General features: G+C 38.2%; 46 protein-coding genes (1 of these 46 running past the window's edge). 14 read left to right on the top strand and 32 right to left on the bottom strand.

Features of this window, described 5'->3' with window-relative positions:
- Window positions 1-213: 213 nt before the first annotated feature.
- Window positions 214-1,587 carry a dihydrolipoyl dehydrogenase gene (locus ASC84_RS09475; RefSeq protein WP_056514051.1) on the bottom strand — a complete coding sequence of 458 codons (1,374 nt, stop codon included), beginning with the start codon at window positions 1,585-1,587 and terminating at the stop codon, window positions 214-216.
- A gap of 216 nt (window positions 1,588-1,803) precedes the next feature.
- Between ASC84_RS09475 and ASC84_RS09480 the strand changes: the two genes are divergently transcribed.
- Window positions 1,804-6,255, top strand: coding sequence for an Ig-like domain-containing protein (locus ASC84_RS09480; RefSeq protein WP_056514159.1), 4,452 nt, complete (start codon window positions 1,804-1,806; stop codon window positions 6,253-6,255).
- A gap of 347 nt (window positions 6,256-6,602) precedes the next feature.
- Here ASC84_RS09480 and ASC84_RS09485 read toward each other — a convergent pair whose 3' ends face one another.
- From ASC84_RS09485 to thyA, 4 genes are all read right to left on the bottom strand, one after another.
- Entirely contained in the window at window positions 6,603-7,043 is a 441-nt protein-coding gene (locus tag ASC84_RS09485) for an META domain-containing protein (RefSeq protein WP_056514054.1), read from the bottom strand.
- A gap of 76 nt (window positions 7,044-7,119) precedes the next feature.
- Window positions 7,120-8,181 carry a DUF4105 domain-containing protein gene (locus ASC84_RS09490; protein WP_056514057.1) on the bottom strand — a complete coding sequence of 354 codons (1,062 nt, stop codon included), beginning with the start codon at window positions 8,179-8,181 and terminating at the stop codon, window positions 7,120-7,122.
- Between the two features lie 31 nt (window positions 8,182-8,212).
- Window positions 8,213-8,725, bottom strand: coding sequence for a dihydrofolate reductase (locus tag ASC84_RS09495; RefSeq protein ID WP_056514060.1), 513 nt, complete (start codon window positions 8,723-8,725; stop codon window positions 8,213-8,215).
- Between the two features lie 79 nt (window positions 8,726-8,804).
- Window positions 8,805-9,647 carry a thymidylate synthase gene (gene thyA, locus ASC84_RS09500; protein WP_056514062.1) on the bottom strand — a complete coding sequence of 281 codons (843 nt, stop codon included), beginning with the start codon at window positions 9,645-9,647 and terminating at the stop codon, window positions 8,805-8,807.
- 174 nt (window positions 9,648-9,821) lie between these two features.
- Here thyA and ASC84_RS09505 point away from each other — a divergent pair, with 174 nt between their 5' ends.
- Together ASC84_RS09505 and ASC84_RS09510 are read left to right on the top strand one after the other, a co-directional pair.
- A complete protein-coding gene (locus ASC84_RS09505; protein ID WP_056514065.1) occupies window positions 9,822-10,619 on the top strand; it encodes a YwqG family protein in 798 nt (265 codons plus the stop codon).
- Between the two features lie 407 nt (window positions 10,620-11,026).
- Window positions 11,027-11,554 carry a hypothetical protein gene (locus ASC84_RS09510; RefSeq protein WP_004726489.1) on the top strand — a complete coding sequence of 176 codons (528 nt, stop codon included), beginning with the start codon at window positions 11,027-11,029 and terminating at the stop codon, window positions 11,552-11,554.
- Between the two features lie 108 nt (window positions 11,555-11,662).
- Here ASC84_RS09510 and ASC84_RS09515 read toward each other — a convergent pair whose 3' ends face one another.
- The 3 genes from ASC84_RS09515 to lgt form a co-directional block, all read right to left on the bottom strand.
- Window positions 11,663-12,034 (bottom strand): hypothetical protein, encoded by a 372-nt coding sequence (locus ASC84_RS09515; RefSeq protein ID WP_004726492.1) that lies wholly within the window; start codon window positions 12,032-12,034, stop codon window positions 11,663-11,665.
- Window positions 12,034-12,420 (bottom strand): hypothetical protein, encoded by a 387-nt coding sequence (locus tag ASC84_RS09520; protein WP_056514069.1) that lies wholly within the window; start codon window positions 12,418-12,420, stop codon window positions 12,034-12,036. Before ASC84_RS09520 ends, ASC84_RS09515 begins: the two co-directional genes overlap by 1 nt.
- A gap of 86 nt (window positions 12,421-12,506) precedes the next feature.
- A complete protein-coding gene (gene lgt, locus ASC84_RS09525; protein ID WP_004726496.1) occupies window positions 12,507-13,325 on the bottom strand; it encodes a prolipoprotein diacylglyceryl transferase in 819 nt (272 codons plus the stop codon).
- Window positions 13,326-13,419: 94 nt separating this feature from the next.
- Here lgt and ASC84_RS09530 point away from each other — a divergent pair, with 94 nt between their 5' ends.
- The gene (locus ASC84_RS09530) at window positions 13,420-14,202 is read left to right on the top strand and encodes an NRDE family protein (RefSeq protein WP_056514071.1); all 783 of its coding nucleotides are present in this window, start codon (window positions 13,420-13,422) and stop codon (window positions 14,200-14,202) included.
- A 52-nt stretch (window positions 14,203-14,254) separates the two neighbouring features.
- Here ASC84_RS09530 and ASC84_RS09535 read toward each other — a convergent pair whose 3' ends face one another.
- The 4 genes from ASC84_RS09535 to tatA all read right to left on the bottom strand — a co-directional run bounded on the left by ASC84_RS09535 (window position 14,255) and on the right by tatA (window position 18,477).
- Entirely contained in the window at window positions 14,255-16,420 is a 2,166-nt protein-coding gene (locus ASC84_RS09535) for a PhoX family phosphatase (RefSeq protein ID WP_056514072.1), read from the bottom strand.
- Between the two features lie 580 nt (window positions 16,421-17,000).
- Complete coding sequence (gene tatC / locus ASC84_RS09540) at window positions 17,001-17,783, bottom strand: twin-arginine translocase subunit TatC (protein ID WP_056514073.1); 783 nt, start codon at window positions 17,781-17,783, stop codon at window positions 17,001-17,003.
- Window positions 17,780-18,235 carry a Sec-independent protein translocase protein TatB gene (tatB, locus tag ASC84_RS09545; protein WP_004818879.1) on the bottom strand — a complete coding sequence of 152 codons (456 nt, stop codon included), beginning with the start codon at window positions 18,233-18,235 and terminating at the stop codon, window positions 17,780-17,782. The genes tatC and tatB overlap by 4 nt, the downstream gene beginning before the upstream one ends.
- 17 nt (window positions 18,236-18,252) lie before the next feature.
- Window positions 18,253-18,477: a Sec-independent protein translocase subunit TatA gene (gene tatA, locus ASC84_RS09550; protein WP_004726505.1), complete on the bottom strand. Its 225-nt coding sequence runs from the start codon at window positions 18,475-18,477 to the stop codon at window positions 18,253-18,255.
- Between the two features lie 174 nt (window positions 18,478-18,651).
- On the opposite strand from tatA, the gene ASC84_RS09555 reads away from it, so the two are divergent.
- The gene (locus ASC84_RS09555; protein ID WP_056514076.1) at window positions 18,652-19,527 is read left to right on the top strand and encodes a hypothetical protein; all 876 of its coding nucleotides are present in this window, start codon (window positions 18,652-18,654) and stop codon (window positions 19,525-19,527) included.
- Between the two features lie 133 nt (window positions 19,528-19,660).
- Here the strand turns inward: ASC84_RS09555 and rdgB are convergent, their stop codons facing one another.
- The 11 genes from rdgB to ASC84_RS09610 form a co-directional block, all read right to left on the bottom strand.
- Window positions 19,661-20,284 carry an RdgB/HAM1 family non-canonical purine NTP pyrophosphatase gene (gene rdgB, locus ASC84_RS09560; protein ID WP_056514079.1) on the bottom strand — a complete coding sequence of 208 codons (624 nt, stop codon included), beginning with the start codon at window positions 20,282-20,284 and terminating at the stop codon, window positions 19,661-19,663.
- A gap of 84 nt (window positions 20,285-20,368) precedes the next feature.
- Window positions 20,369-20,866 carry a hypothetical protein gene (locus tag ASC84_RS09565; protein WP_056514080.1) on the bottom strand — a complete coding sequence of 166 codons (498 nt, stop codon included), beginning with the start codon at window positions 20,864-20,866 and terminating at the stop codon, window positions 20,369-20,371.
- Between the two features lie 27 nt (window positions 20,867-20,893).
- Window positions 20,894-21,271 (bottom strand): DUF4440 domain-containing protein, encoded by a 378-nt coding sequence (locus ASC84_RS09570; RefSeq protein ID WP_056514081.1) that lies wholly within the window; start codon window positions 21,269-21,271, stop codon window positions 20,894-20,896.
- Between the two features lie 84 nt (window positions 21,272-21,355).
- Window positions 21,356-21,952 carry a tetratricopeptide repeat protein gene (locus ASC84_RS09575; protein WP_004726515.1) on the bottom strand — a complete coding sequence of 199 codons (597 nt, stop codon included), beginning with the start codon at window positions 21,950-21,952 and terminating at the stop codon, window positions 21,356-21,358.
- Window positions 21,949-22,542, bottom strand: a complete 594-nt coding sequence (metW, locus tag ASC84_RS09580; RefSeq protein ID WP_004726517.1) for a methionine biosynthesis protein MetW — start codon at window positions 22,540-22,542, stop codon at window positions 21,949-21,951. Before metW ends, ASC84_RS09575 begins: the two co-directional genes overlap by 4 nt.
- A complete protein-coding gene (locus ASC84_RS09585) occupies window positions 22,542-23,702 on the bottom strand; it encodes a homoserine O-acetyltransferase (protein ID WP_004726519.1) in 1,161 nt (386 codons plus the stop codon). The genes metW and ASC84_RS09585 overlap by 1 nt, the downstream gene beginning before the upstream one ends.
- A gap of 464 nt (window positions 23,703-24,166) precedes the next feature.
- Window positions 24,167-25,864: a 2-isopropylmalate synthase gene (leuA, locus tag ASC84_RS09590; protein ID WP_004726520.1), complete on the bottom strand. Its 1,698-nt coding sequence runs from the start codon at window positions 25,862-25,864 to the stop codon at window positions 24,167-24,169.
- A gap of 278 nt (window positions 25,865-26,142) precedes the next feature.
- A complete protein-coding gene (locus ASC84_RS09595; protein ID WP_056514084.1) occupies window positions 26,143-27,255 on the bottom strand; it encodes an alpha-hydroxy acid oxidase in 1,113 nt (370 codons plus the stop codon).
- On the bottom strand, window positions 27,252-27,935 hold the full coding sequence (locus ASC84_RS09600) for a Fe2+-dependent dioxygenase (RefSeq protein ID WP_056514087.1): 684 nt from the start codon (window positions 27,933-27,935) through the stop codon (window positions 27,252-27,254). The genes ASC84_RS09595 and ASC84_RS09600 overlap by 4 nt, the downstream gene beginning before the upstream one ends.
- A 109-nt stretch (window positions 27,936-28,044) precedes the next feature.
- Entirely contained in the window at window positions 28,045-30,300 is a 2,256-nt protein-coding gene (locus tag ASC84_RS09605) for a catecholate siderophore receptor Fiu (protein ID WP_056514092.1), read from the bottom strand.
- 437 nt (window positions 30,301-30,737) lie between these two features.
- Window positions 30,738-32,963: a TonB-dependent siderophore receptor gene (locus tag ASC84_RS09610; RefSeq protein WP_056514095.1), complete on the bottom strand. Its 2,226-nt coding sequence runs from the start codon at window positions 32,961-32,963 to the stop codon at window positions 30,738-30,740.
- A 431-nt stretch (window positions 32,964-33,394) separates the two neighbouring features.
- On the opposite strand from ASC84_RS09610, the gene tig reads away from it, so the two are divergent.
- The 4 genes from tig (at window position 33,395) to ASC84_RS09630 (ending at window position 37,788) form a co-directional block, all read left to right on the top strand.
- On the top strand, window positions 33,395-34,726 hold the full coding sequence (gene tig / locus ASC84_RS09615) for a trigger factor (RefSeq protein WP_004726530.1): 1,332 nt from the start codon (window positions 33,395-33,397) through the stop codon (window positions 34,724-34,726).
- A 189-nt stretch (window positions 34,727-34,915) separates the two neighbouring features.
- Window positions 34,916-35,527 carry an ATP-dependent Clp endopeptidase proteolytic subunit ClpP gene (gene clpP, locus ASC84_RS09620; protein ID WP_004726532.1) on the top strand — a complete coding sequence of 204 codons (612 nt, stop codon included), beginning with the start codon at window positions 34,916-34,918 and terminating at the stop codon, window positions 35,525-35,527.
- A gap of 36 nt (window positions 35,528-35,563) precedes the next feature.
- Window positions 35,564-36,874, top strand: a complete 1,311-nt coding sequence (gene clpX, locus ASC84_RS09625) for an ATP-dependent Clp protease ATP-binding subunit ClpX (RefSeq protein WP_056514098.1) — start codon at window positions 35,564-35,566, stop codon at window positions 36,872-36,874.
- A gap of 164 nt (window positions 36,875-37,038) precedes the next feature.
- Window positions 37,039-37,788: a DUF2846 domain-containing protein gene (locus tag ASC84_RS09630; protein WP_056514100.1), complete on the top strand. Its 750-nt coding sequence runs from the start codon at window positions 37,039-37,041 to the stop codon at window positions 37,786-37,788.
- A gap of 60 nt (window positions 37,789-37,848) precedes the next feature.
- On the opposite strand, the gene ASC84_RS09635 is transcribed toward ASC84_RS09630, so the two are convergent.
- The 4 genes from ASC84_RS09635 to ASC84_RS09650 form a co-directional block, all read right to left on the bottom strand.
- The gene (locus tag ASC84_RS09635) at window positions 37,849-38,382 is read right to left on the bottom strand and encodes a DUF2059 domain-containing protein (RefSeq protein WP_056514103.1); all 534 of its coding nucleotides are present in this window, start codon (window positions 38,380-38,382) and stop codon (window positions 37,849-37,851) included.
- Window positions 38,383-38,439: 57 nt separating this feature from the next.
- A complete protein-coding gene (locus ASC84_RS09640) occupies window positions 38,440-38,973 on the bottom strand; it encodes a DUF2059 domain-containing protein (protein ID WP_056514162.1) in 534 nt (177 codons plus the stop codon).
- 10 nt (window positions 38,974-38,983) lie between these two features.
- A complete protein-coding gene (locus tag ASC84_RS09645) occupies window positions 38,984-39,532 on the bottom strand; it encodes a hypothetical protein (protein ID WP_056514106.1) in 549 nt (182 codons plus the stop codon).
- A gap of 82 nt (window positions 39,533-39,614) precedes the next feature.
- Entirely contained in the window at window positions 39,615-41,141 is a 1,527-nt protein-coding gene (locus tag ASC84_RS09650) for a fumarate hydratase (protein WP_056514109.1), read from the bottom strand.
- A gap of 264 nt (window positions 41,142-41,405) precedes the next feature.
- Between ASC84_RS09650 and ASC84_RS09655 the strand changes: the two genes are divergently transcribed.
- Window positions 41,406-42,017 carry a trans-aconitate 2-methyltransferase gene (locus tag ASC84_RS09655; RefSeq protein ID WP_056514113.1) on the top strand — a complete coding sequence of 204 codons (612 nt, stop codon included), beginning with the start codon at window positions 41,406-41,408 and terminating at the stop codon, window positions 42,015-42,017.
- Window positions 42,018-42,296: 279 nt separating this feature from the next.
- A complete protein-coding gene (locus ASC84_RS09660) occupies window positions 42,297-44,483 on the top strand; it encodes a TonB-dependent siderophore receptor (protein WP_056514165.1) in 2,187 nt (728 codons plus the stop codon).
- 143 nt (window positions 44,484-44,626) lie between these two features.
- Here ASC84_RS09660 and pta read toward each other — a convergent pair whose 3' ends face one another.
- From pta to ASC84_RS09675, 3 genes are all read right to left on the bottom strand, one after another.
- A complete protein-coding gene (gene pta, locus ASC84_RS09665) occupies window positions 44,627-46,768 on the bottom strand; it encodes a phosphate acetyltransferase (RefSeq protein ID WP_056514116.1) in 2,142 nt (713 codons plus the stop codon).
- 276 nt (window positions 46,769-47,044) lie between these two features.
- Complete coding sequence (locus tag ASC84_RS09670; RefSeq protein ID WP_056514167.1) at window positions 47,045-48,262, bottom strand: acetate/propionate family kinase; 1,218 nt, start codon at window positions 48,260-48,262, stop codon at window positions 47,045-47,047.
- 416 nt (window positions 48,263-48,678) lie between these two features.
- Window positions 48,679-49,944 (bottom strand): glutamate-5-semialdehyde dehydrogenase, encoded by a 1,266-nt coding sequence (locus ASC84_RS09675; protein WP_056514119.1) that lies wholly within the window; start codon window positions 49,942-49,944, stop codon window positions 48,679-48,681.
- 303 nt (window positions 49,945-50,247) lie between these two features.
- On the opposite strand from ASC84_RS09675, the gene ASC84_RS09680 reads away from it, so the two are divergent.
- Entirely contained in the window at window positions 50,248-51,594 is a 1,347-nt protein-coding gene (locus tag ASC84_RS09680; protein WP_004726555.1) for an alpha/beta fold hydrolase, read from the top strand.
- 119 nt (window positions 51,595-51,713) lie between these two features.
- On the opposite strand, the gene ASC84_RS09685 is transcribed toward ASC84_RS09680, so the two are convergent.
- Window positions 51,714-52,559, bottom strand: coding sequence for a class I SAM-dependent methyltransferase (locus ASC84_RS09685; RefSeq protein ID WP_056514121.1), 846 nt, complete (start codon window positions 52,557-52,559; stop codon window positions 51,714-51,716).
- Between the two features lie 238 nt (window positions 52,560-52,797).
- A complete protein-coding gene (nagZ, locus tag ASC84_RS09690; RefSeq protein WP_056514123.1) occupies window positions 52,798-53,817 on the bottom strand; it encodes a beta-N-acetylhexosaminidase in 1,020 nt (339 codons plus the stop codon).
- 196 nt (window positions 53,818-54,013) lie between these two features.
- Here nagZ and ASC84_RS09695 point away from each other — a divergent pair, with 196 nt between their 5' ends.
- Entirely contained in the window at window positions 54,014-56,197 is a 2,184-nt protein-coding gene (locus tag ASC84_RS09695; protein ID WP_004726561.1) for a carboxy terminal-processing peptidase, read from the top strand.
- Window positions 56,198-56,408: 211 nt separating this feature from the next.
- On the top strand, window positions 56,409-57,671 hold the 5' portion of the coding sequence (locus ASC84_RS09700; protein ID WP_056514126.1) for a bifunctional diguanylate cyclase/phosphodiesterase. It continues 813 nt past the right edge of the window; 1,263 of the gene's 2,076 nt are visible here — the first part of the coding sequence; it begins with the start codon at window positions 56,409-56,411; its stop codon lies off the right edge, out of view.

Here is a 57,671-nt window from a genome sequence, read left to right on the forward strand (position 1 = left end):
GAAGTGAAACCTCTTAGCGCTGATGGTAGTGTGGGGTTACCCATGTGAGAGTAAGTCATCGCCAGCTTTTAAATCTAAAACACCCCGATCTTTAGCGAGAGCGGGGTGTTTTTTTATGTGCGGTGTTGATTAGCGAAAGGAAATAGAAATATGCGCAAGAAAATATAAAGGCTCTATTCTACAAAATAGAGCTTCATTCAATAGGTAAAAACGTTATTTAAGCTGTCTTCGGGCATGTTTTAATGCAGTTCTTAAGCCTTCTTCCAAGGTTGGATGATAAAAAGGTTTTGCTAATATCTCATCAATTGTCAGCTGTTCTGCAATGATCCAAGAGAGTAAGTGGGTCATATGTTCAGCAGATTCAATAAAAAGTTCAGCCCCTAAGAGTTTTCTGTTTTGCTGATCTACATAAACTTCAACAGCACCTTTATTTTTACCTAAAACCAATGCACGACCTTGCTTTTCATAAGAAGCAAAACCTGTAACAAATGCTGTGTCTGATTTTGACAGCGTGGCAAAGTTTTGCCCAGCAATCCCCATTTCTGGACTACAGAACACAATACCTAAAGGTGCTAGGTTATTTAAGCTGTGTATATTGGGAAAATTTAAACAACTTGAAACGACATTTCTTCCTTCATTCGCAGCCTCATGTTGTAAAGGTGTTTGAGTAAAAGCATCACCAATAATAAATATTGGGAAATCAGCCAATTGTTTAGTGGTGTGATGAACCGGTAATTGTTTTAAATCTGAGAATGCCTGATCAATGTTTTCGAGGGACAAAGTTGATAAGTTTGTAGCACGACCAGTCGCATTTAAAATATAGTCAACCTGTATGGATTTAGATTCATTATTTTCGATAAATGATATTTCAACCCTATTTTCAAGATTTTGGATTGAATCAGGTAAAACTTCAAATTTAATGTTAAGTTCTTTGGATAATTCTGCTTGAGCGATTTCTTGTAAATTAGGGCTACTAAGCACCCCCACTTTTTTGCTTCTTGCAAAAACAGTCGTATTGACGCCTAAGCGGTGCATCGCTTGAGCTAATTCAATTGCAATCACACCACTCCCGATCACGGCAATAGACTTAGGCAGCGTCTCAAGTTCAAATACTTCATCTGAAGTAATCAGTTTATTGCCTAGTTTATTTTTCCAATCTTGGTTATAGGTCGGTGTTGAACCTACAGCAAGAATAAATGATTTAGATTGATAATGTTTTCCATTAACTTCAACCGTATTTGCATTTACAAATTTAGCTTCGCCATCAATTTTATGCGCAGCCTCCCAACTTTCTATATCTTTAAGCGTTGCGCGAGCAAAGCGATCACGTAAATCTCTAACATGCTGCATAACTTGATGTGTATCGATTTCTGCTTTTACCTCCAAAGCGACCTCATTGGCATTTTGAATGTCATACATTCGATTTGCAGTTGAAATGAGAACTTTACTTGGCATACAGCCAACACGGACACAAGTTGTATCCCAAGGCCCTTTATTGATAATCAGTAAGTTAGATGTATATTTGATTGCTTCTTTATATGCGCTAATACCTGCTGTTCCTGCGCCAATGATGATGATGTCGTACATCTCTTCTCCTCATTTAATTATATTAAAAGAAATATCAATTAAATATTTAACAGCAATTTATAAAAAATATTCATATAAAGAGTGTCGTCAAATTATATTTTTTCAATATATCACAAGTATTAGATTGAAAAGTTTTGTAGATTTGAGTACATTTCGTGTAAAAGCCATAAAAGTATTTTTAGGGCAAAACTTATACTAAATACAATGGATGAAATTATGATTTACTTAACAAAATTTAAAGAATTAGGGGTTAAAGCAACAGTTCTTGCATCTTCACTAGCCTTAGTGGCGTGTGGCGGCGGAGGTGGTGGGTACTATGATGATAATAAGAATACTGGGGGGAGTACGGGAAATGGGGGTAACGGCTCAACCACGGATACTAAAAAAGTTGTAGAAAGTTTAGGGCTTACACTACAAGATGCTGAAGCTAAACCAATTGAAGTTGCTTTTGACAATTCTAAAGTCTTAATTTCAGTTCAAGCTTTGAATAGTGATAAAGGTGGTGTTGCTGCTAAATTGGTAAATTTATCGATTGCAGATAGTGAAAAATTAGGTGTAACGAGCAAGAGTTCTCAAGTAACAACTGGTGATGATGGTGTTGCGGTATTTGAACTAAATATTCCTACATTAAATGTGAATTCTGGAAAAGTACAGCTTACTGCGACTGTAGATGGAACGACAATTAAACAGGTTTATACCCTTAATATTAAAAAAACAAGCACAATTCAAAGTGAATATAACCTTAAAATCCAACAAGGGGTTGTGCTTAATCTGCCAAAAGGTTCAGCTTCTATTACTGCTCAAGTCACAGATAAAAATGGTGGTGTAAAATCGAATCAATCTGTATCTTTAGCTTTACCTGCTGAAATGCAAGGTAAATTCTCGATTACAAATGGTTCTACGTTAAAAACAGATGAGCTAGGCAAAGCAACTTTTAATATTACTGCAAATAGTGATTTAACAGCAGCTGACATTGCTCAACTTGTATTAACCTCATCAAGTTTAGACTTTAAATTAGTGGATGAGTTTAAAGCTGAGAGCCAAGCAAAAGCATCCATTACTTTTAAAGATGTTTCTCAAGTTGTTCAAAAATTAGAAATCGTTACTCAAGATAGCCCTATTGTTGCACAAGGTGGAACGACGCAAGTTACTGTTGTTGCAAAAAATAGTGATGGCAATCTTTTAACCAATAAAAAAGTAAAATTATCTTTTACAGATAGTAGTGCTGTATATGGTGTAACGATTGATCAGGCAGAAGTGACAACTGATGCGAAAGGCTATGCGGTATTTACCCTTAAATCTGCATCATCGTATCCGATTGCCTTATCTCAACAAGGAATTAACCTAAAAGCGACTTATAGCGACTCAGCAGATATTTTTGCAACAGCAACAGTCAAAGTGACAACTGCTGATACAGGGGCATCAAATCAACAGGCACTTCAACGTCTTGAAATTGCATCTTCGTATCAGATTAATGCAAAAAATGATTCGATTACCATTACAGTCAAAGGAATTAATAATAAAGGTGAAGCCGCGACTCAAGGTAAGGTTAAACTGAGCCTAAATGCTGAAGCGAATTCTAATGGTGTTACTTTTGATGGAAGTGCAGAACAGGAATTTAAAACAGGTTATGTCACTTACACCTTAAAAACCAATGCTAAAACGCCAGCAGCTGTTGAAGCTTTAGTTGCGGCAGGTATTACTGCAACATTTACCACAGATAATAATGTAACGAACAGCATTAAGATTACAGTAGAAGATGAAGCGAAGTCAGAGGAAGCATTAAGTTATCTTGCAATAGACCCGATTAATGTGGCCTATGATTACACTAAGGATCAAACCATTGTAGTCAAAGTGAAAGCTACAGGTGTAAAAGGTGGTGCATTAAAAGGAGAGACTGTTAATTTAGGATTTTCAAAAGCATATTCAGTTTCAGAGTTGCAAAGCCTAGGATTAAGTCTAACCAGTTCTGCGGATGCACTTACAGATGCAACAGGTTATGCAACATTTACCTATCAGTATAAAGCAAGTGGAAGTCCAACCCAAAAAGCATTAGTTGAGAATGGTTTAGGACTCATTGCTAAACCAACCAATGGAACTGGCGCAGCAAGTACAGTCAATCTCAATTTCAAAGCACCAACAGCTCAAGGTGAAATTGATTTAGATCACTTGAATATTGATATGTTGGGTAGCCTCATTTTAACTGTAAATAACGAAAAAACATTTGATGTAACCGTTAATGCGTTGGGTACAGATGGTAAGGCGCTGGCGAATCAAAAAGTGTCTATCGGGTTAAATGATGCGGCGACAAGTAATGGAGCGAGCCTCGCGACGGCAGCAACACTTACAACGAATGCCCAAGGTCAAGCAACGTTTAAGATTAAGGTGAAAGCCAATAACACAAGTGAGTTGGCGAACTTGGTTGCAAATGGCCTTACCGTGGCTGTGAAAGGAGTACGTACCGATGGCTCTGCTTATACAGTTACGCGTAAAGTTGAGATCTCTCAACCTGTGGTTGTCATTCCAGATTTGGCAGCGTTAAGTCTGAGCTATGATGTTCAAACCGTTTCTGTATTGGGTGGAGAAGTCCGTGTTAAAGTGATTGCCAAAGATGAGAATGGAATAATTATTCCAAATACATCTGTCGCGATTGCATTATCAAGTTTAGCGGGTTCTCGTGTTTCATTGTCAGACTCCAATTTAACAACGAATAGTAAGGGTGAAGCTGAATTTACCATTCGAGTTGCTGAAGGTGCTTATGATGCGAGCTTAATCAAGAATGGCATCACGTTTGCTGTTGTGGGTACAAATCGTAATAATGGTGATCGTATTCAGCAGACGGGTAGCATTCAGGTTGCCATCCCTCAAGATTCTGTAAACTTGCGTTTAACTGCTGATAAAAAAGAATTAGAGTTTGGCAAAAGTTATCAAGTCCAAGTTGCAGTTAAAGATGAATTGGGCGCTAATACGGGCTATCCTGTAAATTTAGCTTTAAATAAAGAAGCTTATGATGCAGGAATTCGTTTAAGTAATGATTCGCTAGTAACAGCAGCAAATGGTCAAACACAGATTACGATTACGATTCCAAAAGATATTCCAAGTGCTGCTAAACAAGCATTAATTGATTTAGGTTCTAAAGCAATTCAAATCAAAGGTACGATTAAAAACCCGAAAGGAGTTGATGTTGTATCTACCTTGGAATTTAGTATTTTTGAGGCAGTTAATCCAAATCATTTAACTGTAGATTCTTCTAAGGCAAGTTTAAGTGTTGCCGGCGATAAAACAATTGTTAAAGTACAATTACTTGATAACAATGGTCTTCCTGTTAGAAATGAAGATGTAACGTTAGCGGCGAATAATTCTGCGACATTGATTATTGGAACACCTGGAGATGGACACCCAACAAATACAAGTAAACCACAGACTGTAAAAACTGACTCAAATGGTAATGCTTTCTTCTCTGTGGAAGTGGATGGTAATACTGCTGATGGAGACTTGTTATTGGCAAGTGGTATTGAACTAACAGCAAGTAATACCAATACAAATGGCGCCTTAACAACACAGATTTATCGTTTAACTGCATTTAAACCCTCACCAACAGCACCTCAACCTGCACGTTATAATTTACGAATCGAGTCGAATAAAGCAACACTAAATGTGCGTAATGATCTAGCAAATGTTACAGTGACTTTAGTTGATCAAAATGGTGGTGGTGTTGCGAATAAATATGTCAATTTGAATATCAAAGATTTTGTTCGAAATGGTGTAATTATTGTTGGTGCATCTGGTTTAACAACCGACCAAAATGGACAAGCAGTATTTAAAGTTAAGGTTGATGAAAGTGCACGTAATGCGACATATACTGCAGCAGCATTTGATGCTGATGATTTAAATTTAACAGCAACATTCAGTGAAGCAGGGTATTTAGACGCAACTCAAATTTCACGTATTAATGTTGTGCAGTCAGTTGTGCAGAATCCAGTTGCATCAATTGTCATCGGTGTTAATCCTACAGAAACGGGATCTTCAAATGACGGTGTGTACTACACGAAAAATTTATCAGTAAGTGTTGTCGATTTTGATGGTAAGCCGTTAGCGAATCAAAAAGTGGAAATGGATATTAATCCAACTAATTATGTTAAAGGTCGTTACATTTGGGCGTTAGCACCTGTGCCTGGCTCTGATCCAGTATTAAAATGGGTTGGACCTGGTAGTGGTTATTATAACTTGAACAATCCAAATATTTATTTAAGTAATGGTATTCCAATGAACAATAATGGAACGCCAGCAGATACGACTGATGACTTTCCTGCATTAACAACAATCAATTCAGCACATAGTTGTGCTGTAACCGCGCCATATAGTGCAATTACTAATAATGAAGTAAACAGCATTCCAGTTAAAGTACCAACATTCTTAGGACAAGGGGCTACGGCAACGTATACAACGGATGCTGAAGGGAAATTTGATTTTGTGATTCGTTATCCGAAGATTTATGCTCAATGGCTTAATGTACAAATTGGCGCATCATCACAAGTTGCGACATTACCATTTAGAACGACATATAATTTAGGGCTCGCTTCAGTTGCATCTGATTACAGTACTGATGGGACATACGGACCAAATTTAAACAGTCCTTATGGTATCAATACGACTACATGCCCATAATTTTTATTGATCAAAAAACAGCGCTTCGGCGCTGTTTTTTATTTAACGGATGTTCCCATACTTACCCCAACTGTAGGTCTTACATTCATCGAACTACATGCAGATAGAAGTAGACACGAGATCAAGATAAGGCCAATGACTTTCATAGAAATATCCAAATTTTAAGTTGTTGTTATTCTAATCCTAATGATAAGACAGCGTGTGTAGTAAAATTATTGTCTTTCATTGATTGAGTTAAAATTTTTATTCAATTTCATTGTTGGTATTGGATTCTATAATCTAAGGTGTTTAAAAGCCTAATGTTTTAAGCTTTTAAACTGTGTATATAAATAAATGATTCGGTGATGTTATGGCGTTGTAAATTGCAAAACACGATTGCCATATTGATCGACTAACTTTAACGTTTTGTCATACACTTGATAACCTTTCACCTTATTGAGTGCTTCAGTATAGTCAGCCGCGAGTTTCATAGTGTCTTGACAATACATACGAGTTGAGCCGAGTTGCCCTAAGGTCAAGTGTTGCCCTTTGATCGCATAGGCACCCATAATGCGATTACAGCCATCTGCGCCACTTACCCGTAAATCTGAACCAAATTGAATACTTGGTACGTTGCGAGCATTTGACGTTGCTTTATATTCTGTTGCACCAATATGCGTGAGTGTCCAATTTTTGTTTTGCAACAAACTTAGATTTTGGCTTTGTTGGTCGGCACTTGGTGTAGATGCACATCCAGAAAAAAAGAGCGTTGCTGTGATGAATGTGGTTGCGATTATGGATTTAAACATGCGTATTCTCCTAATTTTATCATTATATAAACAAAATTGAGTTAAACCATAAAGACGAGCTGACTAAAGCTATACATTATTGAGCGTGGCCTTCAGGTAAACCAAAACGAATCACTTTAGAAAAGTTATCGCTATTTTGATATTTAAACTGAGCATATTCAGCCGTTCTTGGATTGATATGTGCTTTTTTATACCATTCTTTGATTGACCATTGATGATTTAATGCACCCAAATCATAAAGATAATTGGGTAAATAACCTGAAGCCAATAAACGATAATCTGTTGGTAATTTTTCAGGGGAAATCGCCTGAACCATATCAAAAACCAAAGTTGTACAGTTACTGGTTAGGGTGTTGTACCATTTTGGATGTTCTGCTAAAGCGGAAGATTTCAAAAGATATTCTTCAAATAATGCTTTGGTCTCTGCTTTTGGTAATTGAATCGGGAAAAAATAAACCTGTTCACCTCGAATATTACTTCGTGTATAAACAATATCTTTTTCATCTGCAGCGATTAGGCTTAGCTCGAACTGTCTAAAAAAACCACCAATTGCAGAAAAGTTTTCATTTTTTTCTTTCCGAATTTCAATGGAAAAAACGAGTGGACGTTGATTTAAAAAATCAAAGCTGACCAAGGTATGGGCAATCTGTGGTCCCATCCAATAAGAGGTGATGATATTGACGCCTGTAATCTCATCTAAGTTGTAGCTTCTGGTTTCCCAGCGTTCGTCATATTGATCAGGGGAGTGCCAATTAAAGTTGCGGACATTATGAATCGTGACAAGATTACCTTGCTGCTCATAAGTAAAAATTCTGGAAACTTCTGGACTCCATTGACGATTTTGCTGTGCAGGAATATTAAAGTACCAGATTAAGCTGACAATAAAGGCGATGATATAGATCAGACTGTCAGTTTTTCGGCTAAATATATTTTTAGTAAAATAGATTCCAAGAATACTCAGTGCAAAAATAATCCAAATAGGGATGATGATATAGCTGAAAACTTTTCCTAAGGGGTGTTGAATCCAAATCGCGAAACAAAACCACAGGCTGCTCAATACCACAAATAAGCTAAACAAGGAATGGATTATTCCCATTCCAAGTGTATGCAGTATTGATCTTGTTTTTAAGCTATCCATAAGCCACTATTTTTGTTCATAAAGTTCAGTGCTATTTTCGGTATGTTGCAAACTCAAAAGCAATAGCTGTTTTGTCATCAACATGTGACTCACTCGCAACTTTTTTAAATTCCGCTGGAATTTCTGGATAATACGCATCACCTTGTACATCGAGCTCAATGTGGGTGAGCTCTAAACGATCGGCAATGTACATAGTTTGTTTAAAAATTTCACCACCACCAATGATAAAGATACTGGCAGGTTTTTCTGATGCCAATACATCAGGAATGGCTTGCTCCAAAGCAGCATCTATACTATGGGCCGTTTTAACACCAGCAAAGTTCCAGTCTTGATCACGGGTAATCACCCAATTAACACGTTTAGGTAATGCACGTCCCATCGATTCAAGCGTTTTACGTCCCATCACCACAATACCACCTTGGGTGATTTCTTTGAAGTGTTTAAGGTCTGCTGAAATATGCCATGGAAGATCATTCGCTTTACCAATGCAGCGTTGTTGATCCATTGCAACGACATGCACAATTTCAAAGTTTTTAAATGTCATAATGAATTCGCTTATTATCCATTGGAAAATTTTCCCTCCTATTGCAAGGAGGGAATAAGGAAAGACTGAATTAAAATATTTAAACAGCTACAGGTGCTTTAATTGCAGGATGTGATTCATAACCTGCAATTTCAATATCTTCAAATTTAAAGTCAAAAATATCCTTAATTTCAGGATTTAACTTGAGTTGGCACAGTGGTAAGGGGTCACGTGTTAACTGAAGTTTTGCTTGTTCAAAATGATTAACATATAAATGTGTATCACCACCAGTCCAGACAAAATCACCTACGCCTAAACCACAAACTTGAGCAATCATATGAGTCAGTAGAGCATAACTGGCAATATTAAATGGCACCCCTAGAAAAACATCTGCGCTACGTTGATAAAGTTGGCAAGACAACTTTCCATCCTGAACAAAAAATTGGAATAAAGTGTGGCATGGCGGTAATGCAACTTTACCTGCTTCATTTGGATTCCAGCCAGACACAATCAAACGACGTGAGTTTGGATTGGTCTTGATTTCATTGACCAACCAACTGATTTGGTCAAAACCATCATTTTCAAACAAACCATTGTCTTTTTGCGTTGCGCCAAAGTTACGCCATTGATGACCATAGACTGGGCCCAATTCACCTTCAGGACGTCCAAAACGGGCAGTCTGTTCAGCGGTAGACCATTCATCCCAGATCGAAACTTTATTGTCTTTTAAATATTGAACGTTGGTGTCGCCTTTTAGGAACCACAGCAGTTCAATCACAATTGAGCGGAAATGAACTTTTTTAGTGGTTAGTAGCGGAAACCCTTTTGACAAGTCAAAACGCATTTGATGACCAAATACAGAACGAGTACCTGTACCAGTACGATCACCTTTGTCACCGCCATCGTCTAGGATATGTTGTAGAAGGTCTAAATACGCTTTCATATAGTTTCCAATTTGGGGAGTTTATACGACACAAATGACAGATTATGTCGCATGATTACCCATTCGTAATGTTTCTGAATAGCTTCAGAGTTTATACTAATCTCACTTTCTTTTTAAGCTAGATTATTTTCTGTTTTGCATCCATCTAACATTTAAAACTAAGAGTATTTGAAAATGAGTATAAATTTGAATGAGCTCCCAGCATGTTTACAGCCTTATAAAACGCAAATTATTGCGACAAAAAAAGACAGTATAGAAATATCATTATTGCCCGCTGAAGATTTACAGATTTGGCAAAGCAAAGTGGGTGGAAATCCTTATTTACCTGTAGGAAAGCAATATCCGCAGAGCGCGGAGGGTGATGACTTACAATTATTGGCGCAGATCAATTTTGCAGAAGTGCCAGAAAATCAACATTATCCAAAGTCTGGAATTTTACAGTTTTTTATCAATCCGCATGATGATTTATATGGTCTCAATTTTGATGATCAAAAAAAGCAAGATGGTTTTCGCGTGGTTTTTTATGACAAGATTGAGCAAGATCTTGCACTTTTACAAAGCGATTTTCCAAGTTTTGCTGAGGACGATATCTATAGTCCTATCGCAGGGCAATCTGCGATTCAGTTTGAGAAGGCTGAAAGCTATATTGATATGAACAATTTTGATTTTGCCCAAAAAGTCACAGACCCTTATGAAAGAGACGATGAAGAAGAGTTTTGTGATGAATACAGTGAAGTTTTTTCAGCAAGCGGAAATCGTTTAGGCGGATATCCATTTTTTACTCAATCTGATCCACGTGAATACAATGAATCTATTCAAGATTATATTTTGCTGCTGCAGATTGATACAGGTGAAGCTGAAGGTATTGAGATCATGTGGGGCGACTCAGGTGTAGGGAACTTCTTTATTCATCCTGATGATCTTGAAAAAAGAGATTTCTCTAAAGTGGTGTATAACTGGGATTGTTATTAAGCACCGACAGCATAATTTCTAAAAAGCTGATGTTGATAACGTCAGCTTTTTATTGAAAAAATCTTTCTTTAGCATACGATTTTGCTGAATTCATAAAACAAAAGTGTGACTGAATTGACAGTTTAATGTGTTGATTAAATTAAGAAAATATTTTAATGATACGGCCGAGTAAACTTTTATTGATTAAATTTTAAACAAACAAACCTAGATGATAAATTGTGTAATGTCAGCAGTTTCAGTAGCTTGAGTCGTTACAAATGAGATTTATTAACACTTACATATTTTTTTACATGTTTTAAGTCTACATTTTAAGAATTGCTGATTACTATTCATGGCTTGTGAAAAGTTGTTATTGGTTTAAACAAGGTGGTTTGAATCAATTCAAAAGGGCAGTTTGAGGACAATGCATGATTTACGACCACAATGTTAATATGAATGAATACGTGAATCCCACGGTTCATATTCAGATTCGATCGGAAAATCAAAATAATAATTTTCGACCAGATGAATACTTAAAGAATAAAGCATTTGAAACTTTTAAAAATCAAACTGAAGCATTTAAGAAAGAAAGCTTAATCGATATTAGCAAATTTACTGAAAAACTTGTCAGTATGTCACGTAGTACTACTGCACATCGTTGTGCAAGATATGTGCGTATAGCGCTTGAATCAGCAGGTGCGCGTTTTTCTGATCATCCTGTTGCCGCATCAGATTGGGGTTCGACTTTAACTGAGATTGGTTATAAGCAAATCCGTCCTGACTTCGATAATCCTCAAGAAGGTGATATTTATATCATCAACAGTACCAGTCGCCATCGTTATGGTCATATTGCCGGATTTACAGGTTCTCAATGGGTTTCTGATTTTAGACAACGTAGTTACGATGTATATAAAGACCCAAATGTAACCTATGAATATTATCGTCTAGCTGCTTAGTTTCACAGTCAAAAGCATTTAATCTATTACGGATTAAAAGATAAAAAAGGAAGCTTTTGGAATGAAAGGCTTCCTTTTTTATTACTATGCTTTTTTACTACAACACCTTTAGTCAAAACGTTTTGCGCGATTTTGATAAATTGACATGATAAATAGACCCAATGCAGCAAAGCCAACCGCTTGAATCGAGGTCAATATTTTATGTTGTGCGGGTAAAAAAGCCATTAAAAGCATAAGTGCAAGCAATGGGTAGATTGAAAATAAAATTTTAAAACCTTGAGCATAGACATTATGTTGAGCAATTTTTAGCCCCAGCATTCTTAATAAATGTGTAGAGATTCCAATTGCTAAACATATCACGGTAAACGTTGGACTTAACTTCTCAATCGTGGCGCAATAATAAATTATCACACAGGTTAAGATTGAGATGATCACTTTCATTTCACGGCTACAGCGCGCTGAATACCAAAAATCTAACATTATTTAGATACTTGTTCAGATGAATTTTTATTGAGTAGGGAGAGTGGTGAAAAAATACACACCGCTAGGGCCATAAAACCAATACCTTGAGCGCCTGGGATTAAAATTTCACCATTGTTCATGTTTTTAAAAACCAATGCCAAAACTAAAGCCAGTGGAATCCAGGTCAATAAACGATAAAGAAATCCTGTTGGGCGTTGGGCTGCAAAATGAACCTTACAGTAACGACAAATCAGAAAAATAATACCTGTACCTGCAAAAAGTAAAATATTATCAGGGGTTAGAGGCTGGTACCAATATAGTCCAATAGTAACCAGTGTCAATAAAATAAGAAAAATGAGCTTCTTTGCAACCGAGACTTTAGAATCAAACCAAAATTCAAGCATAGTGATTTCGTTTAAATTGGATAATGATAATTTAGCATAAAAAAGGTGAAGCTTAGCTTCACCTTTTTAAACTTAGCCCATAAGGCTTAAGTATTTTTTTGTGGACCCCAGTCAAAAATTTTCTTTTGGTAGGCATACCAAATTAACCATAATCCAATCAGAATCATTGGGAATGAGAGGATTTGACCTTTGGTCATCCAGCCAAACAAGATATAACCTTGATCTGCATCAGGTTCACGGAAGAACTCCATAAAGAATCGAGCACAGCCATAACCCATTAGAAAGATTGCAGACACGGCATAACGTGGGCGTGGTTTAGCACTATAGAACCATAGAATAAGGAACAGCAGCAGTCCTTCACACAGCGCTTGATAGAGCTGAGATGGATGACGAACCAAATGTAGTGGATCAGTCGGGAAGATCATACCTAGCGCAAAGTTAGGGTCAGAAACTTGACGACCATATAATTCACCACCGATGAAGTTACCAATTCGACCAAACATCAAGCCCGTCGGTACACAGGGCGCAATGAAGTCCAGGGTTTCAAACCAAGTTTTCTTATATTTATGACACCACAAAAGCATGGCAATCATTACACCAAGGAAGCCCCCGTGGAAACTCATACCACCAGTCCAGACTTTAAATAGCCAGATAGGATCTGCTAAAAATTTGCCAAACTCGTAAAATAAGACATAACCAACACGACCACCGAGCACAACTCCAAGTGCGCCAAAGAACACCAGATCTGAAACCATTTCAGAGTTCCAGTCAGCACGTTGTTTAGCGCGATAAGTAGCAAGTCCCCAAGCACATAAAAATGCCAAGAGATACATCAGTCCATACCAATGGACGTTGAGTGGACCCAGTGATATCGCAATTGGGTCAATATTCGGGTAGGTGAGCATTCCTAATCCTTGATTTTCTATTTTGCACAGATTTTAGCTGAAACATATTAAAAATGTTGTACATTCAATGTGTAAACTTCATGGAATGTATTTTATGTGTATTGTGGCATTGGCTTGGCAAGTTTTGGATGATTTACCTGTTTGTTTAATTTCAAATCGTGACGAATTTTACCATCGTCCAAGCACTCAATTACAGTCATGGTCGAACAGTCCGATTATTGCAGGGCAAGATTTGCAATCAGGCGGGACATGGATGGGGGTCACACCACAGGGACGTTGGGCAGTGATTACCAATTATCGTGATGGTGCTGATAAACAAACTTCTCCGACGACACGAGGCTATTTGATTCAAGCCTTTTTAGCGTCAGATCAAACACCGATTCGTTTTGCACAAGCACTGGAAAAGCGGCAAAGAGATTATGCAGGTTTTAACTTATTTATGGGTGATCAACAGCAAGCTGTTTATATGAGTAATCGTGGTGAAGCCCCACAAGTGTTATCCCAAGGTGTATTTGTCGTTTCAAATGGCTTGATGTCAGACGATTGGGAAAAAACCAAGCATTTACGTAAACGCTTTACCCAAGAATTTTTACCCATGCTGCAAGTTCCTGATATCTCTGAACAAGATCTACAATTCGCTGTTTGGGATATTTTAGAAGATGAACGAAAAATTATTCCTGATTTACTGCCCAATACTGGAATTAATCCAGAAATGGAAGCTTTGTTGTCTTCAACATTTATTCAAAGTCCAATTTATGGGACACGCTGTTCCAACTTTTTAAGAATAAGCAGTACGCAGATTGATTGGATCGAAAAAACACAACAAGGTGAACATATGGGCGAGTTAGTCGAGATTAAGCGCGCTATTGAAAAATAAAAAGCCATAGCAACTTTCGTCACTATGGCTTTAAAAAAATAAATTTAGTTGATTAGCCAGCAATTACACCGCCATCTTTACGAGTAATGACGACAGTTGCAGAGCGCGGGCGAGCGGTCTTATTGCTTGGATCTTTTTGTGAGGCAGGCCAGTTACTCGATGGCTTATCAAAGCTAGGTGAGTCTTCACCAGGATGCTGAACATTGATAAAAATGGCTTTGTAGTCGGGTGTTATGGTGACACCCGTGATTTCACATTGTTTTGGACCTGTTAGGAAGCGACGCAGGTTTTCATCAGTGACTTGTTTACCCACGATCGTTTCTTGCCCAGCAGATGATATTGCTTTTGCGCCATCACCGACTTTACCAGGGAGTGCAGCAAGCATCATACAGTTGGTGGTATCTGTATAAGCACCATCATCCGTTTGAATCCAAAGTACACCACGTGGATCGAACCACATACCATCTGGTGAAGATAAATCATTGTTATCATTTAACCCAGATAAGTTGATGTTACTGGCCATTTTTGCTTCGGCACCAAAGAGGTAGATATCCCAAGTAAAGCTTTCAGCTGTGGTTTTATTATCTTTTTCATGGAAGCGGATAATGTGACCATTTACATTGCCTTTACCGCCTTCTGGGTCGCTATAGTTTCGTGGATTTGCGGCATCTAATGCATGTGCTGTACCACGGTTCGAGTTATTGGTTAGTGTGACATAGACTTCACCATTCTCAGGGTTCACCGCAACCCATTCAGGACGATCCATTTTGGTGGCTTTGACCGAATCACCGGCTAAACGTGCAAAAGTAGTGACATCGGCTTGAGATCTAAAAGGATAGACTGTATTGCTATCATTTAAACCATTTTTACCGTATGCCAATTCAATCCATTTACCTGTACCATCATTATTGAACTGCGCAACATATAACTTGCCACTGTTCATATATTTATCGCCAGCGCGATAGCCACCATTCACATCTTTCGCATCCCACTTCGCATCAGATACAAATTTGTAGATATATTCGCCACGTGAGTCATCGCCCATATAGAAGGCCAGATTTTCCCCTTCGATTAAACGGCTTGAACGACAGTCTTCATGTGCAAAGCGACCTAAAGATGTACGTTTAACTGGGTTTGAACGACTATCGAATGGATCGATTTCAACAATCCAGCCAAAGGTATTTGCGCCATTGCGATAATCTTTGTCCGCGGAGTCAGCGACAATTGAAGAGTTCCAGCGGTCATATAAATCTTGGTTTTCGATTGCCCCAATCGCAGTTTCCCAGCCATAACGTGAGCTGGCACCATCTTTTAAACCATAGCGATTCAGTGCGATGATTTCAGCCGCACTACGTTTTGCATCGTCACCTTTATTACGCACAAAGTATCCAATAAAGTTTTCTTCTGTGGTGAGGTAAGTTCCCCAAGGTGTATAACCATTACCACAGTTATTATGTGTGCCACGTGTTTGCTTTGCTGAGCTTGAGTATTTGGTTTTCACCAAGTCTGAACCCGCAACTGTACCTGCAAAGTCCATAACTGTTGATGCTGTAATACGGCGGTTAAATGGAGAGCTTTTAACAATCTCTACTTTTTGTGTGGTTGCATCTTTCTTTAATTCAATGATGGAAACACCGTGTGCATTAACTTCACGAATCACTTCATCTTCTGGGCGACGGCCATTTACTTTTGTTGCACCTTTAGGATGTAAGAAGGTTTGATTAATGTATTCATGATTCATGACCAGTAAGCCACGGTTTGAGGCTTTCGCATCATATTTAGAGCTATTGGAATTTAAGCCAAAATAACTCATACCATCATGACAATCGCCTGAACGCGCTGTAAAGCTGCCCCCTGAAGGAACATTGTTATCATCCCAGTCAGGAATAGTTTGCGTTAATGGATCACCTAAAGCATAAAGCACATTTGCTTCATAACCAGCAGGAACAGTGACGATGTCATTGAGGTTTTTTGCAACAGGGTTAAAGGTGAATTTTTCTGGTTTTTTAACGGTCGTTGTTGGGGTTGAGTTATTGTCATCGTCGTCATTACAGCCGACTAGGCTCGATGCTAAAGCGAGAGCAGCTGCACCACTTGCTGTTTTTGTAATTAAACTACGACGAGAAATCCGTTGTTCTAAAATGTCACGGAAATGTGTGTTATTCGAAGTATTATTATCTAACTCTTGATTTTCATGATATGGCGTGAGGTCTGTCATACGATTCCCTTTGGCTTTAAGTCTTGATTAAATGTGATTTTGATTCAGCTTAAAAACATACAGAACAAATGTGTAAGATCTCTTACTCTTATATTTAATATTGGTTAAATTTAATCTTATTTTAAGAAAGTAATAGGATTGTCATATTTGTATTTAGATAATTACTGTGCTGTTCAATTTCTATAAACATTGAGATATGACTGATTGAGCATGATATGTGCTTGGTGAATTGAATCAACAGGATCAACTTGTAGTTGTTTTAAAATAGAGATGTTTAATAAAGAGATTTTAATAATAGACTTCTTTTATAAACGCTTATTAAAAGCATAGATCGACATAAAATCCCCCTCATCCTAACCTTCTCCCGAGGGGAGAAGGAACTTTCAATCGCAATATAATTCACTCAACATGATCACTTTTGACTTATGAAATAGATCTAATGTATTCGAATAAAAGGGCTGAAGATTAAGCGATAGACTTATTTTTATAGTTGTTTCTAAAAAGAATTTAACACGCTTAAAAATAAAAAATGACCTCAAAAGAAGTCATTTAAATATTAAAAAGCTTTTTATTTTGATACTTAAGCATCTACAGTTTTACGTTTTTCAATCACTTTACCCAGCAATAAACCCAGCTCAAATAGCATCCACATTGGAATTGCGAGCATGATCATTGAAATTGCATCTGGTGGGGTAATAAACATAGATACGAAGAAACATCCCACCACGATAAAGCGGCGCTTTTCAGCCAATGTTTTAGTGGTGACGAAACCAACTAAAATTAACACTAAAGTAATGATCGGGATTTCAAAGGTTACGCCAAAGACCAAGAATAATTTTAGGCAGAAGCTTAAATAACTATTGATGTCCGTCATTGGCGCGACGGTTTCTGGTGAAACACTGATAAAGAAATGCAGGATGGATGGCAATGCAATAAAATAAGCAAAAGCGATCCCTGAATAAAACAGCACAATACTGCCAAACAACAACGGAAATGCTAGATTTTTTTCTTTTTCGTATAATGCAGGTTTAATAAACGCCCAAAGTTGATAGATGATAAAGGGCATCGCCAACATAAGCGCAATAAAGAAGTTTAACTTAAACGGCGCCATGAATGTTGCTGTAACATCAGTTGCAATCATGGTTGAGGTTGCAGGTAATTGTTTTCTGAGTGGTTCTGATAATGCAATATAGGTCTTATTGGCAAATGGCAATAAACAAAAAAATATAGCGATGAGTGCGCCAACAATTTTAAATAAATGCTTACGTAATACCATCAGGTGTTGAGTAATCGGCATTGCATCTAAAGGCGGCGTCTCGGTAGACGAGGCATCATGTACTTGTGGTGCTAATGAGTCGCTCATACAGCCACCTTCAATTGCGGTACTTCTTTAACAAGAACAATTTGTGGTCGAGTTACAGTACAGTTTTGTTTATCTAACCAAGTCTTTGACATATAAATAGCGGGGACCGTAATATCAAGTTTATGATAAGTCGTGTGAATTTTTTTATTGTCTGTTATTGCGAGATGACTTTCTTGTTCTACAGCAATTTTTTGTTGTTGTAACTCTTGCATTTGAGCCTGCATTTTTTGTTCAAGTTCTTGAATTTTTTGCATCTCTTGTTGCATTTGTTCTCTAAATTCAGAAAGACGTAATTCACGGTCGATGTCATTTTGGACACTACTAATTGCACGTTTAAATTTGCTATACCATTTGGCAGCAAAACGCGCAGCTTCAGGAAGTTTATCTGGTCCCAATACCAAGAGAGCAATGATCCCAAACACTAACAGTTCTGAAAATCCAACATCTAACATGATCTACGCCTCACCGATTAGTGTTTTACTGTAGAGTTCACATCAGTATTGCTAGTTTGATGTTCTAGTGTACGCGTTTCAGTCAGTGAAGCAGTTGTTGCCTCTTCTTCTTTAATTGATTTCTTAAAATCTTTTACGGCACCACCAACATCTTTACCTAAGTTTTTTAGCTTTGATGTACCAAATAGTAGAATCACAACGATTGCAAAAATAAGTACATGCCAAATCGATAATCCAGCCATAGTTTTAACTCCTATTTATTAACAGCTATAACAACAGTTATCCATGACAAAAAAGTGACACTAATATTTCAATTTAAAGACAGACAATATTTATAAATTATTTTGATATGTTAAACGTCATCTATATTTGGAAAATGCTAGTATGTTCATGATTTGAGAATAAGGTGTAGTATTGTGGCTTTGTTATTTCCAGTTTTATCATTTATCTGTGGGCTGATACTGGCAAATAGCAAATTTTCAGTAAACTTAAAATCACTCATCTCTTTGCTGTTGGCTCGCTTATTTATCCCGATTGTGATTATTTACAATATGGTATTTTATAAATCGGGCAGTATTGCTTTAATTTTATTTGCTTTTTTCTCATGTTTTACGCTTTTCTTTATTTATCTCACGCTGTCTAAAGATCGTTTAGCTTCATTGTGTTTTAGCTATACCAATATGGCATGGCTCGGCTTTCCTATTGCCTTGGCTATATTTGGTCCAGACAATAGTATGGTGATGATACCGCTCTATATCGGGGTTTCAATTTTTGGAAACTCTTGGGCTGTGACTTCGGTAAGTTCAGCCCCGCAATCCAAACATTTGCTTATCAAAAAAGTACTGCAATCGCCACCTGTGATTGCCTTGATCATTGCAGGGCTTTTACGTTGTTTTGATGTGCAACAGTTTCAGACAAATGATTGGATTAATTGGATTTATACTCTGGCTAAATGGAGTATGAGTTTTACCGGTATGTGTGTATTGGGGATGTGGTTAAGAAAAACCAAAGTCCATATCGAGGATTTACTGTCCAGTACTAAGCTTGCAATATTAAAGTTAGTTTGTGGTGTTGTATTGTGCAGTCTGGCTTATTTCTTTTTGCCTGTTCCACAGATCCATCAATATATTGGGGTGATGTTTTTACTGTTTTGTTTACCGCCAGCTGCTAATATTGTCGCATTGGAAACCCACTATCAAGGCACTGGGGTTTCAGCAAAATATATTGCTTCGGGAACGATAGTCAGTTGTGTGGTATGCGTCCTATATGGTGTGTTGATTCATTTTTTATAGTTTTATCGGTTGATTGGTTTATTTTGCTTCGTTTTAGATAAGTTTTAGCGATATCCATCATATTCCTCCTTTGCTCAAAGGCGAGGAGGAATCTAACAAAATCGTATGATTTTAAACGGCTGGTTTTAACTGCTTATTTCAAGCTTGCTTTAAACAATTGCATCGCCTGACCACGATGGCTAATTTTGTTCTTTTCTGCTTTACTCATTTCTGCGCTTGAAATATTTAGCTCGGGTAACCAGAACAGTGGGTCATAACCGAAGCCATTTTCACCACGAGCTTGCTCTAGTACTTCACCTTGCCAGATCCCTTGGAAGATTTGTGGTAAAGGGTCATCTGCATGTTCAACCAATGCCAATACACATACGAACATTGCTTCAATCGCTTGATCGTCTTGGCGTAAAGGCTTAAGGTTTTCCAGCAATTTTGCATTATTGGCTGCATCATCGCCATGCTCACCTGCATAACGTGCAGAGTAAATTCCAGGTGCTCCACCTAATACGGGAACGCAAATCCCAGAATCATCTGCAATCGCAGGTTTACCTGAAATACGGCTTGCATGACGTGCTTTGATAATTGCATTTTCAATAAAGCTTAAACCATCTTCAATCGCGTCTTCGATATTCAGTCGACCTTGAGGAATCACTTCAACGGGTAAAGCCAATTCAGCAAACAATTTTTCAAATTCAGCAATTTTGCCTTTGTTATTGCTTGCGAGTACCAGGGTTCCTTGTGATAACCAATCTTTTGATGACATGATGCAGACTCAAAATTTAAAATTGAGTTATTTTAACTTAATCTGTGTCATAAAATGCGGCTAAATTCTCTCGTCCTTTACGCTTTACTGGATATGTTTTGCTTTTGCGCTAATGCGTTTGTCTAACTGTTGTTTTAAATCGAGAACATCCTCATTTTTCATAAAACCTAGTCCAACATTGAGTTTCTGTTTGCTGTTATCTTTCATGATAAAAAGTAAATAGTATTGTCGATCAAGTAAGGTTTTTTTTAGCTCAACTTTATAGATCTCTGGTATTTTAATGTGTTTTTTAATTATCACTCTACCTTTAAAATCAATGCTTCTAATCATGTCTTGGGAGAGGGTTAAAATAGGACGTTGATTGCTAAACATCTGAATAGCTTTATTACTGAAAAAATAAGCAATGAGACCCAATGGCGTAACAAGAAATAGCGAAAAGAGACTTTTTAAGCCATTCTTCCATTCAAACATTTCCCAGATCAAAAGCACGGTCGCAGCCCAAAAGGGGCAGGCCAAAATTCCAGCAAAAATCGCCAAAGGAATCATTTGTTTGCGTGAAGCATAATATTTTTTCTTTTGCATATTTTTCCATACATAGAAGAACTCGATTTACTTCTCAAATGCACAAGTGGTGCCTTGATGGAAAATCATTTGCCATATACCGTGATCATTCATAACCCAAATTGAACTGCGTAAAGCCACATTGTATTGAGCTTGAGTTGCCTCATTGATTTGATGGCTTTGATAGGTCAGTAAAACGCTATGATCAGATAACGACTGAACTTGAAAATCCTGTGCTTGAATGATGTCGGTATCTGTATCGTTTAAAAGTGCTTCAATCATTTGGGCTTTATGCACAACCCACCCTGATTTGGTAATTTCTTTAAAATCTGGATGTAACCGTTGATCAAGTATTTGAAAGTTTTGACGATCACGATGATGCAACCCGCATTCATATTGAATTAATTGTTTGAATAGGTCTTGCATTGTCAACAATCCCAGTTGAAATACTTAAATGGATAGCAGTAAAAAAAGCACCCGAAGGTGCTTTTATGATCGATGAAAATCAAATTATTGAGCTTGAATCCATTGATCTGCACGTTGTGTCGCAGTACGAATTTGGTCTTGAGTTAAGTTAGCAGCCAAAGCAGTTTTTTTGGTTTGCGACATGTTAATCACTTTATTGTCTAACATACCATCACGTGTAGAAAGCTCATACCACTGATAAGCGCCCATGTAGTTTTTCTTTTGCTCTTCCATCACCGCAAGATTAAAGCTTGCACGGTTATCGCCGTGGCTTGCTGCTTTTTCAAAGTATTGACGCGCAGATGTTTCGCTTTTAGAAACGCCTAAACCATCAGCATACATACGACCAACATTCAACTGAGCCGCAGAAATACCTTGGTCAGCCGCAGCTTTAAACCATGTAAATGCTTGTTTAAGGTCTTTAGATACACCGCCAGTACCAGCCTGGAAATGTGTTGCTAAATAAAATTGTGCAGCAGGTTGGCCAGCTTTGGCTGCTTTTTGTAAATCTGTCACATTCATATGTGCATATTGTGCTGCCATTGCTGATACAGATTGTTGTTGCTGCGGTACATAGTCCGCATGGGCTTGAATACTCACTAGCCCAAAAAATAACGTACTGCCTAATAATAATTTCTTCATAGAGCGCTCACTCGATAAATAGCGACTTCGCCGAACAAATTCGGTATGGCTTTACTTAAAAAGCTACCTTGTTGGTTCCCATTTACAGCGAGTCGATCAATAATTTGAATCTGATTTTCAGCACATAATGCTTCAAAATCACGAAAGGTGCATAAGTGGATATTAGGTGTATTGTACCACATATACGGTAAGGCATCAGAAACAGGCATCTTGCCTTTCAGTGCAAGGAAAGACCGTGTTTTCCAATACGCAAAGTTAGGAAACGTAATAATTGCTTGTTTCCCCACACGCACCATATCGCGCAGAAGCACATCAGGTGCATCTACAGCTTGCAAAGCTTGTGCCATAACCACATAGTCAAAAGACTGGTCGGCAAAGCGTCCCAAACCGAGGTTTAAGTCTTGTTGTATAATATTTAACCCTTTGCTGACGGCAATTGCAATCTTTTCTTGATCGATTTCTAGCCCGTAAGCATGAATTTGCTGTTTTTTGCTCATTTGTGACAATAATTCGCCATCACCACAACCTAAATCGAGCACACTTGCACCAGCATTGATCCATTTTTCTGCAAGCTGTTGGTCAATACGCATTACAAAGCCTCCTTAGGTGTTGAATTAAGGTGTTCAATACCACCTAAAAATGCACGTAAGGATTTGACGTACAAGGGGATAGGGAATAGGAATGAGTCATGGCCCTGCTCAGCATCAATATCCAAATAACTCACAGGTTTTTGATTGGTAATCAAGGCGTTGACAATCTCTTGCGAACGTTCTGGGCTAAAACGCCAGTCTGTTGTAAATGACACCACTAGGAAGCGGCATTTGGTATTAGATAGGGCTTTCGTCAGTGACTGTTCATATTCACGTGATGGATCGAAATAATCCAAGGCTTTGGTCATGATCAGATAAGTATTGGCATCAAAGTTACGACTGAATTGTTCGCCTTGATAACGCAGATAGCTTTCAACTTGGAACTCAACATCGAAACCATACATAAATTTGCCTGATTTTAAATCACGGCCAAATTTTTGTTTCATGGCTTCTTCGGAAAGGTAGGTAATATGACCCACCATACGTGCCAAAATTAAGCCACGTTTTGGATAACTATCGAGTTCTAAATAGCGGCCATTGTGAAAATCTGGATCAGACAAAATGGACTGACGTGCCACTTCGTTAAATGCAATATTTTGTGCGGAAAGCTTTGGTGCGCTGGCAATGATGACACATTTTTGTAAACGGTCAGGATAGTCCACAGACCATTGTAAAGCCTGCATGCCACCTAAAGAACCACCAATGATTGAATACCAAACATCTATCCCTAAGCGGTCAGAGAGGAGGGCTTGGGTTTTAACCCAATCACGTACAGTCACTAATGGAAAGTCGGGACCGTATGGGCGATTTTCATTTTCAGGGTTAGGTGAAGTGGGTCCCGTTGAGCCACTACACCCCCCGATATTGTTGAGTGCGACCACAAAAAACTTCGAGGTATCAATGGCTTTACCAGGCCCAATACATGCATCCCACCAGCCGGTTTTTTTATCGTCTTCATGGTGATAGCCAGCCGCATGATGATGTCCTGAAAGTGCATGGCAAATCAAAATTCCATTTGATTTATCTGCATTGAGCTCACCATAGGTTTCCACCATGATTTCATAGCGTGGCAATACTCGACCACACTCAAGCTCTAACGGTTCTTCAAATTCAAACTTTTGTGGAGTAACGAGCCCCACTGAATCAGCTGGAAAAGACACTGGAAATGTTCACCTTAAAATTTTAGAAGGTCGATAAATTACGAATATTAGAGATATCTAAGTCATCTGTATGGCTAATAAATTAATGATATTCCATGGTTTTCACAATAGCTTTTATCATTAAAGTTCACTTCAGGATGAGTGATGATGTCGAGTAGGGTCACAATGAATGTTTTGGCTTTGCTGAGGCTCAACGTATTCTTCTTTCGAAAAAATGAAAAGCTTAAGCTTTATCAGAGAGCGATCTTGTGAAACTTTGCTTCTCATCGCCAAACGTGTTCACTACTCGCCAACACCAGTCTGATCTCAAACAATCATGGATGAAATTTCCATGTATCTTTTTATCTTTAAATTATTTTTAAAAGATATAAAGCTGTTCGAAGAGATTGCTTGATAACATCAATAAATAAAAGAAAGGATACCACTAGGGGGCATCCTTTCTAAAGTCTTTTAACTGATATCGCTTATACAGCAGCAGCGATGACTTGTTCAGTACTTAAAACACCTTGGTCAATCAAACGATTGGTTGCCGCTATAATTGCTTCAATTGAAGAGGTAACAATATTGTCATGCACACCAGCACCGAATGCAGATTTACCTGTACCTTGGACTTGAAGTTCGATCAATGCCAATGCTTTTGCATGTGCACCAGAACTGATACTGCGTTCTTCGTAGTTTAAGACATCAATTGGTAATTGAAGTGCATTTAAAATCGCAGAAATTGGACCATTCCCTTCACCACGTAAGCGCTGAGTTTCACCATTGATGACCACATCAAGCTCAATCACTTGGCTACCATTTTCATCTGACAATCTATAATTTTTCGCTGAATAGTGTGCATCTTTTGCAGCAACATAGGTGTCTTTAAACAAGGTCCAAATTTGTTGAGCTGAAACTTCAACACCTTCTTCATCTGCAACTTGCTGAACAATTTGTGAGAATTCAATCTGTAAGCGACGAGGTAAAACCACGTTATAGTTAGACTCTAATAAGTAGGCAATACCGCCTTTACCTGACTGTGAGTTGACACGGATCACAGCATCATAATCACGACCTAAATCTTTAGGGTCGATTGGTAAGTAAGGCATATCCCAAATTTCTTCGTCTTTTTGGAACTCAAAGCCTTTTTTAATTGCATCTTGGTGAGAACCAGAGAAAGCGGTAAAGACCAAATCACCAGCATATGGGTGACGTGGATGTACAGGCAAGCCAGTACATTCTTCTATTGTGGCAATAATCTCATTAATGTTTGAAAAATCTAACTCACATGCCACACCTTGTGTGTACATGTTTAATGCAATTGCAGCAACGTCAACGTTACCAGTACGTTCACCATTCCCAAATACACAACCTTCAACACGATCAGCACCAGCCATGATCGCTAACTCAGATGCTGCAATACCACAACCACGATCATTGTGACAATGTACTGAAATAATCACACCATCACGACGTTGCAAATTACGATGCATCCATTCGATTTGGTCGGCATAGACATGCGGACCTGAAACCTCAACAGTTGCAGGTAAATTTAAAATGACTTTATTGTCAGGTGATGCTTCCCAAATTTCAGTTACTGCATCGCAAACATCTTTAGCAACTTCTAATTCTGTTGCTGTAAAACATTCTGGACTGTATTGAAAAATAAATTCAGTTTCAGGCTGTTTGGCTGCATATTCTTTTACTTTGCTTGCCGCATTCATTGCCAATTGTTTTGCACCATTGGCATCAACATTCAATACTTTTTTACGGAAAGTGGGTGAATTTGAGTTATAGATATGCACAATGGCACGTTTTGCCCCTTGTAAAGCCTCAAAAGTACGTGCAATTAAATGATCACGCGCTTGCACCAAGACTTCGATATAAACGTCATCTGGAATATGACCTTCTTCAATCAACTTACGGGTGAAATCAAAATCAACTTGTGATGCTGAAGGAAAGCCAATTTCAATATGCTTAAAGCCAATTTTGACCAACATTTCGAACATTTTGAATTTTTGTTCGATGTTCATTGGCTCGAAAATCGCTTGGTTACCATCACGAAGGTCGGTACTCATCCAAATTGGCGCTTTATTGATTTCGTTATTTGGCCATTGACGGTCAGGCAAGTCTACACGTTGGTACATGCGACGATATTTTTTACTTGGATCAGCCAACATCATGAGGTAACTCCTTGTGTAGTTGTTGTTGCTCGTCTCTTGGGTAAAGGCAACTTACTACAAATATAGATTGTGTCTATCTGTTCAATTTACAAGTGTTTTTAAGATGAAAACACAGTAAATTTTCATAAATTTATACGTGGGTAACACGAGATAAATCTAAACACTGATAACTTACAAATGGTTTAACTTGAGATTAATTCTAAAACAATTATCTTGGAAATAATTTCCTTAATTTGCATAAAAAATATCAGTTGAGAGAAAAATTTCCTTTGAATGACTTAATCTTGAAAAATATATTCTTGATTGATTTCTTTTACGGTAGCAGTTCCCATTAATGCCATGGTAATTTCAAATTCTTCCTTTAAAATTTTAATCACATGGGCGACACCTAAAGCACCAGCAACCGAGAGTCCGTAGATCGCAGGACGACCAATCAGCACCGCAGATGCGCCTAAAGCCAATGCTTTAAATATATCTGTACCACGGCGGATTCCACCATCCAAAAGTAAAGGAAAATCATGAGGAACAACGGCCTTAATTTTTGCTAAGGCGGTCAGTGGGGAAATACTGCTATTGAGTACTCGTCCACCATGATTAGAAACGATTAAGCCTTTTACGCCGATTTCGACTGCTTTTTTTGCATCGAGTGGATGTAGCACACCCTTTAAAATTACAGGCAAATGGCTATGGGCAATTATAAATTCGATATCTGCCCATTTGGGTGCAATTTGCATTAAACCGTTGAATACAGGATGTTGATGCTCAGAAATTTCGGGCAGGGGAATGTGGGTAGGTGTATGGGGGTGTTGCATGCCTTCTGGCAATTGAAAATTCACCCGACGTTCACGATCACGAATCCCTGTATGCGGTGAATCTACTGTAATCACAAGCGCTTTAAAATTTTGTTGTTCTGCGAGTCGAACTAAGGCCAATGATTTTTCACGATCACCTTGCCAATACAGTTGGAACCATTTCAGCGGGTTTTCTTGTTTTAAACTTCGCATATCGGTATTGGTGAAAGTACTGAGTACGATATTACTTCCTAAAACTTCGGCTGCCAGTGCAGCCGCAGCTTCGCCCTCTGGGTGGAACAATTGTTGATGTCCAATCGGTGCAAGAAAAATTGGATGAGGAAATTTTTGCCCTAAAATTTCACATTCTGTCGAGCCTTGAGTTAAGTCATTGAGCAGTCTTGGAATCAGTTGAATATTTTTAAATTGTTGTAAGTTTTCTTGAACACTTTGCTCATCCATCGCCCCACCTTGCAAGTAGTGCCAAGTGTTTTCAGGCAGATGCTGTTCTGCTTGTTTCTCGTAATCCGCAATTGTCTGTAAATATGCTGGAATTTGAGTGAGTGGAGTAAGAGGAGTATTTGCTGTTGTCGAAATCATAAATTGCCCCATTGACGAAGTAAGTTATGATAATGACTAGTTAAACTAACCACTTCTTCATTATCACCCAATTGCTGACGTAGTTTGATAATAGTGATATCTAAATTAAATAACATACTGCGTTGCCAATCGTCTTTAACCATGCTTTGCATCCATGTAAAAGCGGCAATTCGTTGTCCAGACGTTACTGGTTCGACACGGTGTAGACTCGTAGCTGGATAGAGAATTGCATCGCCTGCATCAAGTTTCACTTCATGACTACCGTAGTTGTCTTCAACAATCAGCTCACCACCTTCATATTCATCTGGTTCGGATAAGAATATAGTCATCGAAACATCTGTACGGATCATTTGTCCTGTCAGTGACGAATATTGCACTGCATTATCAACATGGTTGCCGTAGTTTCCTGAATCCTGATAGCAATTTAGCATGGGCTGTAAAATATGTTTTGGTAATCCTGCAGATTGTACTAAAAGGTTTTGTTTTAGGATTTTTAAAATCTGTGTGGAAATCATTTGATAGACTTCATGTTGCACATCAACTTGTAAATTATTTTTAATTTGTTGTGCCTGAGCGCCTGCACTGTTTCTACCATTCACCCAAAGTTTTTCATCTTCCAATAATTTTCTAAACTCAGAAACTTGTTGTTTGCTTAAGACTTCGGGGATATGTAGCATCATTGAATTTAATCACTCCTTGAAACAATATTTTGTGCAAATAAAAAAGTAGTATATTCACAGAGAATGTACTACTTTTTGACATTCAACTAAATGTAAATTTAATTGAATTTTAGAATTTATAGTTCAGCGTTAATGCTGCTGAACGAGGTTGTCCAAGCACCACACGGCCACCACCATTATTTAATGTACTGATATAGTCTTTATCTGCAAGGTTGTAGACATTTAAATTTACAGATGCATTTTTATTGAATGTATAACCGACTAAAGCATCGAATACTACATAGCTTGGAATAGAAGGCATTGCAGCAAGTGAAGTACTGTCAGTGATGACACGTTTTTGATCATCTACATAACGTGCACCAACACCAACTTTAAAGCCTTTAATATCATAAGTTGACCATAAGCTTGCAGTCCATTCTGGCGACCAGCGGACATTATTGGTTTTGGTAATTGCACCAGTTGTTGCATTAATACTGAGTTGATTTTCTTGCTCAGTTTTCATGTGAGCAACACCAGCAGAAATATTCCATGCATCTGTAATTTTACCAACTGCACCGAGTTCTATACCTTTGACTATCGTTTTGCCTTCTTGAATGGATTCTTTAGTAATCACATCTTGAGTAAATTGGTTTTCATTTTCAGTATAATAAGCAGCAGCTGTTACAGCCAATTGGTCATTAAGCAAATCCCACTTTGTGCCTATTTCATAATTATTAGTTTCTTGTGGTTTAGCCGCAGCACTGTTAATTCCTTCTGCAGAAAGACTAAAGTTAGCACTTCCTGGAGGCGTTAACGATTTTGCATAAGCGGCATAAACACTACTTTTGCTTGTAGGCTTAAATAAGCCACCTAGTTTCCAGCTGACCAAAGTATCGTTTGCTGTTAAATTTGTTGGTGTTTTGGTGATAGCTAAAGTTGTTGCATTTGTAGCAACTGATAAACCTTTGAAATCAGTTTCATAATAATCAACACGGATACCACCACTGAGTTGGAAACGTTCCCCAAATTTCAATGTATCGAATGCATATAAAGCTGCTGTATCAGTCGTACCATTTGAATAGCCACCTGTATCAACTAAGTTTGGTAAAACTTGATATCGATCGGGGTGATATAAATTTGCATTTGGTGTGGTTGGTGCTTTAGTACCTGGTGTCTGCGTTGATAAGCTTTTTGTGTATTGTTGTTCTTTTAATAATTCTAGACCTAAAACAACATCATGTTCGATAGAGCCTGTTTTAATTCCCCAATTAATTGTACTTTGGTTTGCAATAATTTTATTCTCTTGGTCTACACCTTGGCGAGAGCGGGTTATGGTCCATTGCGATGGATCCGTGGAATTATTTCTGCTTAGTGTATTGATCCCTGTTAAAACACGATCCATTTCAGTTTTGCCAAAACGAGAGATATTTGTAAATTTTAAATTCTCAGTAAGGTCTGTCTCAACTTTTGCAGTTACTATATCTGCATCGACATCTTCATGGTCATCGATATGACCGTAATAGTTTTCGCGATCAACTTTAGGTGCTTTGGCTAAATCTGAATCTGTATTCCAAAAGCCTTTTAGACCAATGGTAGGAATACCTCCATCTGGAATATTACGCTGACGAACATGTTGTGAATATAAATAGAAACGAGTATCTGTATCTAAACCGAAAGCAATTGCAGGAGCAACGGCATAGCTGTTGTTTTCAATATAGTCACGGCCCTCGATACCACCATTTTGTCCCATAACATTTAAGCGAACAGCAGTGTTGTTATTGAGTGCTTGATTAATATCAGCAGACAGACGAGCATGTTCAGCAGTGTTATAGGTTGCTGAAATAGAACGACTATTTTGTAGATAAGGTAATTTACTTACAAGGTTAATATAGCCTGCCGCAGCTCCACGTCCTGCTTCTGAGCCAGAAGGTCCTTTGACGACTTCAATTTGCTCTAAGTTAAATACATCACGGCTTATAGCGCCTAGATCACGAATACCATCTACATAAGTTGATGTTTGGGTTGAAAAACCTCGCATTTGAAAGGCATCACCAGCACTGGTATTACCATTTTCACCAAGTTGTAATGTGATTCCTGGTGTATTACGCAAAGCCTCAACTAAAGATGTTGCCCCTTGTTCTTGTAATAATTCCTTTTTTATTACGGAAATTGTTTGAGGTGTATCAAGTAATGGTTGAGTATATTTTGGAGAGCTAACCTGATCTGCCTTATATGTCGTATTTTCCACTTCAGATTTTACAGTAATCAATGGAAGTTTTACTGGTTCACTCTCAGTCGTTGCAGCATGTGCAATAAAAGGAAGGGTAGCAGCTAAAGCAACAAGTGATTTCGCTTTGTTATGTTTACGGCTTTTGATATTGGCCATTGTAGGTATCCCTAAGAGTAACTTTAGAATTTCCATAACTGCACATTCACTTATGAGTGTGAGGAACGTACAGTAAATATGGAGGAAATGTTAAATCATGTAACAAAATTCTTTAGTTGCGAATTCTAATGATAATTATTTTCATTAACAATAAATATAAATGATTATTCATACGGAAAAACTGTTTAATCTATTAAAGATAATTAAAGAAAACTATAGGGGATATGATTGATGGAGTTTGATCATATTGCTGAAATTTAAAGTATTTTTAATGAATGGTAAAAAGTAACTATTGGAAATTATAGAATTATTTTTTAGTAAGGATTAATAACGATGGAAGTTATCTTCAATAAAAGACACAACGAGCTAAATTGTAGGTAAAAAAATGGCCCCTATGAAAAGGAGCCATTTCACTTTAATTTTTAAAGTATTAACTATTAATATTTAAAGTTAATTGATAAGACAGCATTACGACCTTCAGTTTCTGTTGCATAGTGAGATGCATAAGCTTTAGTAAAATAACGCTTGTCTGAAAGGTTGTTTACATTAAGCTGTAAATCAACATTTTTGTTAACGTTGTAACGAGCCATTGCATCATAACGTACATAACCTGATACATATTTAGTATTGGCAGCATCACCATAGACTTTGTCCATACCTAATGCCCCAGCACCAACAGTTAACTGTGGAAGAACTTGATAGGTTGTCCAAAGTGTTGCAGAGTTTTTAGGTACGTTAGGAAGTTGTTTGCCTTTCGCTGGGTTAGGGTATGTACATGTTCCAGCACGATTACATGACGGACCAGGGTTGGTCATTTCACTGTCTAGATAAGAGTATCCAGCCGTAATATCCCATTTGTCTGTAATTTTACCTGTAGCACTAAGCTCAACACCATCAACTTTACTTTCACCACCGTTGGTGTAGGTACCAGCATCTAATTGGATACGAGTATTTTGTTTTTCTGTACGGAATACAGCAGCTGTTAAGTTTAAGCGATCATTGAAGAGGTCCCATTTAGTTCCAACTTCATAAGTACGCGCTTCTTCTGGCTTTAAGTCCATATAAGCTTGTCCGATCGCTTCTGAACCATCACCACCATCAACACCCACTGGGTTAGCTGATGTTGCATAGCTTGCATAGATCGAACCATTTTTCATAGGTTTATATGTCAAACCAGCTTGGTAAGTAAAAAAGTCTTTATTATTTTCTAGTTTAGCGCCTGTTGCATTCGTCACTTGCTCAGTGTCAAATTTGTCCCAACGAACACCTAGGTCAAGTAGCCATTGTGGATTAAATTCAATATTGTCAAGCAAATAAACTGATGTAACTTTTGTTGTAGTCGTGGTGGTATTACGATTAGCAACTGCCGAACCTAACCATTCTTCTTTCGAATTTGGATTTGTTAAAGACGTACACCACGCATCATTGATTTTACAATCGCTGTTGAAACCACCAGTTGTAGTACCTGTGTAACCTGGATAAGTGGTCGTATAGCTACCTTTATCTGATTTTTGATCACTATATTCTGCACCAACATTAAACTTATGCTTAATTGCACCAGTGTTAAATTTACCAGTCAATGCAAGTTGATCTGTGAAAATATCTGTGTCAGTAATACGTGAGTTAATACGACGCCAAACTTTATCATTTAGGACATTACCTTTTGAGTCATCTGGTTGAGTCCAAAGATAATCATTCGTTGACTTGTTATACACTGCAGTATTGGTAATGGTTAAATTGTCAGTTAAATCATGTTCTAATTTAATTGTACCAATTTGGTTTTCTTGTTTTTGAAAATCACGATCATGTAAGCCATAGTAAATGCCTTGTTTAACATCTACAGGCTTACCAAAAGTTGCTTTTTTCGAAGCATCATAATTATATGGCACACCCGAATCTGGTGTATCGTCTGACTTTAAATAGTAGTAACTTAACGTCGCACGAGTCGCAGTGTCTAAGCCAAAAGTAATACTTGGCGCAATACCAGCACGTTTATATTCTGCGCCGTCATGTTGACCCGCTTTCTCATTTTGGTGTCCCATCACTGCAATACGAGCAGCAATCCCATTGCCAAAATCTTTATTGCCATCAAGGGTAATGCGTTGGTAGTTATCTGTACCACCCGCAACAGAGCCTTCTAAAGCATCGCCTTTTTTAGCGACTTTAGAAATCATGTTTACACTACCACCAACCGAACCAGCACCACCAAGTGAAGATGCTGACCCTTTGATGACTTCTACTTGTTCTACTGCAAACATTTCACGGTTTTGTGAAGTGGAATTACGCACACCATCCACAAACATAGAACTTTCAGAGTTATAACCACGAATAAATGGACGGTCGCCATTTGGGTTACCACCTTCACCAGCGCCAAGGGTAATTCCTGGAACTGTACGAAGTGCATCTGCAAGTGTTGTTACTTGAGTATCTTGAATCAGCTGTTTTGAAATAACAGATACAGATTTAGGTGTATCCAAAAGTGGCGCAACAAATTTTGTATTGGCAGACTGATCTACTTTTAAACCTTGTTCAGTCGTTGCTTGTGCTTTAATTGTTGGCAGTTTTGCGATTTCGTCTTGAGCGATGGCTGACGTTGCAATAACTGAAAGAGATGAAGCGATTGCTGTAGTAACAATCTTTTTGCGTGATTTGATAAAAGACATACTTAAACTCACTAAGAGTAGTGCAAATTTGTATGCGAATAATAATGATTCTTATTGTTTATTTCATCTGTTTGAAATTGAATTTGTCGATAGTTTTAAAAGTTTATGATGAGAAAATGAATTGAAAATATGTTGAATTTTCACTTAACTTTTTGAATTTTATTTATTTAGTTTTATTTATAGATATTTCAAAATGTAAATAAATTTATTCTATTGTCACTAAAGCATTTGAATTTGGTAAATTTCTCAAAATATGCGGATTTCTGGCTTTTGACTACAAAGAAGGGGATTGGTTTAAAAAAGCGACATAATGGGGAAATCCGTGACCGAAATAAAATGATTTACACAGGTGTTTTGTATATATTCAAATGTTGTCATATAATGTGGCACTTTTTGAAAAACTGTAATTATTAAATTCTATCGAGGAAGCCATGCAAGTAACTTCTGAAGCGGTTTCGGGCGTTGCCCGTCGTTTAAATGTATCTGTACCGACGAGCCGTATTAACGAGCAGTTTGAAGCTCGCTTGAAACGCACTGCCAAAACTGTGAAGATCAACGGCTTCCGTCAAGGTAAAGTGCCAGTAAACGTTGTACGTCGTGAATACGGCGCTGGTATTTACCAAGAAGTTGTAAACGACATCATTCGTGACACAGTATTTGAAGCAATTCAACAAGAAAAAATCAACGCTGTTGGTATGCCAAACATCGACAAAGTTGAAAACAAAGATGATGCTTTAGTTTATCAAGCTACAGTTGAAGTTTATCCTGAAGTTGAAGCTAAATTTGAAGGTCTTGAAGTATCACGTAAATCATCTGAAGTAACAGATAAAGACGTTGATGCAATGCTTGAAAACCTTCAAAAGCAACGCGCTGAATGGACTGAAACTAAAGGCATGGCTAAAAAAGACATGCAAGTAACTTTCGATTTTGAAGGTACTGTTGATGGTGAGAAGTTTGAAGGCGGTGCTGCTGAAGACTTTAAACTTGTTTTAGGTTCTGGTCGTATGATCCCTGGCTTCGAAGACGGTATCGTTGGTATGAAGAAAGGCGAAGAGAAAGTGATTGATGTAACTTTCCCTGAAGACTATCAAGCTGAAAACTTAGCAGGTAAAGCAGCTCAATTCAAAATCACAGTTAAACTTGTTGAAAAACAAAAACTTCCTGAAATTGATGCTGAATTCCTTAAAATCTTCGGTTTAACTGAAGAAGAAGGCGTAGAGAAATTAAAAGCTGACGTTCGCAAAAACATGGAACGTGAAGTTAAAAATGGCCTACGTAACCAAGTGAAAGGTGCAACTTTTGATGCACTTGTTGCTGCAAATGACGTAGAAGTTCCTGAATCTATGTTGGCTCAAGAAATTGACCGTCAACGTCAACAAATGATTCAACAATTTACTCAGCAGTTTGGTGCTCAAGGTGCTAAAGCATTTGACAGCAGCATGCTTCCTGATGAATTGTTCAAAGAACAAGCTGAAAAAGCAGTTAAACTTGGTGTATTGGTAAGCAAAGTATTGGCTGATGCTAAACTTGAAGTAGATCAATCACGTGTTGATGCTTATATCGAAGATATGGCTTCTTCTTATGAAGATCCAACTGAAGTGATTGAATATTTCAAAACTGATAAGCAACAACGTGCTCAAATCGAAGGCGTAGTGTTAGAAGATCAAGTTGTTGATCATATCTTAGCTGCTGCTAAAGTAACTGATGAAGTTGTTAGCTATCAAGATTTGTTAAAAGAGCAACAAGCGCGCCAACAAGGCTAAGTTGTTTGATCTAAAAAAAGGCGCTTTGGCGCCTTTTTTTATGAGTTTAAACATGGATTTAATCATTCCATTCACAATACTTATGCAAAAAATATCTGATATTAAGTTGGGAATATTTTGCATTTTCAGCAATTATCCCTCATATTGTGAACATGAGTGAAGTAACAAGAATTCAGGAATAAATAACGTATGTATGTTCCATCAATTGAAAGCGCTTTGGTGCCAGTAGTCGTAGAACAATCTTCACGTGGTGAGCGTTCTTTCGATATTTTTTCACGTCTTTTACGTGAACGTGTGATTTTTTTAACTGGTGAAGTTGAAGACAACATGGCGAATCTTATTGTCGCGCAAATGCTGTTTTTAGAAGCTGAAAATCCAGATAAAGATATCCATTTATATATCAATTCACCTGGTGGTTCAGTGACTGCGGGTATGGCAATTTACGATACTATGCAATTTATTAAGCCTGATGTAGTGACCTATTGTATGGGTCAAGCTGCATCTATGGGGGCTTTCTTATTAAATGCTGGTGCAAAAGGTAAGCGTTATTGCTTGGAAAATGCGCGTGTGATGATTCACCAACCATTGGGTGGTTTCCGTGGTCAAGCATCGGATATTGAAATTCACGCACGTGAAATTTTATTCATCAAAGAACGTTTAAATCGTTTAATGGCTGAACATAGTGGTCAAGATTACGAAACTGTCGCTAAAGATACAGATCGTGATAATTTTATGACTGCACAGCAAGCAAAAGAATATGGTTTAGTGGATCAGGTATTAAGTAAACGACCTCAAGACTAAACATTTATAGATAAGATTTAAGAATTTGGAGTGAAAATGTCCGATCTTCCTCAAGGACAAAAGCATTGTTCATTTTGCGGTAAAACGCAGTCTGAAGTCGGTAAGCTGATTGCAGGCGAGGACGCATATATTTGTAATGAATGCGTGGATGTGTGCTTAGACTTAGTGCAAACGAGTCAACAGGTGGAAACAGGCGATTGGGCAACACGTCCATTGCCAAAACCACATGAAATTCGTGCGGCTTTGGACCAATATGTAATTGGTCAAGACACTGCAAAGAAAACACTTTCAGTAGCAGTGTATAACCATTACAAACGTTTAAAAGTATCACAAACAGGTCACAAGCCTAAAGATGCGGTTGAAATTGCTAAAAGTAATATTTTGCTGATTGGACCGACAGGTTCAGGTAAAACATTGCTTGCACAGACACTTGCGCGTTTGCTTGATGTACCTTTTGCAATGGCTGATGCAACAACATTGACTGAAGCTGGTTATGTTGGTGAAGATGTTGAAAACATTATTCAGAAACTTTTGCAAAAAGCGGATTACGATGTAGAAAAAGCACAAAAGGGCATCATCTATATTGATGAAATTGACAAGATTACCCGTAAATCTGAAAACCCTTCGATTACACGTGATGTGTCTGGTGAGGGCGTGCAACAAGCATTGTTGAAAATGATTGAAGGTACTGTTGCGTCAATTCCGCCTCAAGGTGGACGTAAACATCCACAGCAAGAGTTTATTCAAGTCGATACTGCAAATATCTTGTTTATCTGTGGTGGTGCGTTCTCTGGTCTTGAAAAAGTTGTTCAACAACGTCAAGAAAAAGGTGGCATTGGTTTCACCGCAGACGTAAAGAATAAAGACGATAGTAAGAAAGTATCTGAATTATTCCGTCAAGTTGAAGCCGCAGATTTGGTGAAATTTGGTTTAATTCCAGAGTTTATTGGTCGTTTACCTGTGATTGCAACGCTTGAAGAGCTTGATCAAGAAGCCTTGATGCAGATTTTAACTGAACCAAAAAATGCATTAACTCGTCAGTATCAATATCTCTTTGAGATGGAAAATGTAGACCTTCTTTTTGAAGACTCTGCTTTACGTGCGATCGCGAAAAAAGCGTTAGAGCGTAATACAGGTGCGCGTGGTCTGCGTTCTATTTTAGAAAATGTATTGCTTGAAACCATGTATGACTTACCAAGTCGTTCAGACATTGGTACTGTGATTATCAATGAAGCGGTGATTAATGATAAAGCTGCACCAGAGTTCAAGTCTGAACGTCAACCAAAGCATGAAAGTACTGAAGTTGAAAAAGTAGATTTGAAGGTATTAGATTCAAAATCAGCTTAAAAGTCTGATTCTGATTCATCCTCAGTGCAATTCATCTGAAACGTGCAAGTAGCTTGACTATTTGCACGTTTTTTATTTTTAAATGGTCATTGAAATGTTAAGCTGGCTGTAGACAATAGGGTTTATTAAAAACGAAAATAAAAAATACGCGGTGAGGGAAAATCATGCGTTACATCGGTCTAGTCGTTTTGATCAGTTGTGGGTTGGCAGCTTGTCAAAGTCATCAATCTGTTGAACAGCAACCTGCAAAAGTTGTTTCAACTTTAGATCCAATCGATTTCAAAAAAGAAGATTCGTTGGTTCATGAAAAGCTTGAACAATATAAAGTTTCATCATTCTCTACGGGGTCTTGGGTCAATCAAAAACCGGGGCAATACTTTAAGCTGGTTAAACCACAGAATCCTCAAGCTGCAATTGTGTATTTTTATCGACCAGACAGTCGTTGGAATAGACAAGAAATTATTCCAAACAATTTTTTTCTGAATGGTAAGAAAATTCCAAGCTTGATCAGTAATCATTATTACTGGATTGAACTGGCTGAAGGTGACTATAAATTAAGTCTCAGTCGTCCATTAACGGTTTTTCATTTCCAGAAACCCAAAGTTGCTTACTTCTCAGTAGAAGCTGGCGGGCAATATTTTGTCAAATATGAAGAAGAAAAATTTCGCGGTGGACCAAATGGTGAAGCTGGGTTATTACGTGTAGGGCCTTTAATGCAAATGCCTACGCGACAAGGCTTAAAAGAAATTGCAATGACTCAGCTAAAGACTCCTGGCCTTAATTTCGTGGCTGAAGTGACTGCGGATGGACGAGTGATCAAACCTAAAGAAAAAATCAAAGGCGAACCGTACAAAGTGAGTGATGATGTGCACTTGGGGCAGCAGTTTAAACTTTGGAATCCAATGACTTGGTAATCTATCGCTAGATGATGTTTGATATAGAAAAGAGAGCGAGGCTCTCTTTTCTTATTTGTTTTATTGAGTATTTGCAGCCTTTTTTAAAGCATCTAATTTTTTAGTCACTTCTTTAAAGTCCTCAGATGCAGTTTGTACACTTTTTATCAGTTGGCTATTCATGACTTTCATGGTTTCTTGGGCAACTTGAGGTGTTTTTTTCAAAATCGACTGTCCAATTGCACTTGAATAAAAATCAATTTGAGCTTGAACTTCTTCAGCACTGTATATGTCTTTATAAATCTTAAGATAAATTGGTTTGATTTGATCCCACGCAACAGTTTTTTTACTTTGCTCATACATTTTGTCAGCAAGCTCATTGGCGACAATTTGTTCTTGTGGGTTGAGCTGATCTTTTTTTACTGTCATTTGAATGATCTGGTAAGCTTGTTGATCCAACTGAGGACGAATCTGTTGTATGGTTTCTTGTAGCAGTTCATCAATATTCATGACTTTCAATAATTGTTGAACTTGTTGATCTGAAGCGGGCGCTGCAAAAGCAAAATTTGTGCTGATACATGCGCTTGCAAGTAGTAAGTGTTGGAATATTTTCATAAAATACCTATATAAAATCTGGTTGTAATTCACATCATAAAATGGTTGGGTGAAGAGTTATTCAACTTGAAGAATTGGCTTTAAAATAGTTTCCATCTTTTCTTTCAGGGCTTTTTGATTTTCTACTTTTAGCATTTTTTCTTGAGAAAACTTTGCGGTTTCTTGCATGACTTCTGTCATAAGCGTGTTCATCTTTTGATTGATGGATTGTCCAATCGGTGTACTTAAAAAAGCGATATTGGCTTGAACTTCTTCTTCAGTAAAGGTCTTTTTAAATAATGATTTAAACATGTTGAGATATTCTGGGTCAGTCACCAGCTGCTGTTGAATATCACTATACAGCGCACTAATTTGTAGTGCTGCATTTTGCTGATCGATATTCAATGTTTGAGCCCCCGTCACTTGGCGAACAAGTGCTTCTGCTTGATCGTCAAAGTAGGGTTGCATATCACGAGTACTTTGTTTGAATATCTCTGAGATATTGGAGAGTTGCATCAATTTGTCGACACTTTTATCTGTTGCTGGAGATGCAAAACTTGACACTGTGATACAGCATAAACTTAAACTTAAAAATAACTGCTTAATTTTCATAGGTTTTCCTTTATTTGTTTTCATCTAAATGATGCAATTGCTGAATAATTTCTCCAATTTTATTGCGATATTGTTGGATAAATTGAGGGTCATTGATTGCCTTATGAATAGCAGCATTGCTTTCTATGAATATTTCTGTGTCAATATTGGCAAGTTTTGTGTACAGCTCTTGGCTTGACGTTGTGTCACGCTGAGAGAGCATTTCAATTTCTTGAAAACTTAACGATTCTAAAAGAATTTGTTTGGTTTGGGCGATAAATTGTGGATCTTGGAGAATATTTTCTGGTATTGCTTGATAAATCTCTACAATTTGAGGGATGATTTGTTTTTCTTTATCAGTGAGTTCTATTGTACTTGATCCGTTTTTGATTAAATTTTCTGCTTGATTTTGATAAATCCTTTTTGCACTTTCATTGTATTGTAGGCGCCATATTTGATTGGTAATGATACCTTGCGCTAGTCGGTCAACGGCGTCACTATCAGTGTTTGAAGCAAAACTTTGAATAGAGATCAAGCATACAAATAACCCAGGAAAAATAATATATTTTATAAAGTTCATGATCTGACTCAAAATAAAAAGCACCCTAATCATAGAGTGCTTTTTAAGTGATGCTCAAGCTTAATCTAAGCTTTAGATCAGATTATTGTGCAACAGCATCAACCACTGGGATTTTACCAATTTTGGCTTGCCAGATTTTAGGTGCAGTCGCATGAATAGAAGTACCATTGACATCAACTGCAACAGATACAGGCATATCTTGCACTTTAAATTTATAAATAGCTTCCATACCTAAGTCAGCAAATGCAACAACTTCTGCTTCACGAATGGCTTTAGATACTAAATAAGCAGCACCACCAACAGCCATTAAATAAGTCGCTTTATTGTCTTTGATTGCTTCAACAGCAGCAGGTCCACGATCCGCTTTACCAATCATACCGAACAAGCCAGTTGCTTCAAGGACTTGACGTGTGAATTTATCCATACGTGTTGCTGTTGTTGGACCAGCAGGGCCAACAACTTCATCACCTACTGGATCTACAGGTCCCACGTAGTAAATGAATTTACCTTTGAGATCTACAGGTAGTTGTTCGCCTTTATTTAACATGTCAACCATGCGTTTATGCGCAGCATCACGACCTGTATAGATGGTACCGTTTAATAATAATGTATCACCCGGTTGCCATGAGTTCATTTCTTCCTGTGTGATATTGTCTAAGTCAACACGTTTAGACGTTGACGTATCCCAAGTCACTTCAGGATAATCTGAAAGTAAAGGCGCTTGAATATGTGCAACACCTGAACCGTCTAACTGGAAATGAGCGTGACGAGTTGCAGCACAGTTTGGAATCATACCGACTGGTTTACCAGCAGCATGACAAGGGTAGTCTTTGATCTTGATATCAAGCACTGTGGTTAGACCACCAAGACCTTGTGCACCGATACCCAATGCATTTACTTTTTCAAAGATTTCAATACGCAGTTCTTCGATTTGGTTCTGTGGACCACGGCGAAGTAACTCGTCCATATTGATTTCTTCCATGAGCGATTCTTTTGCAAGCATCATGGCTTTTTCAGCAGTACCACCAATACCAATACCGAGCATACCAGGAGGGCACCAACCTGCACCCATCGTTGGTACAGTTTTAAGTACCCAATCTACGATCGAGTCAGAAGGGTTAAGCATAGCCAGTTTAGATTTATTCTCTGAACCACCACCTTTCGCTGCAACAGTAATATCGACTTTATTGCCTGGAACGAGTTTGTAGTGAATTACAGCAGGTGTATTGTCTTTGGTATTTTTACGACCAAAAGCAGGATCTGCTAAAACTGAAGCGCGGAGTACGTTGCTGTTTTCTAAATAACCTTGGCGTACACCTTCATTGATCGCATCATCTAAGCTCATGGTTAAATCAAATTTAACATCTAAGCCCACGTCAACAAATACGTTAACAATACCAGTATCTTGACAGATTGGACGATGACCTTCTGCACACATACGTGAATTAATTAAGATTTGTGCAATTGCATCCTTTGCAGCTTGGTTCTCTTCACGATCATAAGCACGGCTCATCGCTTGGATAAAGTCTTGTGGATGATAGTACGAAATGAACTGAAGCGCGTCCTTGACCGATGTGATCAAGTCATCTTGTTTGATAATAGTTGTCATATCAAAAATCTCTTGAGCGGGCTGTTAGCTAGCGGGCTAAATTATACGTGATATTGCTTGTTTTGTGGTGGCTTAGATCTAATTTCAGCCTAAAGTTTTATGATTTTATTTGAGAAACTCAGCTTATATTTGGGTTGATCAAGTCAACTTTTCTACTTTTTATATAAATGATGATAAAGCAGTATTGAAATAAATTTTCAGATTTTACAGAGTGAAAAGCTCTATACTCTGTTGAGTCAAAAGCTTGGGCTGAATAACAACAACATGGAAAACTATTCGCATCTTGCGGAAAATATTATTGAAATTTATAAAAAGCATGCTCGTGCATGGACTGAATTACGCGGGGAGTTTCTTTATGAAAAAGCGTGGTTGGATCGCTTTTTAACTTTAATTCCAGCTCACTCCCATATTCTGGATTTGGGTTGTGGTTCTGCAAAACCAATTGCTGCTTATTTGATTGAGCAAGCGAATACTGTGACAGGTGTTGATAGTTCTGATGTGATGATTGAAATGGCGAAAAAGAATTTTCCTGAGCACACTTGGATTTTAGCTGATATGCGAACAGTAAATTTAAATCGCAAGTTTGATGCAATACTCGCTTGGGATAGCTTTTTTCATCTTACACAACAAGATCAGCGAGATATGTTTGAAATTTTTAATCAATATACAAAAGCTGGCGCTGCTTTAATGTTTACCAGTGGACCATCACAGGGTGAAGCGATTGGAGAGATGTTTGGCGATGCTTTATATCATGCTAGCTTATCATCCGCTGAATATCATGAATTATTGAAAAAGTATAATTTTGAAGTGATAGAGATGATTGCTGAAGATCGTGATTGTACAGGGCATACTGTTTGGTTAGCCAAGCGAATATAAAATATCTAGATGAATGTAAATTAAGCAACAAATAAAACGATATCTAAAAAAATTAAGATTCTCAAAATGAGAGACTCATATATTTAAATTATGAGTATTAAAGTTATTTTTTAGTTTGATTTCTAAATAAGCAAAAATAATCCTATCCATTTTAATGTACTTTTCACGGTTATTTTTTAAACCATTATTATTTTGTAGTTAAATTAGCATGTTATTGTAATTTTTGGTGAGAAATTGTATTATAATGATAACTATTCTCATTATGTTTTCGGTGCAATCATGCCTTTTGTTAAAAAAAGCTTAACTTTAATGATGCTGTCGACGGGAGGACTTTTCGTTTCCTCTCTAACACTTGCAAATACAGATAGTAGTGAAGAACAGAAAAAAAATACGGCAACGCTTCCCACGATTGTAATTGAAGCAATGAATGATGGTGATCCAATAAAAACATATGTGGACTATAAACAAGCCAATGTTACGAGAAATGGTTTAGATAAAAAAGATATACCACAAACGATTGATACAATTGATGTTGCTAAATATAAGCTTTATGGCGCAAATGATCTAAGTGTCATGTTACAAGGCACACCAGGCGTTTCAACCAGCTACGATATGCGTGGTGATGGCATTATGCTGCGTGGTTTTAGTGCGGATTCTGGTGATATCTATCGTGATGGTGTGCGTGAAAGTGGACAGATACGTCGCAGTACCGCCAATGTTGAACGGATTGAAATTTTAAAAGGCCCAGCATCTGTATTATATGGCCGTAGTGGCGGTGGTGGTGTGATCAACATGGTCACCAAATATGCAAATTTTGATTCGGGAAGTTCAGTTGGAGCATACGCGGGTTCTTATAGCAATATTGGGGGAACACTTGATATTAATAAAGTACTCAATGATAACTGGGCTGTCCGTTTGGTTGGTGAAAAGTCCGATACCAATAGTTTCCGTTCTGAAATCGGCGCCAATGAGGAAATGATTTCTCCAAGTGTGACTTATCGTAGTGATGATGAAAAGCTACTTTGGACAACGGAATTTACTTACGACAATATAAATCGGGTTCCTGATCGTGGTCCTTCTTATGATAATTTGCCTGCAGGAACTTCAATTAAGATGGGGTTTGCTCAACCAGGTGATTATGTAGAAGATATTCTTCAAACAATGCGTACAGATGTTAAATATGAATTTGCACCAAATTGGAAATTTCACTGGGGTTTAAGTCATCGTGAGTCGGAACAAAATTTTGATCATTTTTATTTAGGCTCTATGTGTACTGCTGACGTGAAGCCAACGAATACAAATAAAGGATGTTATAAAGGTTATATCAATCAAATTTATTATTGGCAACAGACAACCAATAAAACCACAACCAATACTTGGGATATAACCGGTGAATTTAATACTGGGGCGATTAAACATAATGTTCTAGTTGGTACAGACTGGTCTTATGAGCAGAGAGAACCCTTACTATCAAATAAAAACAAGGATGGCTCATTGATTTATGGATTTGTTAATCCATTAACAGGTGATCGTTTTAGTAACCGTGGTACAGGGCATATTACTACCTCGCATAATTATAATGAAGGAACAAATTATGCGCTTTTCCTTCAGGATCTCATTAGCTTTAATGATCAGTTTAAAATGATGTTAGGTGGGCGATATGATTACTATGAGTCAAAAACTACAAATAAGTTAGAGAGTTCAACCTCATACCGACAATCACGCGAAGTTAAAGATGAGACATTTAGCCCAAATGTAGGTTTTGTATGGCAACCCGTCCCTGAACAAAGTCTATATGCATCTTATAGTCGAAGTTTTTCACCCTTTGGCGGCAATATGGGCGTCAATGTTATAAATGCAACCGATGATCTAAGTGCATTTAATTATGAGCCGCAATATCTTGATCAATATGAAGTGGGTATAAAAAGTGATTGGCTGGATTCTAAGCTAAACACACAATTATCTGTATTCAATATTAAAAAACATAATATCCGCGCGCGTAAAGATCCAGATGATAATAACTCGCCTTATGTTGTTGTTGGGGAAAATGAATCTAAAGGATTAGAGTTTAGTTTTATTGGTCAGGCACTGAATAATATTTATGTTCGAGGTGGCTATGGTTATACTGATGCCAAAATTACTAAACATGATGTAAGACCTGAATTAGTTGATAATAATTTACGCAATGTTTCCAAGCATACAGGCAATTTGTTTGTACGTTATCTTCCTACCGAAAAAATTTATGGCGAGGTCGGTGCAACCTATATGGGGGATTATTATACTTCTGATGAAAATACCACCAAAATGCCAGATTGGACTCGTGTAGATGCTGCAATTGGTTATAAAGACGATAAATGGGGCGCGACGATTGCTGTGAATAATTTAACAGATAAAGAATATTGGCGTTCAAACGCTATGCCTGGTACTCCGCGTAATTATTTATTCCGCGTGAACTATTTCTTCTAAGCTTTAATTTCATTGAAAATAAAGCTGTCTGATTGCCATGATAGCAATTAAATCGATGGGGATATCAGTATAACTTTTAGTCAGCATATTATAAAAAACCACCCAATTGATTTGGGTGGTTTTTTATGTCTAGTAGATCAGATTTAATGCGTAGCTTGTTGTTCTGACTGAATCGCCGTTAATGCAATGGTAAAGACAATATCATCTACCAATGCACCACGAGACAAGTCATTTACAGGTTTATTTAACCCTTGCAGCATTGGACCAACACTGACGACATTAGCAGAGCGCTGAACTGCTTTATAGGTGGTATTGCCTGTATTGAGATCTGGGAAAATAAATACATTGGCACGCCCAGCCACTTGAGAGTCTGGTGCTTTAGAGCGGCCAACACTTTCAACAGATGCAGCATCATATTGTAAAGGACCATCAATCAGTAAATCTGGACGACGTTGTTTTGCAATTTCTGTGGCTTTTGCAACTTTTTCAACTTCCGCACCTGCCCCTGAAGTACCTGTTGAATAGGAAATCATGGCAATACGTGGGTCAATACCAAATGCTTTTGCCGAATCAGCAGATTGAATTGCAATCTCAGCCAATTGCTCAGCATCTGGATCTGGGTTGATTGCACAATCACCGTATACATAAACTTCGTCTGGCAACAGCATAAAGAAGATTGAAGAGACTAAAGAGTATTCTGGTGAAGTTTTGATCAGCTGGAATGCAGGACGCACCGTATTGGCGGTGGTGTGCACAGCACCAGAAACCAGTCCATCGACTTGATCAAGTGCCAGCATCATCGTACCGAGTACCACAGTATCTTGCAGTTGCTCACGTGCTTGTAATTCGTTGAGTTTACCTTTGCGTAATTCAACCATATGCGTCACGTAGTTTTCACGGATCAGATCTGGATCAATAATCTCTAAATCCACAGGAAGTTCAATATTACGCGCTTTAGCGACTTCAAGTACCGCTTCAGGTTTTGCTAACAATACACATTGTGCAATACCACGGGATTGACAAATTGCTGCGGCTTGAATGGTACGCGGCTCATCGCCTTCAGGCAGTACAATACGTTTTTTTGCAGCAATTGATTTTTGCACCAATTCATGACGGAATGCAGAAGGGGATAAACGGGGTTTATAGTCACCATTTAACATCTGAGTCAACCATTCTGGATCAATATGGCTTGAAACGAAGCGGGTTACTTGATCGGCACGTTCAGTATCATCCACAGGAATTTCATTGCTTAAATTGGCAAGTTGCTGTGCTGTTTCAAAGGTACTGAGTGGTGTATGTAAAATCGGTAAACCATTTTTAATTGCAGACTGGCAGAACTCTAAAACCAATGGATTTGGCTCGTGATGTTCAGTTAAAACTAAACCTGCGAGTGGAATGCCATTGCTGGTGGCTAAACTACTCGCCAATAACACATCAATACGATCAGAAGCACTGATAATCAGTTCGCCTGCAACGAATTTTTGTAGTTCATGTTCAATATTTGACGCAATTAAGCTGCTGTGCAATACACGGCGTGTGTTGGCTTTGCCCTGATTAATCCACGTGGCTTGAATTTGTTTTGCTAAGTCTGAGATGCGTGGCACACTCAAGGTGTCACTGAATGGAACTAAGCCAATAATTGGAAACGCTGCTGAACCAATGTGTGCATGAGTTTTTTGAATTTCGGTTTTAAATTTTTCAGTATCTGCAACTAAACGTAAGCTTGGATCAATGGTCACCGGAATTTGTGCAGATTCAGCAGGTAGACCACGGGTACGCATAAACAATACGCCTGCGTTACGCGATGATGATGCACCACCAAAATTGCGTACTTGTGCTTCAACTTTTTCAGCAGTTTGTTCTGGTTTTTCGATATTGGCATTGCTGACAAAGACAACTTTTGCATCCAAAGCTTGCGCCAAAGAAGCATTTAAATCACTGGCAAAAGCATCACGTGCAGTAGGGACTAAGCCCTCTACAATCACAATGTCATGGGACTTTGCAATTTGGCGTTGTAAGCTGACTGCTTCTTCAAGGAGTTCATCTTTTTCACCATCATTGAGCTGTTGTGTGATTTTTGCATAAGCTATCGGTTCAACCGTATCTAATTTTGAGATATGACGGTAAAGCGCAGTGGTGCGGTCTGGTTCAGCGATTAATTCTTGTGAAAATGGTTTTACAAAGCCTGCTTTAACGCCTTGGCATTCCAATGCATAGACTAAACCTAAACACGCAGACGTTAAGCCTACGCCTTCCCCAGTTGGAACCAATAAAATTGTTTTCATAGACGATTCTTTAATCAGTAAAAATATGTGAATTCATGGGTAAATTGAAGATGAATATCTCCAATCATCTGTTTCACTCAACATCTTTTTAGTGGTGTATACAGTGATCGCAAAAGGATATTCATCTACAAGACTGGTTTATATATTTATGCCAGCTTAAACGATTACAAAACAGCTTTATATCAAAAATCTGGTCAAGATCATTTTTAATAACGAGCTTGAGTATACTGCTATTTCAACATGTATACCCAAAGCTCGTACAAGACTTACGACAGCTTAAGCTGTCGCAATATCAGATTCAGGCTTTTTTGCGGCCTGTTGTACCTCGTGTTCTACAACATGAACAGTTTCTTTAGCAATACGACCTTCTTCATCGGTTGGTATGACCCAAATTTGAGGACCTGTTCCAGCATCAATTCGACCTTCTGTACCACGTTTTAAACCATCATTCTGTTCTTTGCTGAGGTTAAAACCGAAGTGTGGTAAGTAAGCAATCGTTTTTTCACGAATATAGGCAGAATTTTCACCAATACCGCCTGTAAAGAATAAACCATCGATACGTGGTAAACCGCAGCTTAATGCCGCAAGTGATTTGGCTAGACGATAACAGAATACTTCAATCGCCAAAGTCGCATCTTCATTACCTTGTTCTGAAGCTTCAATCAAGGTACGCATATCATTTGAAAGATCTGATAAGCCCAGTAAGCCTGATTCACTGTTCAGCATTTTATCAATTTTATAGATGTCCCAGCCTAGATTTGAAGCAAGGAAGCTATGAATACTTGGATCAACATCACCACTACGGGTACCCATGACCACGCCTTCAAGCGGAGTGAGTCCCATGGATGTATCGACACTTTGACCATTCCAGATGGCACAAGTTGAGCTACCATTGCCTAAGTGTGCTGTTAACCAACCGCCATGTTTGTAGCTACCCGCAAGTTCAGAACCACGTTCAGAAACATAGGCATGACTGGTGCCATGGAAACCATAACGACGAACATTATGTTGTGTATACAGGAACTTTGGTAAAGCATAACGATATGCATGTGCAGGCATGGTTTGATGGAATGCTGTATCAAATACTGCAACTTGCGGTAATTCAGGGAATAGACGCATTGTCGCATCGATACCGACTAAATGAGCTGGGTTATGCAGCGGTGCAAGTGGTGTTGCTTCACGAATTTTTTCTACAATTTCAGGCGTCAATAACTCAGCTTTGGTTAAGGTACCGCCATGAACAACACGGTGTCCAATGGCTTGAGGTTTATACTGTGATAAACGACCTAAGATGGTTTCTAAAGCTTTTTCATGGTCTGCATAGGGAATTAAAAGCTCAAGCGGTTGATTGCCTGCCGTGATTCCTTTAATACGTGCATCAGCAGAGCCTAGGTTTTCTGCTAAACCAAAGATTCGATCTTCACGACGTTCAGAAACAAGCGCATATTTGATTGATGAAGATCCGCAGTTAATTACTAATACTGATGTAGACACGTTTGAATACCCGAAATTATAATTTAAAAAAGTCATCCTGATTGATCTGATTATGCTTGTTTATAAAGGGCAAATTAGATCAGCAGTCATGTTGTACCATGTGTAGTTTTTTTGTCCTAGATAGACTTTAGGTGATTAGACTTTTGGACTATCGACCTGATATTGATTAATAATTAATATTTATCAATTGATTGTTAAAAATTATCACTCATTGTTGTTTTAATCTATCAGCATTCTATAGTTTCTTGTAAATAATCTTGTCCTATCCAAAGGCAATCTTTACGTCTTTTTAAAAGACAAGCACATATTTTTTATCAAAATTTTAAATTGACTGATGTTTTTACTGTGTATTAAAAATAAAAAACTCAGCACTTATGTTTGAGATAAATGCTGAGTCGAGTTATTCAAGCTTGGAATCAATGACGAATTTGACCATCACCTAAAACAATCCATTTTTGCGAGGTTAAACCTTCAAGACCGACTGGACCACGGGCATGAATTTTATCCGTAGAAATACCAATTTCAGCACCTAAACCATATTCGAAACCATCAGCAAAACGCGTTGAAGCATTGACCATGACTGAACTTGAATCTACACGGGTTAAGAATTGACGCGCTAAGCTAAAGTTTTCAGTGATGATTGCATCGGTATGATGTGAGCCATATTTGTTAATATGTTGAATGGCTTCTTCAATCCCCGTCACAATTTTCACTGCCAAGATTGGACCTAGATATTCTTCATACCAATCTTCTTCACTGGCTGGTTTTACAGCATTGCCTAAGATTTTTTGAACATTGATACAGCCACGTAATTCAACGTTTTTTTCTGCATAAAGCTCAGCGATACGGGGTAAAAACTCTTCCGCAATTTTTTCATCAACCAACAATGTTTCCATTGCATTACACACACCATAACGATGTGTTTTTGAGTTTAATGCGATAGGAAGTGCTTTATGTAGATCTGCCTGCGCCTCAACAAAAACATGGCAGTTTCCATCGAGATGCTTAATCACAGGAATGGTTGCTTCATTGGTAATGCGTTCAATCAAGCCTTTACCACCACGAGGTACGATGACATCAACATATTCAGACATGGTAATCAATTGACCCACGGCAGCACGGTCAGTGGTGTTAATCACTTGTACACAAGTTTCAGGTAAGCCCGCTGCTTTTAAACCATGTTGAATGGCTTCAGCAATTGCTTGATTTGAATTCAATGCTTCAGAGCCACCACGTAAAATGATGGCATTGCCAGATTTTAACGCAAGTGAGGCCGCTTCAAGGGTAACGTTTGGGCGTGATTCATAAATCATGCCGACCACACCTAAAGGCACGCGCATTTTACCAATCTGAATACCCGTTGGACGGTAAGCAAGATCTGTGATTTCACCAATTGGATCGACAAGGCTGATGACATCTTTTAAGCCTTGTAACATCCCTTTAAAGCGTGTGGGGTTGAGTTCTAAACGATCAAGTAAAGCACTATCCAATTGATTGTCACGACCTTTGCTCATGTCAATTTGGTTGGCGGCCAAGATTTGCGGTTGACTATTTTCCAAAGCAGTATAAATCGCAGATAAGGCATTATTTTTTGCAAGTGTAGTTGCGCCTGCCAAAACACTAGCGGCTTGGCGTGCTTGCTTCCCTACAGTTTGCATATACTGTTCAATTGAGTCTTGCATAGCAGTTTATTTGATCATTAAAAATTTCCCTTTGATAGTAGCAGTCTAAGTAAAGCCAAGGAAGTATTTCACTGAAATAAACTTATTTTGCAGCATTGAAGCGTTAAATATCTTGCAAAATCTTTTGCCATTTAAACTGGATAAACGGTCAATTTAGCGATTGCGTATAAATCACACATCTGTAAGAATGAAACAATAAGGACATTGATGTGATACAGAATTCATGCGTATCACGAATTTGAAAGAATAATGCGGGTCAAAATCTTGCATATTAAAAGAATAAAGCAAGGATGGAGGAAGGATATGAATTCCATTATCCAAATGGACACAGAATCACACCAATCTTTATCAAGCTTTGGTTTTTTCGACATATACCACAAAAACAGTTTTAAGCAGGAGCCAAGAACAACTTGGATTGATGGCTGGAAAATTGAGTATATGGCGATCGCAGATCCACGAACAATTCACAATACACCGATTGTGATTGTGGGCGGAGCGTTCCAAAACTTTAACTCATATAAGTATTGTGTTGAGCAGTTCTTTGAAAGTGGCCCAGTCATTTTGATTGATTTGCCCTCTATGGGCGCCAATCAACAAATCACCAATATCGACTCTGGTTTATCTGCGGGGACATTAGAATTACCTGATCTTTCTCGTATGTTGGGGCAGTGGCTTGATATTGTGGCGATTGAAAAGGTTGCTGTGGTGGGGATTTCTTTAGGTTCTGTGATTGCTTCATTTTTTGTTGATCAACGCCCTGAACTGGTCGAAAAAATGATCTTGATGGGGGTGATGCAAGAAACCCGTAAAAGCTGGCGCATGCTGTTAGAAGAATCATTGATGTTGATGAAAGAGCAACGTATGGGCGAGTTTGGTCAGGCCGTGATTTTGTATTTAGTCAATCATGCCAAGCTTGATAAAACACGCATGTCGCCCACAGCCAAAAGATTGTTCTTTAAGCAAATGGCTGAGTTTTCAAATACTGAACAAGAACGTTATGAAATCAATTGTAATCGTCTATTGCGGTTAAGCCATGTACCGGTTCCTCAAGTGAATACACTGGTGGCATGTGGTCAATACGACAGTTTTACCTTACCTCATGAAAATGCAAACTTTGCTTTGCAATGCCCAGATATGCAGTTTGCAATGATTGCCAATGCCGATCATGTTCCACAATTACAACGTCGTAAAGAAACCATGACTTTATTCACCACTTACTTAAAAGGTGGGTCGATCCAAGGACTGGATGGTATTGTCAATTTCACACGGGAACAAATGCAGCATATAGAGCGTCGTGGGGAAAATCGTATTCAAGTGCTTGATCCACATCGTCAGTTGACACATCGCCATTCAAATAAAGTGATTCAGGTTGACGTGGTTGATTTAAATTACTTTGGTTTATTGATGCGTTTTGATCATCAACAAGATTTAGCTTTTGTAAATCAACATACCCGTGATTTGGCTTTAAATTTAAGTGATGATGAAGGTGAGTTTGCGATTGAATGTTTGATTTTTGAAACCTCTGCATCTGGTGTTCGCGCACTATTTAAGCATGGTAGCTTTGAAAATGCAGATCGCTTATTACGGTTTATTGCACGCCAGACTCAAGCAGTGCAGTTATGTATAGCGCAAGAAGGCGCGGTGGCTTAAGCTTTTGATATATTGATCTGTTAAAAAACCAGTCTTTTGGACTGGTTTTTTTATTTCTAAGAATTGAAGTATTTAAATCTCGAAGTGTTTACGTTTCGAAATATCAATAAATGATTACTTTAGCGTTGTGCATCAATTATCCACACCAAATCACCTAGATGTTCTTCAGTATTGTATTCAGTTGAATCTGTATTGAAATAGACACGGGGCTGAATCACTTCAACTTTTTGAAAACCAGCTTGGTAGATAAAATTTCTGACTTGTTCTGGTGTGACAAAGTGAAAAGTAAAAGCACTTCGTGACATGACTTTTAACAGCTTGCTGCTGTTCCAAATCACTTTTGCCAATTTATTTTTTACCGGTTCAGGGTAAAGGTCGGTGAGATAATGCAGACTGTTAAAGTCTTGCCCATAATGGGCAATCGATTGAATCAATTGTTGTAACAGTTCTTTGGTGAAGTAGTTAATTAAACCTTCACTGATCACGATAAGTGGTCGTTGTGGATCAAATACTTCAAAGGCTTTTTTAAAATCCTCTGTAAATAAGTCAACAGACAACACATCTGGGCTATTGTGATCAATTTGCTTAAGCGCCGTTTGCTTGGTTTTTGCCATATCGGGTAAATCTAATTCACGATAATCAATCAAGGGATAATGTTGCCTAAACCACCAGCCTCTTGGTGACAGTCCAGCGGCTATTTCCAATACTTGTAAGTCAGGAGACTGTTCAATCAGTTCAGCTAAACGCTCATCCAACATGGTATGACGTTGCTTGAGTGTGGTACGCATACTGCCACCAACATATTTTTCTCCCCAACTTTCTATTGGGTGGGCAATCATAGCCAAAGTTTTACCTTTGGATGTGGCAAATAAGGGATGAGAAATGCCCATTTGATACCAAATATAGCCTGTGTAATGGGCTGTAAATGAAATATGGCGGTGCTTGGAAAGTTGCTGGTCTGACATAGTTATCCTTAACTTTTATTTTTTCTAATGGGGTCATGATGAAAAGCAATTAAAACAAGACTAAAAATTTAATTTTGTTTCGTCGTCTTTTTTGATCCTTTGCTATCCTCCTTTTGAAAGGAGGATAGCTTAAATCTCTTTAATCATTAAAGGTTTAAAATTTGCCCCCGCTTGTCATCAAGAGGGGCAGGGAAATTGAGTCATTTAGCGCAATATCCTAAGGATATCTCTATTGGTTTTAAAGTGAATTTTTAAATTCTTCAATGACTTTTTTGACAGCTTGCCATTCATGTCCAAGATTAAATGTTTCATCAATACTGATCTGTGGAATTTTGCCACGCATACGTTCTAAACGTGCTTGATTTGGCAAAGGTAGGTTTTCGATCCCAGCTAATGCAATACATGCCGATTCACGGTTATTGCACACCAAGCCCATATCACAACCTGCTTCGAGGGCAGCACGGATACGTGCATCTGCTCCGCCTGCAACACAAGCTGCTTGCATGCTTAAATCATCCGAGAATAACACACCATCAAATTGAAGCTCTTGGCGTAAAATCGTTTGAATCCAGTAAGGTGAAAAACCAGCAGGATTTGGATCTACTTTTTCATAAATCACATGTGCAGGCATAAGTGCATCCAGCTGGGTTTGTAGCTGAATAAAGCTTTGCATATCCTTGTTATAAATGTCTTGGTATTCACGTGGATCAATTGCTGCAGCAACATGAGAATCTGCTTTCACAGAACCATGTCCAGGAAAGTGTTTTCCTGTGGTTGCCATACCTGCACGTTGCATTCCTTTCATAAATGCGCTGGCAAGTGGCACAATATCTTGTACATTTTTTGCAAAGGCACGATCGCCAATTACATCACTAATGTCATTCAGATCTAAAACAGGTGCAAAACTAAAATCAATCCCCACTGCAAGCACTTCAATTGCCATGAGCCAACCACATTGTTCAGCCAAGGTTAAGGCTTTTTCAGGTTGAGTTAAGTAAAGCTCACCAAAATGCCCCATGGCTGGTAGTAGGGTAAAGCCTTGTTTTAGACGTTGTACTCGTCCACCTTCTTGATCAACGGCAATAAGAATGTCGGGGCGAATTTGGCGCATATGATCGGTTAAAGCGCGAACTTGAGCGGGTGATTCTATATTTCTTGAAAATAAAATCATGCCACCGACTTGCGGAGTTTGTAATAGTTCAATATCTTCTTGAGTAAGTTCTGTGCCTGCAATATCAAGCATCAATGCGCCGATCATAGGAATCCACGGTTGTATTTATATAAACTGGGAAACAATACCCGATTTCTGCAATGATTTGCTACACTTACTCAGTACAGATTATGCTAAAACTACACAACATAAACAGATAAAGTCGTTTAAGATATTGAAACTGTTGAGTTCAGATTGAAAAACGATATAGAAATTGGAAAACCCAAGGAAGTATTAAGAATTTATGAAAATTCAAACTCTCGCTTGCGCTATAGCACTTGCAACAGGTGGTTTATTCTTTACTCATACCATCAATCAGGCAATGGCGGAAACCAATGCTACAAACGTGTCTCAATCGATTCATCCTTCACAAGATCAAGCCTTAGTGACACGTCAACTTGCAACATTGATTGACCGTCAGCATTATTTGAATATGCGTTTAGATGCAAATACATCAAATCGTATTCTAGACATGTATATTGATAGCCTTGATCCAGAGCACACCTTATTTTTAGCTTCAGAAATTGAACAATATAAAAAACAATATGGTGCAACACTCGGCGCAAAATTAAAAGCAGGCGATTTGTCTGGCCCATTTGCGATTCATGCGCATTATCGTGCACGTTTAAAAGAATTTTATGAATTTGAATTGGCTGAACTTAAAAAGACACAGAACTTAAATCAGCCAAATGAATTTATTGATGCAGATCGTGAGAAAGCTGAGTTCTTTGCCAGCAAAGCCGAGTTGCAAAACTATTGGCGTAAGATGCTGGTGTCGCAATTAATCAATCTCACTATTGCTAAGCAAGAAGATCAAGCCAAACAAAAAGCATTAAAAGATGATCCAACATTGGCTAATGGTCAAGATTTGGCAGCGTCAGAAGATCTTACACCTGTTCAAACACTTACCAAGCGTTATACCCGCCAACTAGAGCGTATCGGTAGAACCAAGAGTGATGACGTACTGGAACGTATCCTCAATGCAATGACCTTGACCTACGATCCACACAGCAATTACTTCCCACCTGTTGATGCTATGGAGTTGAATCGTCAAACCACCTTACAACTTGAAGGTATCGGTGTTTCGATTCGCCCTGAGCGTGGTAATGAAGACTATACCAAGATTGAAACCATTGTAGATGGTGGGCCTGCAAGTAAGACCGGACAGGTCAAATCTGGTGATCGCATTATTGGCGTTGCACAAGATGGCAATAAAATGGTCGACGTGATTGGTTGGCCAAGTTCTGAAATTGTTGGCTTGATTCGTGGTAAACGTGGCACCAAGGTGTCAGTGAAATTGTTGGCTGCGGGCGCTTCTATGAGCCAAGCACGAGTTGTGACCATTACTCGTGATGTGATTCAAGAAGAAGATGCCGGTGTGCGTTCACGTACTGTAGAGCTAACACGTGATGGTAAAAAACATAAGTTTGGTGTTTTAGAAATCCCATCTTTCTATCTGAACTATCGCGCACGTCGTGCAGGGACTGAATACCGCTCTGTTTCAGAAGATACCAATAAAGCTTTGAAGTCACTTGCAGCACAAAATGTTGAAGGGATTATTATTGATTTGCGTAATAACCCCGGTGGTTCTTTAGAAGAAGTTGCCAAAATGATTGGGCAAGTGATTAAAGAAGGCCCAGTGGTTCAAATCCGTGATGGTAACGGCAATGTGAGTGTGTTTGAAGACACTGATGGTGGTGCGCAAACTTATTCAGGTCCTTTGGCTGTTTTGGTTAACTTAGCATCTGCTTCTGCCAGTGAAATTTACTCTGCTGCCTTACAAGATTACGATCGTGCTGTAATTTTAGGAAGTACGACCACGGGTAAAGGGACTGCGCAAGTTCAATTGGATAGTCTTGCCTATGGTCAAGCAACCTTAACGCAACGTAAATTCTACCGTGTGACTGGTGGCAGCACCCAAAATAAAGGTGTGATTCCAGATATCAAACTGGTGGATATTTATGATGAAGAGTTTGGTGAGCGTAAAGCTAAAAATGCTTTGAAATGGGATACGATTCCGACTGCACCGTTTAAACGTGAAGGTTCAATTCAACCGTATGTGGCACAGCTTGGTGAAAAATCAAAAGTTCGTGCGGCAGGTGATCCACAGTTCCAATATTTAGAGACGCGTAAAGCGATTGCTCAAGAAACTAAAGATCAGAAACGAATCTCTTTAGATATCGATAAACGTAAAGCAGATTTGGTGGCGCTCGAAGCAAGAACATTGGCTGCGGAGAACAAGCGTCGTACTGAAACAGGATTAAAGCCATATTCAAATTGGGAAAGTTACCAAGCAAGTTTGGATGCCTTGGCTGAATCGAGAGCAAAAATGAAGGTAAACCAACGTCCGTCATTGCCTGAGGAAGAGACCTTTGTGAATGAGGCCGCCAATGTTCTGTTAGATTTGGCACATCTAACAAGTAAATAACTAAAAATTCTATTTAGGTAAAATAAAAAAGCATATCTCGGATATGCTTTTTTTATTTCGATTCAAAAAATAACTTGACGTTCAATAGGATAGTGATATTTTAAGTAAAACGAACGTTCTTTAAAAAAAGGTGAACCTTCTCGCAATTTTGCGTTGTATATATAGAGGTTGCTTATAACAAAAATAGGTTCATTACTGGAAGTAAATTTTTATGAGTTATATGAGTTATGATAGTAATCTCGTAATAGGTTCTGCATGTATTGCAGTTATCATCTGTTACGTAGCTATTTCATTAGAACAACTCATATTTACCCAACATACCCCCCGCCTACAGAAAATTATCTTGTGCTTAAGTGGCATGGTTTTTGGCTTCGCCATTTGGGCAATGCACTTTGTCGGAATGTTGGCTTGTGATCTACCACAAGGTTATTCCTTTGATCTAACATTAACCGTGATTTCCTATATTATTGCCGCATTGGCTTCGACTTTTGCGATATGGTTGACCACTCAAGAGACCTTGCCGATTGTACGGTTGATTTTAGGTGGATTGTTGATGGGGCTGGGAATTTCAGGGATGCATTATATTGGCATGCTGGGGTTAACTATCCCAAATCAACAAGTTGATTATGATGCTATTTTGGTGATGCTCTCTGTCATCATTGCGATTAGTGGTTCTGGCTTGTCTTTCTGGCTCGCATTTAAATATAAGAATTCTTTTAACCATAAGATGCTTTATAAAATTGCTGTATCGATCATGATCGCTCTCAGTATTGTGGGAATGCATTATATCGGTATGGCAGCAGCAACGATCTCATCGGTGCATGACCATCATTTTGGAAGTCAATTACACGAAGGGCAAGGTATTTTATTGTTTACCATTATTTTTGTAGCGAGTTTAATACTTGTTTCTGCTTTTTGTGTGGCGATTTTAGAACGAAGATTAGAAGAACGTAGTTTACAGTTATTACAAGCCAATAAAGAGCTTGAAGACTTAGCACTTCAAGACAATTTGACTAAACTTCCAAACCGATTATTCCTTGTTGAATATACTGATGCTTTATTTTTAGATTATAAGGATATACCGTCTAAAATTGCTTTTATTTATATTGATCTAGACCGCTTTAAATCAGTTAATGATGCATTTGGTCATCATATCGGTGATGAGCTTCTGGTTAAACTCGCCCAGCGTTTATATCCTTTACTTAAGGATGGGCAAAGACTCACCCGTATTGGTGGAGATGAGTTTATTCTGATTCTGGAAGATTCTAATCGTAATGAAGCTGAAGCGATTGCCGAATTATTCTTACAAAAAATACAAGATGGTTTTCAAATTTCAGGTAAAGAAATCAATATTTCTGCCAGTATTGGCATCGTATTTTTCCCAGAACACGGGCAGAACTTACAAGATTTATTGATTAACGCTGACTCCGCTATGATGCAATCTAAAGAGCAGGGGCGTAATACTTTTAGTGTT

It is taken from the genome of Acinetobacter sp. Root1280 (assembly GCF_001425285.1).
GTDB classification, from domain to species: domain Bacteria; phylum Pseudomonadota; class Gammaproteobacteria; order Pseudomonadales; family Moraxellaceae; genus Acinetobacter; species Acinetobacter guillouiae.

Excerpts from the sequence above, each read along its gene's own strand:
- ASC84_RS09685 (WP_056514121.1), bottom strand. The coding sequence starts at position 52,559 with ATGTCAGACCAGCAACTTTCCAAGCACCGCCATATTTCATTTACAGCC.
- ASC84_RS09610 (WP_056514095.1), bottom strand. The coding sequence starts at position 32,963 with ATGTCTTTTATCAAATCACGCAAAAAGATTGTTACTACAGCAATCGCT.
- ASC84_RS09520 (WP_056514069.1), bottom strand. The coding sequence starts at position 12,420 with ATGCTTGAATTTTGGTTTGATTCTAAAGTCTCGGTTGCAAAGAAGCTC.
- ASC84_RS09695 (WP_004726561.1), top strand. The coding sequence starts at position 54,014 with ATGAAAATTCAAACTCTCGCTTGCGCTATAGCACTTGCAACAGGTGGT.
- ASC84_RS09535 (WP_056514072.1), bottom strand. The coding sequence starts at position 16,420 with ATGACAGACCTCACGCCATATCATGAAAATCAAGAGTTAGATAATAAT.
- ASC84_RS09680 (WP_004726555.1), top strand. The coding sequence starts at position 50,248 with ATGAATTCCATTATCCAAATGGACACAGAATCACACCAATCTTTATCA.
- tatC (WP_056514073.1), bottom strand. The coding sequence starts at position 17,783 with ATGAGCGACTCATTAGCACCACAAGTACATGATGCCTCGTCTACCGAG.
- ASC84_RS09600 (WP_056514087.1), bottom strand. The coding sequence starts at position 27,935 with ATGATGCTACATATCCCCGAAGTCTTAAGCAAACAACAAGTTTCTGAG.
- ASC84_RS09675 (WP_056514119.1), bottom strand. The coding sequence starts at position 49,944 with ATGCAAGACTCAATTGAACAGTATATGCAAACTGTAGGGAAGCAAGCA.
- ASC84_RS09490 (WP_056514057.1), bottom strand. The coding sequence starts at position 8,181 with ATGGATAGCTTAAAAACAAGATCAATACTGCATACACTTGGAATGGGA.
- ASC84_RS09630 (WP_056514100.1), top strand. The coding sequence starts at position 37,039 with ATGCGTTACATCGGTCTAGTCGTTTTGATCAGTTGTGGGTTGGCAGCT.
- pta (WP_056514116.1), bottom strand. The coding sequence starts at position 46,768 with ATGAAAACAATTTTATTGGTTCCAACTGGGGAAGGCGTAGGCTTAACG.
- ASC84_RS09565 (WP_056514080.1), bottom strand. The coding sequence starts at position 20,866 with ATGCAAAAGAAAAAATATTATGCTTCACGCAAACAAATGATTCCTTTG.
- tatB (WP_004818879.1), bottom strand. The coding sequence starts at position 18,235 with ATGTTAGATGTTGGATTTTCAGAACTGTTAGTGTTTGGGATCATTGCT.
- ASC84_RS09530 (WP_056514071.1), top strand. The coding sequence starts at position 13,420 with ATGTGTATTGTGGCATTGGCTTGGCAAGTTTTGGATGATTTACCTGTT.
- clpX (WP_056514098.1), top strand. The coding sequence starts at position 35,564 with ATGTCCGATCTTCCTCAAGGACAAAAGCATTGTTCATTTTGCGGTAAA.
- ASC84_RS09570 (WP_056514081.1), bottom strand. The coding sequence starts at position 21,271 with ATGCAAGACCTATTCAAACAATTAATTCAATATGAATGCGGGTTGCAT.
- ASC84_RS09515 (WP_004726492.1), bottom strand. The coding sequence starts at position 12,034 with ATGTTAGATTTTTGGTATTCAGCGCGCTGTAGCCGTGAAATGAAAGTG.
- tig (WP_004726530.1), top strand. The coding sequence starts at position 33,395 with ATGCAAGTAACTTCTGAAGCGGTTTCGGGCGTTGCCCGTCGTTTAAAT.
- ASC84_RS09505 (WP_056514065.1), top strand. The coding sequence starts at position 9,822 with ATGAGTATAAATTTGAATGAGCTCCCAGCATGTTTACAGCCTTATAAA.
- nagZ (WP_056514123.1), bottom strand. The coding sequence starts at position 53,817 with ATGATCGGCGCATTGATGCTTGATATTGCAGGCACAGAACTTACTCAA.
- ASC84_RS09605 (WP_056514092.1), bottom strand. The coding sequence starts at position 30,300 with ATGGCCAATATCAAAAGCCGTAAACATAACAAAGCGAAATCACTTGTT.
- metW (WP_004726517.1), bottom strand. The coding sequence starts at position 22,542 with ATGCGTATTGACCAACAGCTTGCAGAAAAATGGATCAATGCTGGTGCA.
- ASC84_RS09640 (WP_056514162.1), bottom strand. The coding sequence starts at position 38,973 with ATGAAAATTAAGCAGTTATTTTTAAGTTTAAGTTTATGCTGTATCACA.
- clpP (WP_004726532.1), top strand. The coding sequence starts at position 34,916 with ATGTATGTTCCATCAATTGAAAGCGCTTTGGTGCCAGTAGTCGTAGAA.
- ASC84_RS09485 (WP_056514054.1), bottom strand. The coding sequence starts at position 7,043 with ATGTTTAAATCCATAATCGCAACCACATTCATCACAGCAACGCTCTTT.
- ASC84_RS09475 (WP_056514051.1), bottom strand. The coding sequence starts at position 1,587 with ATGTACGACATCATCATCATTGGCGCAGGAACAGCAGGTATTAGCGCA.
- ASC84_RS09510 (WP_004726489.1), top strand. The coding sequence starts at position 11,027 with ATGATTTACGACCACAATGTTAATATGAATGAATACGTGAATCCCACG.
- leuA (WP_004726520.1), bottom strand. The coding sequence starts at position 25,864 with ATGATGTTGGCTGATCCAAGTAAAAAATATCGTCGCATGTACCAACGT.
- ASC84_RS09645 (WP_056514106.1), bottom strand. The coding sequence starts at position 39,532 with ATGAACTTTATAAAATATATTATTTTTCCTGGGTTATTTGTATGCTTG.
- tatA (WP_004726505.1), bottom strand. The coding sequence starts at position 18,477 with ATGGCTGGATTATCGATTTGGCATGTACTTATTTTTGCAATCGTTGTG.
- ASC84_RS09660 (WP_056514165.1), top strand. The coding sequence starts at position 42,297 with ATGCCTTTTGTTAAAAAAAGCTTAACTTTAATGATGCTGTCGACGGGA.
- thyA (WP_056514062.1), bottom strand. The coding sequence starts at position 9,647 with ATGAAAGCGTATTTAGACCTTCTACAACATATCCTAGACGATGGCGGT.
- rdgB (WP_056514079.1), bottom strand. The coding sequence starts at position 20,284 with ATGTCATCAAAAGATTGGTTATCACAAGGAACCCTGGTACTCGCAAGC.
- ASC84_RS09650 (WP_056514109.1), bottom strand. The coding sequence starts at position 41,141 with ATGACAACTATTATCAAACAAGATGACTTGATCACATCGGTCAAGGAC.
- ASC84_RS09575 (WP_004726515.1), bottom strand. The coding sequence starts at position 21,952 with ATGAAGAAATTATTATTAGGCAGTACGTTATTTTTTGGGCTAGTGAGT.
- ASC84_RS09655 (WP_056514113.1), top strand. The coding sequence starts at position 41,406 with ATGGAAAACTATTCGCATCTTGCGGAAAATATTATTGAAATTTATAAA.
- ASC84_RS09480 (WP_056514159.1), top strand. The coding sequence starts at position 1,804 with ATGATTTACTTAACAAAATTTAAAGAATTAGGGGTTAAAGCAACAGTT.
- ASC84_RS09595 (WP_056514084.1), bottom strand. The coding sequence starts at position 27,255 with ATGATTTCGACAACAGCAAATACTCCTCTTACTCCACTCACTCAAATT.
- ASC84_RS09635 (WP_056514103.1), bottom strand. The coding sequence starts at position 38,382 with ATGAAAATATTCCAACACTTACTACTTGCAAGCGCATGTATCAGCACA.
- ASC84_RS09495 (WP_056514060.1), bottom strand. The coding sequence starts at position 8,725 with ATGACATTTAAAAACTTTGAAATTGTGCATGTCGTTGCAATGGATCAA.
- lgt (WP_004726496.1), bottom strand. The coding sequence starts at position 13,325 with ATGCTCACCTACCCGAATATTGACCCAATTGCGATATCACTGGGTCCA.